This is a genomic window from Flavobacterium sp. ST-158 (assembly GCF_058309975.1).
Genome location: NZ_JBZEEN010000006.1, coordinates 173,015 through 230,685 on the forward strand (window position 1 = coordinate 173,015; position 57,671 = coordinate 230,685).

The window sequence follows — 57,671 nt, forward strand, 5'->3', positions numbered from 1 at the left end:
GTAAACAACAATGAAATTACTGCAATTGCCAATACTATTGGTAACAAATCATTTTTTGTCAAACTGAAACAAAAAGAAATGATTTGGTGGCAAGCCATTGATATCAATATCAAATCTAATCTTGAAATTGTTTCAAATACCGTGAAAGGAGAAAATGCTGTAGTAGCTATCAAAAACAATACTAAAAAAGCGGTAAACGGTTTCTTTATTCCGAATCAAAAAGGAAGTAAAACGAAATTTAGTTTACAAGCCAATTCAGAAAACAGCATTGCAATTCCTACAGACCAATTGGTTTCGGGAACCAATCAAGTGGAAATGAATTTTGAAGATGGAACTAAAACCAATTTGAGTTTTACCAATTGGGACATTGCCAGTAATCCAAAAACAAAATGGGAAACGGTATCTTTAGGCAGCGTATTTAACGACAAAATTACCAACATTTTTGAGAATAAATACCTAAGTCCAAGAGCGCAATCGCCTAGTTTACAAATCCCAACTCAAGGTATTGGAAACTGGTGTTACCCTTTTATAAAACCAATCATTGACGACTCTGGCTTAAGAGCTAAAGCAGGTACAAACAACCAGATTATCAGTCCGCAAGGAATTCCTTTTGCAACGCCTTCTGCTGATAAAAACATTGCTTTTGTATCGCAATGGGATAATTTTCCTAATGCGCTTTCTATTCCCCTTTCGGGAAAAGCATCTCAGGCGTATTTAATGATGGCAGGAAGTACCAACCACATGCAAAGCCGTTTTACTAATGGAGAAATTGTGGTAACTTACTCGGATGGAAGTACTGAAAAACTAGAACTGAAAAACCCTGAAAATTGGTGGCCTATTGAGCAGGATTATTATACAGATGGTTATGCTTTTACCACCAATGCGCAAAAACCACCCCGAGTATATTTAAAATCAGGAAAGATTACACGCGATTTTACAGATTTCAAATCGATAAAAGGATTCAGTGATTTTGGCGTTGAAGGCGGAGCTGGAACAATTATTGACATACCGCTGAACAAAAATAAAACGCTGAAAAATATAGAAATTAAAGCCATTGCCAATGAAGTCATTATTGGAATTATGAGTTTAACGTTAAACAGAGACTAAGTATGAATAGAAAAGAATTTTTAGGCACCACATTCTTGGCTTCATTAGCAGCCTTTCTACCTGTGCATGCTCATGATTTTTTAACTATGGAGAAAGAACCCAAACTTTCTGATTTTGCCAAAAGCTTAACTCCTGTGGGGCGTGCCTTAGAATTTGAAGATTACTATGTGTGGTGCAACAGCCCGATAGAAGGTCCTGACGGAAAAATTCATGTGTTTTTTTCCCGTTGGCCTAAAGCCAAAGGTATGGGAGGCTGGATCAGCAGTTCTGAAATAGCCCATGCTGTTGCTGATAAACCCGAAGGTCCTTATGAATATGTAAGTACAGTGCTTTCGCCAAGAGGAACTGGCTATTGGGATGCAACCACTTGCCACAATCCGAGTATTCACTTTGTAGATGGAAAATATGCTTTATTCTTTTTAGGGAATTCTAATGGAAAAATGAATACCAAACGCATTGGTCTGGCCACCGCAGATTCTTTGTACGGACCATGGACAAGACCGGATGAACCTTTACTATTACCGGGAAAAGAAGAAGAATGGGACGATTTATTAACTACTAATCCTTCCTTCATAAAACATAATGGAGAATACTGGCTATATTACAAATCACTAGATACCGAAGGTTATGTACATCCCAAATTTGAAATCAAAGGAAACCGAAAATATGGTTTGGCTACAGCCAAATCACTACAGGGACCTTATACAAAATATACAGGAAATCCCGTGGTTGATTTTCACAATATGGGCAATAATCAGCAATGCGAAGATGCCTATGTATGGTATGAAAACGGCAAATTCAAAATGATTGCCCGCGACATGGGCGTTTTTGGAATGGACAAAGGTTTGTATATGGAATCCAAAGATGGGAAACACTGGTCAGAACCTTTAATAGGCTATCAGGAGCTCAGTAAATATATCAACCAACCTCCAGCTCCAAAACATTTAAACCGATACGGCAGAATCGAAAGACCACAACTCTTATTTCAAAACGGAAAACCTACTTATCTGTTTACCGCTTCGCAAGGCGGAAAATATGAAACCGCTTCCGCATTTATCTTTAAAATCAATCAAAAATTATAATATATGAAAAAAGTATTCATCGCAGTTTCCCTGTGTTTGTTACTAACCACAGCAAAAGCACAGGATAAAATTGACCGAAAAGCAGTTGTAACCAGACATAATGTTAACATCACTAAAATTGATACATTGAATTCGTTATCAGTCGGAAACGGAACTTTTGCCTTTACCGTTGATGCTACCGGATTACAGACATTCCCGGATTATTATCAGGCAGGTCTTCCGTTAGGAACGCAATCAGAATGGGGATGGGATGCTTTACCCAATACGGAAAATTACAAGTTTGAAGAAACATTAAGAGATTACGACCAAAACGGCAGACAAATCCCTTATTCGGTACAAATAAAAACACCTGATCATGCTGTAAAAGCCGTGGAATATTTCCGTGCCAATGCCCACCGATTGCAACTGGGAAATTTAGGTTTTGAATTTTACAAAAAAGACGGAACTTTAGCGCAACCATCGGATATAAAAAACATCAAACAAACACTAAATGTTTGGACGGGAGAAATAGAAAGTAGTTTTACATTGGAAGGTACTCCCGTAAAAGTATGGACGGCTTCACACCAAGAAAAAAATGTTATTGGGGTGAAAGTTGCCTCTGATTTAATAAAAAAAGGACAATTAAAAATTCGTATGCGTATTCCTTTCCCAACCATGAAATGGGGTGATAATGGGAATTTATGGAAAGCTGATTTTGCCTATACCAGCACACTTTCAAACAACGGAAAAAACGAAGCCATCATTACCCATAAAATGGACTCGATTACCTATAATGTGGGATTAAAATGGAAAGGAACAGCCGCAGTCGCTCAAAAAGAAGCGCATTATTACCTGCTGACTCCTTCTAAAAACAGTGAATTTGAATTCAGTTGCGAATTTGCTCCGGCTCACAAAGGAAAAATGGCAATTCCGGATGTTGCAGCTGTTCAATCCAGCAGTATTTCGGGATGGGAAAAGTTCTGGAAAAGCGGAGGTGCAGTTGATTTTTCACAATGTACTGATGAACGCGCATTTGAATTAGAACGTCGTGTCGTTTTATCACAATATTTAACTAAACTACAATGTACAGGAAATGAACCACCACAGGAAACTGGTTTAACTTACAACAGCTGGTACGGAAAACCGCACTTAGAAATGCACTGGTGGCATGGCGTACATTTCCCATTATGGGGAAGAGCTGGTTTGTTGGAAAAAAGCCTGCCTTGGTACAACAAAGTATATGATAATGCTAAAAAAATTGCCGAGAGACAAGGTTTTGATGGGGTAAGATGGCAAAAAATGACCGATCCAGATGGCAACGAAGCGCCATCGTCTATTGGTGCTTTATTAATTTGGCAACAGCCCCATTTTATCACCTATGCCGAGTTAATGTATCGTGATCACAAGGATAAAGCAACTTTAGATTTATACAAAAAACGCGTGTTTGCAACTGCTGATTTTATGGCCTCTTTTGCTTACTATGACCAAGCCAAAAAGCGATACATATTGGGACCTGGTGTTATTCCTGCGCAAGAGCGTTTTAAAGCAACCGAAACCTTTAATCCAACTTACGAATTAGCCTATTGGAATTGGGCTTTAAATACGGCTTTAGAATGGAAAAAACGTTTAGGCGAACCGGAAGTAGCCAAATGGAAACAAGTTATTGCCCAATTATCGCCATTGCCTGTACAGGAAAATGTGTATTTAGCCACTGAAAGTGCCACTGATTCCTATACGAATCCGGAATACAAAACCGATCACCCTTCTGTTTTTGGTACTTATGGAATGTTACCTGAAACAACTCTATTAGATAAAAAAATCATGAAAAATACTTTTGATTTGATTTGGAAAACATGGTCATGGAACGAAACCTGGGGTTGGGATTTCCCTATGACAGCTATGACTGCCGCTCGTTTAGGAATACCTAACAAAGCTGTCGATGCGCTATTTATGGATGTTCAAAAAAACACTTATTTAGCTAACGGACACAATTATCAGGAAGACCGCTTACCTCTTTACTTGCCTGGAAACGGTGGATTGCTTACCGCTGTTGCTATGATGTGTGCGGGTTGGGATGGAACAACCGAAAAAAATCCTGGTTTCCCCAAAGATGGAAAATGGAATGTACGATGGGAAGGTCTTGAAAAAATGTTTTAATAAGCTAAATCCTGAGAGTTTTTAATTCTCAGGATTTTTTTTAAATTTCTTTTTTGCTTGATCAAAAAAGAAACAAAAAAATATTCATGCATTAAAATTGTTTTTCGGTATTCATGAATCTTCGATTTCAAGTCTTACACTTCCTCGTCGGTCAAATTAGTTTTCGAATACTGAAAGAAAAGAACTCGCTTCGCTCAAACAGCTTTTCTTTCTACGTATTCTTCAAACATTTGACACTCGACTGCGAAAGTTAAGGACATTGGAATCTGAAAAAACATTTTTTACAAAAAAGACTTCAACTCTTTAAACTTTTTTGCTTATTCACAGTCTAATCCTCTTTAACCAATTAACCAAACCCTAAACCATAATGAAAAAATTCCTCTTAGCAATACTCGTTTTCCATTTATCTCTTGCTGCATTTAGTCAAAGACAAATGGAATCCTTAGACCGAGGGCTCATTGCTGTAAAAGAAAACGACCATTTTTATGTAAGCTGGCGCGTTCTGGGTACCGATGCCGATAATTTAGCTTTCAATTTGTATCGAAAAAGTGGTACAAAAGCAGCCATTCGAGTAAACGACAAACCCATTAGCGGAGCAACTAATCTTATTGATGATAAAGCCAATCCTACCGAGGACAATAGTTGGTTTGTAAAAACCGTTTTAAACGGAGTTGAACAAGAAGCAAAAGGCAGTTTTAGCATAGCCGCCAATAGTCCTGATAAAAATTATTTGTCTATTCCTCTTAAAGCAAAAGAAGGTTATATTCCAAACGATTGCTCTGTTGGCGATTTGGATGGCGATGGCCGTTATGATTTGGTGGTCCACATGACTGGAAAGGGAGCTGATAACTCTTTTAAAGGATTAACAGACCCTCCCGTTTTTCAAGCCTATACTTTAGACGGAAAATTTCTATGGGAAATCAATTTGGGTAAAAACATTCGCGAAGGCGCTCACTATACCCAATTTATGGTCTATGATTTAGACGGTGATGGCATAGCCGAACTGGTTTGCAAAACCGCCGATGGAACTACTGACAGCACTAATAATGTGGTAGGAGATACTTCAAAAGACTGGAGAGATTTGAATCCAAAATCGGCTACTTTTGGAAAAATATTGCAAGGTCCGGAATACCTGACTGTTTTTGACGGAAAGACGGGAAAAATTGTCAATACAGTTCCATACATTCCTGAAAGAGGCGACATTGGAAAATGGGGCGGAAAAGGCGGCAACGGAAAAAACGACAACACCGGAAACAGGGTCGATCGTTTTACGGCCTGCGTGGCGTACCTGGATGGAATTCACCCCAGCGTAGTGATGTGTCGTGGGTATTACGGCCGTATTGTGATAGCTGCTTTTGATTTTAAAGATAAAAAACTGACCTCCAGATGGGTTTTCGATACTAAAGACGGAAACAATCCTTTTTCGGGAATGGGAAATCACGGACTCTCTATTGCCGACGTGGATAATGATGGCAAAGACGAAATCATTTTTGGTTCTATGGTGGTTGATGACAATGGCAAAGGTTTATACACTACAGGATTTAGACATGGCGATGCCCTACACGTGAGCGATTTAGATCCTGAAATTCCGGGTCAGGAAGTTTTTGGCGTTCACGAAATAGAAGAAGGCACTAAAGGTCCGGGTGTGGCTTTGTTTTCGGCTGCCAATGGCAAAGTTTTATTTACCGCCATGGATGATGAAGATGTGGGAAGAGGCGTTGCCGATAATATCGATGCGACAAGAGTGGGTGCCCAAATGTGGTGGTCCGGTTCTCGTGGCTTATATGATATCAAAGGAAATAAAATTGGTGAATCTCCAAGCTCTACCAATTTCTTAATTTATTGGGATGGCGATACTTCGAGAGAAATTTTAAATGGAAACTATATTGACAAATATGGCAAAGGACGCCTATTCACGGCCGAAGGTGCCCGTTCTAATAATGGCTCAAAATCCACACCTGCTCTTTCTGCCGATATTCTAGGCGACTGGAGAGAAGAATTGATTTTGCGAAGCAATGACAACAGCGAATTGCGTATCTATTCTACAACAATTCCAACAGACATCCGGCAATACACCCTGATGCACGATTCACAATACCGACTTGCCATTGCCTGGCAAAACGTAGGTTACAACCAGCCACCACATACCAGTTTTTATATGGGAACCGGCATGAAACCCGCTCCAAAACCCAATATTAAATTGGTTCCTTAAAACGGTTATCTTAAATATATTTCCAAAAAGCACGGTGTAAGCCGTGCTTTTTTTGTAAGAAATTATTTTTTTATTTATCTTAGCAAATAAACCATAGAATAGCGCCAATCTACCTTAATTTGGGTGTGTTAGCGCTACTTTATAGCGGTTATACGCAATTTGGCGGTAATTGTAACCGAAAATGGAGAAATAAGAATATTTATGAAAAAATACATTTTAATCTTATTGTCATTTTTGAGTTTTGTAAATGCAAATGGACAGAAAAATGAGCCGATTTTACAGAAAACAAATTTGATTAAAATTAATAACGATAGTTTAAATATATTCGTCGTAAACCTCAAAAGTGAAATACTAAATGACACCTTAAAATTTGATGAAAAAGATTTAATTGCTTTAAATGGTCAAACAGAAAACACTAAAAAATATTCTAAAATTTATTTAGTCGATATGAAATATATTTACCGACTTGACATTATTGATAATGAAAAAGTAAAAAATTTTGCAAATGAAATTTTAGATATTAAAAAAATAGAAACGATAAGTATTTCAGAAAATAATTCTTGTTGTTCTCTATTTGGAAAAAACGGAATAAATGGATGCGTGTTTATTACAACAAAAAAGAAATCTAAAGTAAACTATCAAATTGCAGGATTAAAATATTACAAAAAAAGTAAAATGGGAACAAATTTGGACCAAAATGAAAAGGACGGAATAATGATACGAAACTAAACTAAACTAACCCATCTGGTGCTCGTTTGCAACGAGTACCTACTTACTTTTAAGAACTAAGCAAAGCGTTTATAACGCGGTCTTTCAAAAAAACATCCACCGTTGTAGCCTCAGAACATTAAGGCTAATGAAAAACTCGAAAAAACCTATTGCAAAATGAACATAACCAAAAAAACATATAATTACCGCCCAACGATTGGTAATATTTCTTCAGTCGCCATTTTATGTTTCTCCGTTTATTTTATGATAAATTCTGGTCCCGAAGGTTGGGGATTATTTGCTGGAATCGGCTTAATTTTATTATGCGGAATTTTAATATTGATAGATTTTTTATTTCAAAAATTTATAAACAATTACTGGGTAATAACACTAATAGAATTGATTATATTGACTGGTATTTATGTTTTTTTTTAATAGAAATTTCATCTGGTGCTCGTTCACAAAGAGTACCTACTTACTTTTAAGAACTAACCAAAGAGTTTGCAACGCGGTTCTTTTTAAATTTTTCCAGTTCAAATATTCAATTTTCACGCAGATTTTGCAGATTTCCGCAGATTACTGAATAATTATCTGCTGAAATCTGCAAAATCTGCGTGCTTTTTTTATATCTGTCAAAGACAGATTAACGCTTCCTCAAAGTCACAGACTTTGCGGAGCTAAATTTCTATTTCCCACCAACAGTTTTCCAAAAATCATCCTTAGGAAATATATTTTGTAAAGTATATTTAGCTGCTTCTTGTTTAGTTAATTGGTGTGACCAAGCCACTCTTTTATTCGTTTTGGCTCCTTTTCCTTTGTTGTTGTATTCCGCATAAAAAGCGGTTTTGTCCTTGTCTGGATAACGTTCGTCTTTCCAAGGATTCCAACCTTCCGGCAAAATGTGTTTTCCTAAATCACAATTCATAAAAACCGTTTGCGCAAAAGGGCGCCACGGACGACCTAAGAAAACTTTCGTCACCCCAGCATCTGCAATCAATTTGCAATTCCTAAAAACATAACCAAACGCCTGATTTTCGGGTGTGGAGGCTGCAGTGATATAAGAATTCATCTTGCTTTTGATGACACAGTTTTCAAAAACGGCCACTGCCGAACCAAAAATAAAATCGGTCGTTCCCTCGATATAGCAATTTTCATAATACTGATAATAGCCATCTCCATCGGTAAGCAAAGTGTCCTGACAACCTAAAATTCTCGAATTTTTAATGATAAAACGTTCTCCTTTTGCACACAAGGAAACCGCCTGTCCTTTTTCGCACCAACTATTTTCAATGGTTAGATTTTCTATTCGAACATCATCGGCACGAACCAAAAGGGTATAAGAATCGGAAGTTCCAAAGTTTCGTCTCGAATTGGGATTCGGTTTTCCGGAATAATCATCATTAGTAATAATGGTTTTCTCTTTATCCTCCCCTACTAAAGTCAATCGCGGTTTAGACGAAGGAATCACCAATTTCTCCTTATAAATTCCATTTTTGATGAAAATCAAAACTGCCTGAGTATCTGTATTTGCGGCTTCAATGGCTTCTCCCACGGTTTTATAATCACCGCTTCCATCCGGAGCCACCGTAATTTTGGTTGGGTTCTGGGCAAACATCGAATTCACAAAAACAGCAAACAATAACACTAAAAATTTCCTCATCATGACTAATAAAAAATTGTACTTTAAAAACTTATAAACTTCAAAAATACAGAAAAAAAGCCGATTTATAGTAATCGATTGCATTTTACAAAAAACAGAAAATCACTTCTTATTTTGAACATATTATAGTATTTTAGACAGCTATTAAAACCAGTCTAAATGTCCAGCAAAATTCAATACTCTTTAATACTGATCGTTCTTTTTTCAACGCAACTTTTTTATAGTCAGCAAAAACAAAATTCGTTCCTAATTGCCGATAAAAACAAAGTAGTCTCGATTTATATCGATACCAAAGCCGATGAACTCGTTCTATGGGCCGTAAACGAATTGGCTACCGATATTGAGGAAATTACAGGGCAGAAACCACAAATTATTTCGACCCAAAAAGCAACTGCTGGAAACGGAATTTACATTGGTCAAATCAAAGATAAGCTGTTTAAAAATGATACGAAGTCAAAAAACGACATAGTAGGTGCTTGGGAAAAATTTACTATTCGTAACAAAAAAAACAACTTATATATTGTAGGTAGCGATGTCCGAGGAACCGTTTACGGAATCTTTGAAGTCGCCGAAAGACTGGGAGTTTCGCCATGGAAATGGTGGGCTGATGTCAACAATATTAAAAAAGAAAAACTAGCATTAGAACTTCCAAAAGAAGGTATTACTGAAAGTCCTTCGGTACAATTTCGCGGTATCTTTTTGAACGATGAAGACTGGGGATTACAACCTTGGGCGGCAAAAACTTTTGAAAAAGAAACTGGAGATATTGGTCCAAAAACCTATGAGAAAATATTTCAATTGCTGTTGCGTCTGAAAGCCAACACGATTTGGCCAGCTATGCATCCTTCAACTAAAGCCTTTTTTAAAATAGAAGGCAATAAAGAAATGGCACAAAAATACCATATCCTTTTAGGAACTTCCCATGCCGAACCCATGATGCGCAACAATGTGGATGAGTGGAAAAAGGAAACCATGGGCGATTTTAATTATTTCACTAATGCTGCGACTATCAATCAATACTGGCAGGACAGGCTGGATGAAATCAAAGACAGCAAAGCCGAAACCATCATGACTCTGGGCATGCGTGGTGCTCACGACAGCCAGATGGAAGGGGCTAAAAATGCCGAAGACGCCAAAAATATGGTTGAAAAAATCATCGCTACGCAACGCGAAATGCTGACTTCGACTTTCAAAAAACCCATTACATCCATTCCGCAGGTAATGATTCCGTACAAAGAAGTTTTGGAACAATACAACAAAGGCATGAAAATTCCCGAAGACGTGACCCTGATGTGGACCGACGATAATTACGGTTACATCAGACGTTTCAGCGATGAAAAAGAACAAAAAAGAGCAGCCGGCGGCGGGGTGTATTACCATATAAGTTACTGGGGAAGACCTCATGATTACCTTTGGTTATGTACTACCCAACCCGGATTAATTTGGGAAGAAATGTCACGAGCTTATGCTAATGGCGATCAAAAAATGTGGATTGTAAATGTGGGCGACATCAAACCAGCCGAGTATGATTTGGAGTTTTTCATGGATCTTGCCTGGGATATTAATTCGATTCCATCAGATGGAATAAACCAACATTTAAAAAACTGGGCAGCCAGAGAATTTAACGATAAAGTTGCCAATGAAGTAAGTTCAGTAATGAGCGAATATTACCGATTAGCGATGTTACGCAAACCGGAATTCATGGGATGGAGTCAAACAGAACCCACAACCCAGATTAAACCTTCTGATTTTACAACAGACGAGGCCTTAAGGAGAATAACGCTTTATGACACTTTAATGCAGAAAGTAGATCTGCTATCGGCTTCCATTCCGGAAGAACGAAAAGACGCCTGGTTTCAATTGGTAGCATATCCTGTAAAAAGTGCTGCCTATATGAATCGTAAATTCTTGTACTGGAATTTGGCTTTAGCAACAACCGATCAGCTTACCAAAGAAAAATACCTGAATTTATCTAAAGATGCCTATAGCCAAATCGAAACTTTGACCCATTTTTACAATACGAAATTAAGTAATGGCAAATGGAATCACTTCATGAATATGGCTCCCCGAAACTTACCGGTTTATCAGCCTATCTATTATGCCAACTTACCAAAAGTGGACGAAAATAAAGGTCTAAATCCAAAAAATGAAGCTATTGCTATTCAAGCAAATGAATTTACCTCTAAAAAAGGAGCAAAAAACTACAACTGGAAAGCGATTGACGGTTTAGGATATAGCAACGCTGCCCTAACCTTATTCCCTTTAAAATCGGCTTATTTTGAAGCCGAAAAACCTTCGGTAACTTATACTTTTGAAACTGATCAAACCGGAGATTATGAAGTGGAAGTCCGTTTTATTCCGACACACTCTAACGATTCCAACCATCAAGCAACCATTTCATTTGATTCAAATACCAATAAAACTTTCAAGTTAAACAGTTATGACAGGGATGCCAACTGGAAAGCCAATGTGTTGCGAAATGCAGCTATTTTTACTTTACCTATCAAAATAGAAAAAGCTGGAAAACATAGCGTCACCATTGAAGTAAATCAAACTGGAATTATCATTGATCAATTGGCAATTTACCCTAAAGGGCAAAAAAAATATGAGATACCATTTGAATAACGGTATCTCATATTTTTATTATTGTCACCTTGAGCCTGTCGAAATGTACTAAGGTCTTCGACAAGCTCAGACTGACATAGAATACTTTATTTATTTAACCAACTGCACAGGAGGCAAATTTTCAATTTCTTTTTTACTTAAAACTAAATCTCTAATCTTACTTCCTTTTAAATTTCTTAGTTCTTCAGCAGCGGTTTCTGCAACAGTATTTGCTCCTGCTCTACCTGTATGCGTATGATCTTTTGGGAAAAATGCTTTTACAGCTTCCTGTCCTAAAGCTTGGTATTTTTGAGCTACTTTATCACTCAAATCAATATAATCTGCTTTTTCCTCTGTTGCTACTTCCTGAGCCCATTTTACATAAGTAGTACTTCTTTGCTCAACTTTTCCATTTGGCCATTCGTTTCTTGGCGTTAAGCTCATCACAATTGGAGTCGCGCCTTTTTCTTTAGTTTCGCGAATAAACTTCTTTAAATACCAACCATAAGTATGCACGGTTTCTGTTAAAGTGTCACCACGATTTACTTGTTGTGTTTCATCACCAATTCCGTTAATAGAACCTCTAAATTTTTCGCTGTCAATTTTACCGGCGTCGTTATGACCAAATTGAATAATAACAAAATCACCTGGTAAAAACTCTTTTTTAGCTTTATCCCAAAGCCCTTCAAAATCAAAAGTACGTGAACTCCTTCCTCCTCTTGCTTTATTAACAATATTTACACGAGTAGTATCAAAATAACGAGAAACCATCACGCCCCAACCTACTGCATTTTCATTGTTATTTTCAGCCATAGTAGAATCACCTATAAGGAATACATTAATCTTTCTAGGCAATTTAATTACTGGATTTTCTAAGATATAATTCTTCAAAGAATTGGTCGAAACTTTCAATCCTTCAATAATGGAAGTCGCTGCCAGCACTGCCCCTTTAGCAGATGGATGTGTATGATCTTTTTGATAAAAATACGTTCCAGTTACATTAGCTTCTCCAAATTTCTCCAATTTAGAAGCCATTCTATCATTCAAATCAATGAAAGTCACTTTTTCTTGGTCAGCAATTTGTTTCGCCCACAATCCATAAGAAGTGTTATTTCTTGGTAATTTTCCATCTTTCCAAGTATTTCTAGGAATTGGCGACATGACTACCGGAATAGCTCCTTTTTCTTTCGCTTCTTTTACTACTTTGCGAATATACCAACCATAAGAATGAACCACTTCTGGCTTTTTGGTAATCATATTCACAATTTTTTCAGACTTATCAGAGATTCCTTTTATAGTTCCTCTTGCTCTTATAGTATCATTAAGCGGACCATCATCATTGTGTCCCCACTGAATCAGGACATAATCGCCTTTTTTTAATTTTTTGTATACGGCATCCCACAAACCTAAATTTTGATAGGTTCTGCTACTTGTTCCTCCTAAGGCATGGTTTTCTACTTTTACTTTAGTACTATCTAAAAACTGTCCGATGTAATCGCCCCAGCCCCAAAGACCTCCTGTCCCATCACCACGACCATTTTTAACCGTAGAATCACCAACGGTATATACTGTAATTTTTTGTTGTGCTTCTGCTTGAAATTGCACTAAAAAAAGTGCAAAAAAAGCAAATAGCATTAATTTATTAATTTTCATTTTTTAGTTATTTTTTATTGTTTTTTCTCATTTTTTTTCCACGAATGCACTAATTTTTCCTTATCAATCTTGGTGCATTTTAGTTTCACAAATACAATTCGACTTTGTCAATAGTAATAAGTAAAATCCAGTAATACTATTTAAAAAACTCATTCGAGCATTCGTAGCAGAATAAATTATTATTTTTTTTACCTGAAATCAAACCATAAATTCATTTGAATTCCTTCGTCCCCACTTTTAATTCGGATGCTTGCTGGTTGACTGTGTGGCCCGTGATGCTCTAACGGCTTGAACGAACGCATAGCTGCAATTTCATACATAAAAGAAATATTTCCTTCTGGAAAAGCTGGTTGAGGATGAGTCCCTTCAAAAGCATTTTTAGGTAAATCCGGTGTAAATAATCGTAAAAACACTTTATCCGAAGCAGAAAACATTTTAAAACTATTATTTCCTTTTGCTTTTAAAGATGCTGCAAATAAATCAGCATGATAACCTTTAAACTCAGGCAAAACCATATCTTCAAAACTTTCTCCAGGAATAGTTTGATTGTAGTCTTTCTCCCAAATTCCAAAAGTAGTCCCTTTAATTCTGTTTTTCCAAACGTGATAAGGTCCTTTTCCAAACCATTTCATGCTTTCCACTCCTTCTTCAGGGAAATCAAAAGTGATACCAAAAGTATCTACCTTATCTTGAACAAAAGCTCCATCAAAACCACTGCTTGCTCCTGCGTCTTTAAGCGCTAACATTTCCATTTTTAAACGACCATCAGCAGTCATCGTCCATTTGATCGTTTTTATCCCACCTACATAATTTACTGTACAAATAGCTTCATTATGTTCGATAGAAGTTGTAAGGCTTTTTGCCTCAGCAATCATCCCAATTGGTGTTGGTCCATTAGTTAAAGGCACAATTCCGTTTTTGTTTTTAACTGAGATAATTTTTCCTGTTTTTTTATCAAAAGTAACCTGAACATCTTTGCTAATTAAAGCCACTGATACTGCTTCATCCTTAATACTAACTTTAGCTTTTGTTTCTTTTTTCAACAAAAATTTATCAGCAAAATAATTGGCTTTATGAATGGCCCAAGTCCAAGTATAAATTTCTCTTCCATGTTGATCATGAGCCGTAATTTCAACCCAATCCCCTTCAAAAAAGTTAGCAGCAACAGGGATTTTTATTTTCGAAGTTTCGCCTGGTTCAATACTTGGGATTTCGATTTTTCCTTTATCTAAAATGCTTGAAGAATTCTTTGTATAAAAAGCCTCTTTATCCCCTTTAACCACTTTGTATTCCATGGTACAAGAATTCAAATTGCTATAGATATAATCGTTGCTAATAAAAAATGCACCATCAAATTTAGAAGTAATACTTAAAGGCGCAAATTGAATAGGAGCCCAAATTTCTTTAATAGCATAAAAACTTCCTTCTTTTTCTCGATGTGGCCCTAGAACTCCATCAGCTGCCAAAGAACCTTTAGAATCAAATTGTTCTTTTCCTTTCCAATCAACTCTTTTTACAGCTTCGTCACAAAAAACCCAAATAAATCCACCCGCAAACAATGGACTTTCTTTAAAGTGATTCCAAAAATCTTCTAATCCTGCTCCTCCTCCATTATCGTAAGTGGCGTGCATAAACTCTGTTGGAAAGAAAACATTTTCACCATTTACAAAACGATGAACTCCAGTTTGATAGGCTGGATAATGATGTGCATCCCAACCGTTAAAGTCAGACCAAGGATGAATTACAATACGTTTTTGTGGATCTAAATCTCTAAAAATACTATCTACTTTATAATTCCATCCGCCTTCGTTTCCATTGTCCCAAATAATAACAGATGCGTGATTCACATCACGAGTGACCATTTCTTTTACTAATTTACTTCCTGTTTCAGTATCATAAGAATTTTGCCAACCTGCTAATTCATCTAACACAAAAATCCCTAAGGAATCACAAACCTGTAAAAAATGACTATCGGCTGGATAATGTCCACGAACGGCATTCATGTTCATATCTTTCAACAAATTCACATCCATGATGCTTATACGCTTGCTGGTACTTCTACCCGATTCTGGCCAAATCTCATGACGGTTAATCCCTTTCATGATAATCTTTTTGCCATTCACATAAATACCATCTTTTTTGATAAACTCCAGCGTTCTAAAACCAATTCGTTCTGTAATCTCATGAATCGATTTTCCGTTTTGTTTCAACTCTAATTTTAGATAATACAAATTAGGCGTTTCTGGACTCCAAGCTTTGATATTCGAAAACTTCATGCTAATGGCTTTTTTAATCTCTTTAGCATTTACATCAAAAGAAAAACTACCTAAAACCTTATCACTTCCATCCGCTGTAACGGAAGCTATAACAGTACTTTTTTGAGCAATATTCTGCAAATCCAATTCCGCATTTAAAGTTCCGTCCATTTTAGCATCTACTGCTACATGGGCAATATTTTGGTTAGGTTTTATTTCTAACCAAACAGGACGATAAATCCCACCAAAAAGCCACCAATCCGCCTTTCTCTCTGCTGCATTTACCGAATTATTAGCTGAATGTTTGGAAACATGTGCTTCTAGAACATTTGTTCCTCCGTAATTGATTAATGCTGAAATATCGTATTTGAATTCATAAAAACCTCCCTGATGAATTGGTCCTGCAGATTTACCATTGATCTTAACTTCCGTATCCGTCATGGCTGCGCCAAAAACGATATAAATAGTTTTGCCTTTATCAGCAGCAGCTATTTTAAATTCGTGTTTATAAAAACCTTCTTCTTTACTTGGTTCTTTTTGATTCAATTCTTTATACCAACGACCATATGTGTATTCTCCAAAACCTTGCAACTCCCAGTTGGAAGGCACATTTATTTTGGACCATTGTTTACTATTTGCTCCGTCAGTACACATAAAATCCCACTTTACGGGATGTTCAAAGTCAGTTCCAGAAAGAAAGACCTTAGTAGTTTCTTGTGCATTTACATGTATAGCTCCTAAAAAAGGAAGACATAATGCAACTGCCGCTTGTAATGATTTTTTAAAAAACATAATTTTAAATATAAGAATTAGTTACCATCTGGTTTTACAGTTTCAAAACGAAGGCTCATAGGCAATGTCCATTTTGCAAAAGCATTTGGTTGATTAGGATTGTATGAAGGCAAATCTTTTATAAAATAATTAGCCAAAGGGCTGTTCAAATCGCGGAGTCCTTTTATCACACACAACGCAATCTCATTGGCTCCAAAAGAGTTAAAATGCGTATTGTCTTCTAACTTTTTATTTTGCCCTGGAAAAGTATTGGCTGGATATTGCACAAAAGCTTTTCGGGATGGTTCATCGCCCCAGCTTTCGTATAAGGTGGTTGTTAATTTAGTAAGATCAACTAAAGGAACATTCATTTCCTGAGCTACTTTGCGCATCGCATCTGGATAATCTCCATGAGTAAGTTTTAAAGTCCCGTCGGTATTAAAAGCACGACGTTGCACCGGAGTAATCAAGATAGGATTTGCACCTTTATCTCTGGCTGCCTGCACAAATTCACGCAAAGAAGCTGAATACGATTCCCAAGGCCCTATCCCTTCTCCTTTTTCTTTCTCGTCATTATGCGCATATTCAACGATTAAATAATCTCCGGGTTTAATCACTGACAAGACTTTTTTCAATCGTAAAGCAGCTTTAAAAGAACGCAACGTACCTCCTGAAACAGCATAATTCGCCACGACTACATTCTCATCAAAATAATTGGTAATAAACTGTCCCCAGGAAGCCCAAGGCTCTAAATCCTGATCGGTTACAGTAGAATCTCCAGCTAAATAAACTGTTTTCACATCCGTTATTGGAGTAATAGTTATACTTTTGATTTCAACATCACCCAGAAACTCTAGAGTTAATTTATCATCCCAGTTGAGTTGTCCTAAATCACGATCTTTCAAACTGATTTTTGAGTGATTGTCAATTTTAGGCGTTCTTACATTTACATTGAATTTTTTGATTGCAGATTCTCCCTTTTTAAGAACTTGCTGATCGAGCATTAATCTTCTTGATTCTGCTTTAATTGTAGTATTAGTGCTTCTAGTTTCGCTCCCAAAAACTACTGAAACCTGATAATTTCCTTCAGGAAGTTTTACCGAAAAATAAGTAGGTACCTTTGATGCAAAGGAATTTGCATTCATTGAAACATTAGCCTCGGAATTAAAATCAAAACCATAACCAACTGCTGCATCATAACTTAACGATTGATTGACAACTATGGTTCCTTCTGATTTTTTTGCTTTTTTACCAAAGTAAAAAACTTTTTTCTCATCTAATTTCAATGTTTGCTCTGCTTTCTCTTTAGATGTTAACCTTGCTGATGCCGAAGCCGAACAAGAAATATTAAAAACACCTGCCACAAAAAACAAAAGAAACAACTTTTTTATTTGAATCATAATAATCACTATACATTTTTAAAATAATTGACTAAAGTAGTTTTTTCAAAATAATTCAGTATCCTGCACTGTTATGCAATACCTAAATTAAGCCCTTATTTCTCCTTCCTAATAACTACTCTGAATAGATTAATAACTACCAATTTCTTTCAACAAAAACTTCTCCAGAAAAGCAATTTAAAAACAAAAGAGCTATTCCTTTTACAAAATAGCTCTCTTAAAATCACTGTGAATTTATTTTTTAAATCGAATTTCTATCAATAAAGTTGAATGGGTTTTTAATTTTTCCCGTTTCCTTATTCAAAATCATACTCGCAGCAGTAGCTCCCATCATTTTAAAATCAGTTGAGATTACTGTGATTCCAAGTAATTCTTTCAAAGGGGTATCATTATAGGATATCACCCCTATCTCTCTACCTAGCTCAAAATCTTTGTCTCGAATTTGTTTTACCAAACTCACTAAATCTGACTCTTCAATTGTAATAAACAAATCCCCTTTTTTCAAAACGGTATCATCATAAACCTCTCTTAAAACTTCATATTCAAGTCCAGAATCCACACAAAAACGTTTAAAACCATTTAAAATTCGTTTTGGATAAGGATAAACGGAACTTTCTGGATAGATTAAGATTAGTTTGTTATATCTAGAAATCTTCTCTAAGCCTTGCTTTAATGCACCATAGATATCATTCTCATAATCTTGACAAACCTCAATAACAGAATCTTCAATCCCTTTATTATTATCTAAAATAACTAATTTATCTTTTGGAATCTTGTTAATTGCTTGTAAAACACTTTCACCGGAACTAAAATGTGTTAGATTATCGGTTTTAAAATGCGGCATAATTACATAATAATCATAAGCACCCAAATATTTATCTATTAAGTTAAGAAAGAGAGTTTGGTCGCAATGATAAATGTGTAAATCTGTTTGAGAATTCCCTCCAATGTTATTAATAAAGGAATTATAAATTCTCATTTTATACGAACTCAACTTATTAATCAAAAAAAGAACATTGACTTTAGCAATAAGTTTAGTACGCGTTACATAATAGCCTTTTCCTCTAATTGGAGTTATTATTTTTCTTTTCTTTAAAATATTATAGGCTTTTTCTACTGTATCCCTAGAAAGATAAAACTCTTCACTAAGCATATTGATGGAAGGCAGCTTTTGATCCATTTGCAATTTACCGGTAGCAATACTATCAATTATAGAATCAACTATTTGCTTGTATTTTGGGATTCTTGAGTTTTCACTTAAACTCATTGAAAATGAAACTCCTTCATCTATCATCTCTTTTGTCAAAAACTTTTCCATCTTCCTAGTAAATTAAATTTCACTCATCAACATCAGTTAAATCTTTATTTTATTTAAAAATAAACAATATTTCTATACAAAAATCATGTAATCGATTACCAAATATAAAAATAATTTTACCATTATAAATAAAAAAACCAGAAATAAAACAAAATGCATTATAATTTAGCATAAAATATATCATATATATAAAAACCTGATTAATTAAATACAAATTAAATAATCAGGCTTTATAAGCAATGCATTATTTAAAATTATTTACTGCGGGTTTAATTTTTAACAAAATTCCACACCTGCCCTTTTGCAACTCCCCCCTTATTATCTTTCACATCCACTCGCCAGTAATAAGTAGCGGTCTCATTCAAACCTTGCGTATAGGTTTTTAAACTTTGAGCCGAGGCAACTTTTAAAGTAGGTGGATTTGTTGTACCAAAATACACATCATAAGAAAGAATATCATTCGCATCCACATCAGATGCATTCCACTCTAAAACTACCGAACTTTCATTAGCAACTGAAGACAAACCTGGCTTGACCAATGATGGAGCAAAAGGTAAGTGGTTCGTTAATCCAACACCTTCAGTATAAAACTGAAACACTGATGAATACTCACTAGATAAATTTTTAGAATCTATAGCTTTTACTCTCCAATAATAACGTACTCCTTTTTCTAGAGAAATTGCTTTATTTGGAATTTGGCTTGAATTCGTGTAAGCTATCTGACTAAATTGATTATCCTTTGAAATCTGGATTTGATAACTTACCGCATCCGAATCAGGATCAGAGGATGCATTCCATTGAAATGACAATGCATTATCAATACACAATAAATTATTTGCTGGCGCAACTAGAACTGGCACAGAAGGAGCATTGTTTTCATCCACAACCTCATCCGCTCCGTCATCACTTCCACCTCCACAAGAGCATAATAACAAACCTATTAATGCTGTTAGTAAATACTTTTTCATTTTACTATTGTTTTATAATTTTTACAATCGTTAACTCCTCCAGATATACTTTTACGTAATACACTCCAACGGTTTTATTTTCAATATTCATTTGAATTTTACCATTATTTACTTTGTATGTACCAGACGAAATCAACTGTCCGTTAGCATCTAACATATCTACTTTTACATTATTTTCAGTAATTGGCACTGCTATATTAAAAATTCCATCTGTTGGATTTGGAAAAGCAAGTATTTGATTGGTATCAATTTTAGCATTAAGAATCCCTTCACAAGCTACATCTGTTTGCACCTGAACTAAATCACCAGGATTAATGGCCACAGAAAATGAAGCTGCACTAGTTTCTAATACCGTTTTACCATTCACTAAAACAGTATAAGGAGCCGTGCCTTGATCGATATCAACCGAAAACTTATCTGAAACAACTGTAGTTTTTCCTGATACACTTATTCCGCTTTCTACTTTAGCAGTATAACATTGAGTAAACAACTCATCTACAACTGAAATACAAAAATCATAGGTACCAGGTTCTAAATTTGATATTGTTTTAGTGGTTGTAAAAGTATGAGTCAATCCATTAATTACCGTACTATAATCCATTGCTTTTTTAGCCGTAATAATTATGGTTCCGTTCTTTTTCCCTACACAGCTTTCACCCACAACCTCAATACTAAAATTATCTGATGACAAAGTAAAACAGCCATTAGCATCTACTATTGATCCTGTTTTAGTATTAGTACACAAATCTTTATCATTCATCACCCCGTCATTATCATCGTCTAATTGACTAGCTGAACAACCCGAAGCGTTCACCCCTTCTCCTGACGGAGTATTCGAACAACTATCTGCATTATTTTTAACACCATCATTATCATCATCTAATTGACTAGCAGAACAACCAGAATCATTAACTATTTCTCCAGTTGGAGTTGCTGAACACAAATCCAAAGTATCTATTACTCCATCACCATCCGTGTCAATTTCATTAAAAGTAGAAGTTAAATCTCCTTCTAAACTTATATAATCATACATAACATGATTGGATCCTGCCGACGTAGATGGCATTTGTAATTTAAGCGTATTCAAACCAACTTTTAATTTACTATAAGGAATCTCAAAAGTGGCTAAGCCATATTTCGCATGATTAGATTGTCTTAAAAAAGCATTACCACCACCATTAGGAGGGTAATAGCCTGAAGAAGGAGTAATACGGCTACCATTTACAAAAATCCAGTTTTGTGCGTGGTCTGAACTAGCATAAGCTATTGTTAACTTTGCATTACCTGTTGTTGGAATTGTACCCGTTAAAGTAAAATTAATATTCCAATCCCAAAGAGATCTATTCCCATCCGCATCAAAATAAGAGGAATGCACATACGGTAATGCCGTTTTCCAATTTCTACTATCGACATTATACTCGATAGGATTGGTAAAAGTTGTTGGAAATTTTTTTTCAACAAACCCTTCACAATAATCAAAATCTCCAAACTTATATTCTTCAGCCGTTCTATTAGGAACACCTACTTCAAAAACTATATTTCCATTTACACGAGGAATTGCCCAATTGACATTTCCAATGTTAGTAGTTCCTGCAGCTGTAACCACAACCGTTTCTTGTCTATATTCTCCTGTAGTTCCGTCTTTAAAAGCAAACAAAGTATAAGTCCCTGGACGGACATTCTTAATATCAAAATTTCCTGAAGCATCTGTTTTTACCCAATATTGATAATTTTTTTCCTCAAATTGCCAATTACCCCCTGAATCAGAACTCAATTGGGTAACGCCAATCCAAGCATCACCACCATTAACTTCAGACTTAGATGGGTCAACAATTGAAAATTTACCCGTTATATTACCACGCCCACTAGCTAAAGGATATTCTGGCGTATTGGTTAACCAAGAAAAAGGCCATTCGTTTGCGTCTTGGGCCGCTCTAGCTTTAGCTTCGTCCCAATTAGCATTTGCAGTAGATTTTTGATTGGCGTACATTAAATAAGGGCCATAAATTTTTGACCATTCTTCACCTTGAGGCACTACAAAACCTGCATCATTATAATGTACTCCGTTCATACAAACATGAATAATTCCTGAAGCAGCATTCAAATCATGATGTGTTGGTCCTCCGTTAAAATATTCATGATTACCCATAACCGCCCAAATTCCTATATTATTTTTATCACTGGAATGGCCATAAGCTTTCAAACCAATTAAGTTTTCGCTAAACTCGTATTTACCATCGTATTTACCTGCACGAACTCCCGATGTAATTTTAATAATCTCCGCGATAGAAGTTGGCTCCCAGCTATCACCAGGTTGGGGCATTTCCCAGGTTTTTAAATCATTTACACAAATTTTATCAGTAACTGTATTATTAATCCACATTACCTGTCTCCAAGAACCTAAATCAAAACTTGGATAGGCCGCTTTATGGCGCAAAATAGAGTAGGTATACAAGCCAAAATCGTCTTTTTTAAGTACATAATGAATCTCGACATCAACTGGAGTAGCATTAACACCAGAAATATAGGGACGACTAAAGTTGACATCAATATAATTAGCTGTTTCTTCTTTTATAGAAAAAGTAGCTCCTCCAACGGTTTCAAAGCCTGCAGAAGTAGTTAAATCATAATAAGTACCAACTCTAGTTGGATTTGCTGCATTATTTTGAAGTAGAGTCTCAACCCCGTTAATTTTCAACGACTGAACATTACTCGTTCTTTTTTCGATTTTAGCTTCAATTTTCCCGTTTTTAAGAATAATATAATCTGTAAATTCCTGAATCATTCGGTTAAGATCCTGCGAAATGGACACAGAGGTTTTAGTCCCATTATAGACCACTGCTAATGATTGACCACTAGGACAAGTAATTTTTCCATTAAGAATATAGTCCTCTAAAACCGTTTTTTTATCTCCCGTTACAAGCAATTGCCCAATACCACTTATAAATATTTGTCCATTAGTTCCAATATTTACAGTACTTGCCACATCAACAGTTCCTCCGGTAATATTCAAATTTCCAATTGGATTTCCTGTACCTGTTCCTATTTCTAAATTAAACCCGGTAGAACCCGCATACAATGTCCCCCCATTTACATTAACTGTACCGTTACCCCCTGCATCCTTACCTACAAAAAAAGTATATTTACTTGAAACCTTACCTGAATTAAGATTTACTACTCCTGTTGCTGTCCTTCCAATATAAACATAATTTCGATTATTAAAATCAGCTGATCCATTTACAGTCACAATTCCATTCATTGTAGAAACATTGTTAGGATAAAAAGTACCTGTCACAATAACATTAGCACCAACATTGGTTGTAAATGTGGAAGGCCTCTTTGCTGACACATCGTTTCCCGAATGCCCAATATTTGTTGGGTTATTAGGATTTCCTGCGACAATAACAATATTTGCAGAATTCAAACTAGCAAAATTAATTGTGTTGTTATCCCAGTTATTCACATTATAAAAATCAGAATCTACACCTCCTACCCAGGTATAGGTCTGAGCATTCGAAAAATGGCTAAATAAAAAAAATAAAATTGCAAAAAATGCGAATCTCATTTTGATAAAAGTAAAATTGGTTTTCATTGGCTATGATTTTTTGGTTAGTCATTTAGGCCTTTATATATTATTCATAGCATTAAAAAATTCCTTTTTTATTGATGTAACTTTAAAAACTCCCATTTTTTAAACATCGAATAATTTTAATGTATAAATAACACTTAAAAAGCCTTTGCAAATAATAACAATATTTTAACAGCACCGTCCTGCCGTAACCTGTAAAATATATAGAAATAACAAAAGCCTCAGTAAAATCCTTGATTTCACTGAGGCTTAGTAAGATAACAACTATATCAATTTAGCAAAAAAGTCTCTCTAACTATTCTTTCATCAATTGCAAAAGGGTTGATTTTGGTACTTCAAAAACACTTCCATGACGAATTCCGGAAGGAAAAATCATCTTCGCTGAAATATTTTCCCATCCATTTTCTGTTTGTTGGATAGCTCCGTATTTATGGTCACGGTATTTATCAAAATACACTGTCCATTTTCCATTTATTTTAACAGCAGTTGGACCTTCTGCCCAATAATTCCCTGTAATAGGTTTTGATGCTTTAGAATAAGGACCTGTTAATTTATCACTATAAGCTACTTTAAGATTTTTTTGTACCGGTGCTTTCGTTTCGTCTTTTAAAAACATTACATAGCCTTTGTCATCTTTCAAAATTGTAGCATCAATTACATTAAAACCTGGTTCATAAAGTAATTTGGTTGGAGCATAATTTTTAAAATCTTTAGTAGTTGTATAATAAATCCTGTGATTGTACCCACTATCTTCAGTAGTTTGCGTTTCTTTAAATTTACCTACTATGGTACTCGCCCAATAAATCATGTATTCCTTATTTACTTCGTCATAAGTAATTTCAGGAGCCCAAGTATTACGAGTTTCTTTTTCGTATTCCATTACAGGTATAAACTCTTGTTTAGACCAATGGATTAAATCTTTAGATGAAGCATACCCAATTCCTTTATCGGTCCAACTTACCGTCCAAACCATGTGATATAACCCATCTCCTCCTTTTATAACACAAGGATCACGCATTAGCTTGTCTTTTCCAACCTCGGGAGTTAAAAAAGAAGTATCATTTTTTAAAGTCTCCCATTTATAACCATCCTCACTATAAGCTAAATGCAAACCATCTTCTCCATTTCCTTTAAAATACGAGAAGAGATAAACTGATTTTTCAGGAATAATATTATTTGCTTGTAACCAATGTTCGCAGGCATCTGGCCAATATGTATTGGTTCCTTTATTTCCTAAACCAAAACCATGACCTCCACTTTGATACAAATGCATCTCGGCTGGAACTTTATTTTCTTTTAAAGCTAAGTAGTAATTGATACTATTTTCTACAGGAACCGCATGATCATCAGTAGCATGAGCCAAAAAAGTAGGCGGCGTATTAGCATTCACTAATTTCTCATTCGAATATTTGGCAATCAATTCATCAGAAGCCGTTTTTCCTAAGAGACTTTCTTTAGAACCATTATGTGTAATTCCTTTTTCCATTGAAATTACTGGATAGATTAACATCGAAAAATCAGGACGTGCGCTAATCCCTCCTTTGTCATCATACACTTTATCCATATAATGTGTAGATGCTGTTGAAGCCAAATGCCCTCCAGCGGAGAATCCCATAATTCCAATTTTATTGGCATCCAAATTCCATTTCACTGCATTTCTACGCAATGTTCTTATTGCTTCCTGCGCATCCTGCAATGGCCCTATCGTTTTATCTTCCATAATTAAATCAGAAGGCAGACGGTATTTCAACACAAAAGCCGAAATACCGATGGAATTAAACCACTTTGCTACCTTGATCCCTTCTTTATCTATAGACAGATGTGAATATCCTCCTCCTGGACAAACAATTACAGCGGCATTCTTCTTATTATCATTATTTGGAGCTAAAAAAACTGTCAATGTTGGAACCGTTACTTTATCAACTCCTGTAACTTTTCCTGAAGCATCTAATCTGTATTTTTCCACTACTTGATTATTATTAATGGCTCCTGGTATTTTTTCCCATAATGCCATAACTGCATTTTCTTGAGAAAAACCATTGGTAATCATTCCTAAAAAAAAGAATAATCCTAAAATTTTCGTTTTATAACTGTTAATCATCATTTTCTTTTTAACCTATTTTAAAATTGTAATTTACTAATATATAAATTGAATTCAATAACACCAGATTGCTAACAAACATTATTCTTTCTCAAAACATCCCAAATCAGGTGCTTTACCTTTATAAGGAAATCCTAAATCTGTTCCTGCATCAATTAACTTACTGCCTGATTTTAACTTTAAAAATCTAGTATCCGGTAAACTTCCATCAACCTGTCTTGGAGCCATCAACAATTCTTCGTCAAGACTTTCAAAATCAACAGTACTTACTTTAAAATTCAAATCAAAATAATTGTTTTTTAATACACAACGTGATTTATCAATATTTGTTAATTCATCAGAAAGTGCTCCTAAACCTAAATTATTTATTAATTCATGATTCCAACCCGGACCATCCGTACCAAAATCCGTTGGGTTCAAAGCCAGACAATTTACCATATTATAATTGCGTCGGTTTTTATATGCTGTATTATTATACCAATAATTTCCTTCCAAATGATGATTAGCATAAAAACCACTTTGCTTATTCTTAACTGCCAGACAAAAACGAATGGTATTTCGCGGAATGGGAGCATCGTTTTCTAAAATATCCTGATACGGACGATTTCCTTTACCATAACCACCAGCTTTAAAACCATTTCCATCGGCACGACTGATAAATCCCTGGGAATAACCATTATAAAATGCCCAACAATTTTCAATCAAAACCGGCTCGGCATTGTTGATCAAATCGAATCCATCGTCACTATTAAACCAGGCTCGACAACCTCTAAACACATTATTTACACTACCTTTTTGCAAATGACATCCAAAACCATCCGTATTTCCACCTTTTCCGCCTTCTGAAACCGAATCCCAACTATTGTATGCATCGCAATTTAAAATCAAATTGTTTGAACCGCTAATCATATACACTCCAATAGCCATATTATCGTGCATATTTAGTTGTTCCAAGGTGTTATTACTTCCACGAACTTCAAAACATTCAGATTGAGTATGTGTTTTTATAGTAACCTGAACACCTATAATTTCCAATCCTTTAATATGAATATTATCTCCACTTACTAAAAATGCAACCACACGCTGATTAGCTGGTTTTACCTCTTTGTAATCAAAAACTGGCTTTTCATTTTTATAAGCCAAATAGGAAATTCCGTTTTTATCTAATGTGGTTACATAAGCCCAAATTTTTCTTGATTGCGCAATTTGATCTTCTCGCATGGTATACAAACCACCTCTAATAAAAACAGTGTCACCAGAATTAGCTAATTCCTGTGCCTTTTGTATGGATTCAACAGGAGCTGTTATTGTTCCTTTATTGGCATCACTACCGGTAGGAGCAACATAAATTTCTTTTGCAAAAGAAAAAAAGCTGTTTAAAAAAATTACAGCTATCACCATTTTGTGTTTCATGAAAAATATAATTCGTTTGGATTATTCTCGAGTATTGCAACAATTGACATTTAAAAAAGGGAAGCTTTCCAACTCCCCTTTTGATATTTTCTATTTTTATTTACTTCAAAAAAGAGAATCAAAATAGCCATTTATTTATTTCATCTTGTAGATTTCAGATCCTGCTAACAAGAAACACCCCAATCCATAATCCTCAAAATCAGGAATTTTATCATAGTTCAATGGCTGTCCATCTTTTGGTTCTTTTCCAGTAGATTGTAGAAACCCTAAAAAGCCATCTTTGTGTAAACTTTCAGAAACTAATGCTTTCCATGCTTTTTCTACAACTGGTAAATAGGTTTTTTTATCTAAAATACCACTATTGATTCCGTAAGTTATTCCATAAACAAACAAAGCAGTTCCTGAAGCTTCTTTTCCACCATAATTTGTTGGATCGTGTAAACTTGCATTCCAGAAACCATCTGCTCTTTGAATAGGCACTAAAGCTTTAGCCATTGCTTTTAAATCGCTTACATATTGTCCTCTATGTGGTGCATCTTCTGGAATAATAGTCAAGACTTTAGCCAACGCTGCAATTACCCATCCATTTCCACGACTCCAGTAACAATCTTCTCCATTAGGCTCTTTGTAGGGCGGATCAAAATCGGCATCACGCCACCACAAACCATCTTTTGGATTATACAATCCGTGGTCACCATGATTGTTTCTTGAATACATATACATCTCGTACATTTTTTCAAAATAACGATTGTCTTTATCTAAAACCCCCATTTTGGCAAATACTGGCATTCCCATTTGAATAGCATCAATCCAAGACCAATCATCAAGTTGAGGCGTATTCAACAACATATTGATACATTGCCTTGTGTTTTTAAGTTTTTTAGCATCTGGCTCAATGTTGTACAAATCAATATATGTCTGTGCCGCACAATAATCATCGGCATTACGATTAGCATTTCCGTTTCTAAATCCCCAATTATGGAATTCGGACCAAGAATACGCATAATCATAATAGGCTTGCTTAGGATAAATTTCGTGTAAAGCCATTAATCCTTCATAATAAACCCCACGAGTCCAAATATTACTTGGACGCTCTTTATTAGTTACAATTGTTTTACCAGTATCTGGCCATTTGTCCATAAAATACTTATTAGCCAATTCCATCTGAGATAGAACCGCTTTTTTATCAAAAGCTTGCTGGGCAAAAGTGATTGTGCTTAAAACCAAACTTAAGCCTAAAAACAAAATACTCTTATTCATTATCAAGGTTTTTACTATTATTTATTTTCTTTTAAAGGAGTTATAGATACAGGACCTAACAATCCTGAAGGCATTGGTGCCCATCTTGTAGCATCAAATTTTTCATAATCAATATCAACCATGTTGATTTCATAGAAAATTTTCCACTCTTTGCCTTTCATTTCCATATCACGAACTCTATTAGCAGATAGATTCGTTACTTGGATTTTCAATTCGTTTTTACCTTTTTTAAGTTGGCCTAAATTGATTTCAAAAGGAACTGACCAAGCTTCTCCAATATATTGATTATTCAACCAAACTTTAGCACTTTCTCTCACATCGCCTAAATTTAATTGCCAATTATCAGCAGCCACTTTTGGCGCATCAAATTGCAAAGTATACACAGCTGATCCTGAAAAGGCTTCCGCTTCAGGACTTATTTTAGTCCAAGAACCTAAAGTGGTCACTTTTGCTGGAGTAGGTAAACTTGGCCCACCTTTCTCAAAAGTCAATTGCCATTCTCCTTTTAATACAATTGGCTCAGCCGAAGCATCATAGTATTTCCATGGTTTTTCAGAAGCTTTATTTTCAGTTTTTAACAATAATGACTTTCCAGATTCGATGCGAAGTTTTACCGAGGTATTTTCACCATTTTTTTGAACTATTGCATTCCCAACATTTCTTGTCAACGGATCTAAAATCAACACTTCTTTATTGGCAACAGCCAAAGGAATAAATCCTTCAATTGTCTTAGCAGTATGATTGACTAAATAATAGATTTTCTCTCCATTAAAATCCCTTCTAATGAATTTCAAACCTGTTCCTACTAAGGTTTCTGGTTTTTCATTGGCATCCGCCAAAGCAGCAAACAAATTAGTAACCGGAGTCACATTGGCTTTATTTTCAGAAAGAATTGCTGCTAATTTTTTATTCTGAGCTTCATAATCATTAAGTCCTGGAACCGATTTTGGCAAGCCTTCAAAAATAATATGCGCTCCCTCTTTCTTTAACGCAATTAATTTTTCTAAAGTCCCTAAAGGCATTTTATCGCAATTAGGAACCACTAAAGACTTGTATGTATTTCCAGGCAAAACCAACAAACCATCTTTTACTGTAGCCTGAGCAATAAAACGATCTGAAACGAAATCTACACCATACCCATTTTCCATTAACTTTTTAGTAGTTTCATAAAAAGGAGTTCCATGCAACCACTCTTTTAAAGAGTGAATCTTAAATTGAAAAAATAAATTTCCTTCTAAGTTTTTACCCCAAGTATCATAAATTGGATAATATAAAAGAGTTTCATTATCCGGTTTTCCTGCTTGCAACAACGATTGACAATTAGCTATATAAGAGAACAAACCTGAAGCATCTTCCCAAATGGAATTGTTAGCATTAAAATTTACAGAAGCATAAAACTTCCATCCTGGCCATTCGGCTCTTTTAGGAGAATAAGTCGACCCATGAAGGAAAACATGATTAATTCCGTTTAGCATTAAATCTTCTACTTCTGGTTTACATTGTGACAAAGCGGTTTTAAAATGGTCTCTCAACCATGTAAAGGTTTCTGAAGAAGTTAATGGTTTTCCAGAAATATGCGCCGCCGAAGACGAAAATTTCAGCATTACGGGATCGGCATCTCCATCACGAATATCATCTTGTTCTCTTCTGAATCCTGGAATATCGTAAGGCATAGACCCAAAAGTTTCACATTCAGGAATATCAGCCGAAGCGTACAAATCAATTAAATTCCCTGGTGAACCATGCGCTTGTAACTTAGTTTTAAACTGTTTTGAGTTAGCCCATTTTGTCCAAGGCAAATCGAATCTATTCAACAACAAATCCGAAATGGTTTCGCGGTAATCACTTTTTACTCGATTCCCAATTTCAGATTCTTCTTTATCCAACAACTGAGGAAGGTATTTTTTTAAATCATATCCTCGGCGTTTTTCAAATTCTTCTAAAAAATGAGGTGTAAAATCCGTTCCATACACTTCGTAACTATCATTAAAAATAGCACGCAATTTACCTTCAAATCCTACTAATGCTTTATCAAAAGGAACTACATAAGCATTAAGAGCTTCTTCAGAATAATGGTCTAATGTATAGCCTTTTCCACCTGGCGCAGCACGTTTTACCTGTTGCCCTGTTTTTCCAGCAAAAATAGCATAAAGCGTATAAGCTGTTTTTTTAGCCTTCCATTTCAGTACATTTCCATTTAATTGATTGGTTAAATCTAAATAAGAACCATCAGCTCCATAGGCAGCAACAGCTAATAGTTTTCCTGGGATTTTTTCTTTGGCTGGATCTACTTTAATTTCTTTATCAAAAACTTCCTTTTTTTGAACTTCGTATTTCTCAACTACTAATTTAGTTGCAGCATAAGGCAAAGTAACCTGAGGCCCTCCGTAAGGCCAACCCGTACCTAAAACCATATCCACTTGCAGTCCTAAACTATCGGCAATTTTAACCGTATAGCCCAACATTTCCATGTATTTAGGCGATAAATAATCAATAAAATTATTTTCTTCTCCTTTTACCCCATAGATAGGTGTAATTTCTACCCCACCTATCCCAACTTTTTGAAAATCAATTAAAATGGATTTCAAATTAGGTTTATCTACTGCATTACCCATCCACCACCAACGTGCCCAAGGTTTGTTTACGTTTTTAGTTTGTGGCCAAGCCAAATCCGATTTATTTGACTGGCCTAGAGCATGTAAAGAAAATAGAATCCCGATAAAAAACGGAAGAGAATTAAATTTAATTTTCATTGATTTTTTTTTAAAAATGATATAAATATTACTTTATTTTAAAGTAAATACAGCTATTAGTTATACAATTAATTTAGCTCCTAAAATTATTAAACCTAAGCTTAGTAACTATCCTGCCCAGTCCTGCTAATAATTTTCATTACTCATAAACCAACATTTAATAGATAGCATTTTTTTTATTTCGTACTGCTTTTTTTTAAAAACAATACCACAAAAACCTCATTATGGTACTCTCTTCTTGATTTCAACTGCATAAATCTGAGTACTACCTTCAAAATTAGCTCTGAAAATGATATATTTTCCATCAGGGGAAAAATGGACATTAGGTTCTAAATGGTAATTGTGATTTTTCATATTCACTAATTTCTCCGAAACTAAGCTATCGCCTTTAGGCACAAAATGATACAACCACATACCATCCTTAGCATGAGCTACCTGACCTTCATCTCCCCCATCGCCTGCAAATGATTTCATATCTGGAGCTATGTTATAATGAATAGACCATTCGTCTCTCTTTAATCCATAACGAGTTTCTCGAGCTGTTTCCAAATTTTTTCCTGCTAAATAAAAAGTTTCACTTCTAGGGACTTGCAAATCAAACCAGATTGTTTTTCCATCAGGACTAAAAAATTCATGACCTGCAATTTCCCTTTCTACAGTACGTTTATGAATTAAAGTTGTCTTTTGAGTTTGAATATCAATATTCCAAATACGATCTACTTTATGCCAGGGTCCTTCGTGACAATACATAAACAAATTAGGATCAGTAGGCGAAAATTGCTCATGATTCAACCAGGCGTTTTCAGAATACAACTGTGTCAACTTTCCCGTTTCAACAGTAACAGTTATTAAAGTACGTTTGAGTTTAGCCTCATAAATTTTATTAAAATAATCTCCTTTTTGTGGATTATTCTTAAAAATATCCTGCTCTTCCTTAGAAGACAAAACACCTCCCAACAAAGTCTCATCGGCATTCAAAGTAGCCAATGAACCAATCATACCTTCGGGAAATTTATAGACAAACTCCGTTTTATGCGTATCGATATGAGTAGCAAAAATACTGTCTTTGACTCTAAAATAAACTTTTCGTGTTCTCTTCCCTACGATCTCTCCTGCTTTATTTCCTGGCATATCCGTTATTTGCTCAATGGCTTTAGTAGCTAAATCAACAGAAAATATTTGATTCCCACTTAACGTACTTCCATAGAAAATCATCAACCAACTTTTCCCGTCTTTGGACATAACAAAAGGATTATTATGAAAATAAAAACTGGAATTCATTCCAGATCTCTGAACTAATTTTTCCACTTTATGCCCTGTAACATCATCAATCCAAAGTCCTAAAAGAGAGCTTTCTTTGCTGGTTTGCATGACAGGAATTGTATTTTCTTTCACATTAGCAGTTAAATTTTGCTTCGTTTTACAAGAAAACAAAACCACCAAAAGCCCCACAAACAAGTACTTTATTTTATTCATAATATTTTTATTCATTTTTTTTATTAAATGCAAAAATATTGATTTTTTTTTATCAATAACAACAAAAAAAGGCTTTAAAATAAGATTATATAAACAATCTACTGGTTTATATTAGAATTTTTCAAACCAAACCCAAATCTCAAAGAAAACATAACTAACTAAAAAACAATAACTTAACATATATGCAAAACAAACTACAGCACAGTAAAGGACAGTTCCTGACACACATTTGTTAAATTAGAGTTAATTTTTAACCTTAATCACAACAAATTATGAAACAAAAGACCAACCAATTGTTGTGCTTAATTTTGACCATTTTCCTATGCGTCACTACTTATGCACAAGAAAAACTAATCAAAGGAAAAGTTAGTGACGAATCGGGACTGCCAATCCCGGGAGCATCTTTACTCATTAAAGGAACCACAAAAGGAAGCACTACTGACATGGAAGGTAATTATACTATTTCCGCCAAGATTGGTGACATTATTATTTTTTCCTATTTAGGTTATACTTCCATAGAACAAAAAATAGGTTCTTCAAGTAACTACAATATCTCTTTACAACCTAGCAATTCTGAACTTGAAGAAGTTGTTGTAATTGGATACGGAACACAAAAGAAAAAAATGACTTCAGGATCACTATCATCTATCAAAACCGAAAATTTCACTGAAAGACCTATTTCAAGAGTTGACCAAGGACTTATTGGACAAATTGCCGGTGTCAGAGTTAAACAAACTACCGGAATCCCTGGACAACCATTCAGTATCAATATTCGCGGTACAGGTTCTATTTCAGCCGGCAATGAACCTCTATATGTAATTGACGGCTTCCCTCTTGTGACCGAAGGAGTAAACAGTAACGGGAGTTTCTCAAACGGAAGCCCCTTGGACAATATGAACCCTAACGACATTGCATCGATAGAAGTATTAAAAGATGCGGCTGCAGCTGCTATTTATGGCTCCAGAGCCTCCAATGGAGTTGTTATAATCACCACTAAAAAAGGAAAAGCAGGTAAACCCAAATTTACCTTTAACACTTATTCAGGAATTTCAAAAGAGGTAAAAAGAGTAGACATGCTTAATGCAGAACAATGGATAGACAGAGCCAAGATAATGATAGATTACCAATGGGTTAACTCAGGAATTGCAGGTGCAACTGCTGATCAAACGGTGGACGAAAGAAGAACAACCTATAATGCCGGTAATGCTGCCAGTGCTGCTGACCTTGGTCCAACAGAATTCAACACGAGCTATATGTATGATCCAAGATGGGACATACCTGGACACCCAGGACTAGACTATATCAATTGGCAGGATATTATCTTCCGAACTGGACTGTTCAACAATTACCAGATTTCTGCTTCCGGATCTACCGATAAAGTAAATTATTACGTTTCCGGAAATTACCAAAAAAACAAAGGATATATTATTGGAACTGACTACACCCTATATTCTGCTAAGGCAAATATAGATATCAATTTATCAGAAAACTTAAAAATCGGTGTCAATCTTACACCTACCTACTCCATCAAAAATGATCCTGGTGTAGAAGGTAAAGACAATATTTTACACAAAGCACTTGGAGCCACACCTGTTTTTGAAAGCGCACCGAATGCCAATGGAGAAAAATACACTACTCGTTATGCATGGGGTAGCAGTACTACAAATATGCTTCCCCTTTTAAGCAGAAAAGGAAAAAACACTATGTTTAGAAACTTATTGTCTGGCTATGTTAGCTATCAAATCATTCCAGGTTTAACAGCAAAAAGTTCTATAAATTTTGATAATTCAGACAATGTAACTGAAACATATTATCCAAATGATGTTTTAGCAAGTATTAGAGGGACATACAATACTTACAGAAGACAAAATATAGTAAACGAAAATACTTTAACTTACGCTAAGACCATAAAAGACAACCACAATTTCACTTTACTTGCCGGTCATGCTTATAATTCTTACCAAATTACCAGAGCCAATCTTTCTTCCGGAGGACTTTATCAGGATTACTCAATCGAAACCCTGCCTTCTGGATCAACAGGAAGTACTAATTCAGAGAAAAACGTTTTAATTTCTTACTTTGGAAGACTTTTATATGATTATAAAGAGAAATATATACTTAGTGCGAGTTTAAGACGTGATGGTTCTTCAAGATTTGGTGCAGATAACAAATGGGGAACTTTTAAATCTATTTCACTTGGATGGAGAATCAGCGATGAAAACTTCATGAAAAATATTAGCTGGATTAATGATTTAAAATTAAGATATAGCACAGGTATCAATGGAAACAACAATATTGGAAACTACCCTCAGGCTGTACTATCTACTTATAATTATGCTTTAGGAGGGGGAACTGGTTTTGGAATGGGTGTCTCAGGAATTTCAAACCCGCTTTTACACTGGGAAGAATCAAAATCTAACAATTTTGGTTTAGATTATGGCTTTCTAAAAGGCAGGATTTATGGATCCTTTGATTATTACAGAAAAACGAACAGCGAATTGTTATTGGAAGTTCCGGCTTTATTAGTAGTAGGTCAACCTAGTTACTTAGCCAATATTGGTAGTGTACGTAATCAGGGATGGGAAATCGAATTGAACACCCTCAATGTTAAAACCAATGACTTCCAATGGAAAACCACGGCAAACATTAGCCACAACACTAACAAAGTATTAGCTCTGGGGCCTGATCAAAACAAAATTGAAATCAATTCGAGCTGGGGAGGAAACATACCTTTCTATAAATTGGAAGTAGGAAAACCAATGTATACCATCTTTGCTATTAAACAAGATGGAGTTATCACTCAGGCTGATATTGACAATGGAGGAACAACTTGGGGAGGAAAACCTTTAGTATTAGGAGACCCTAGATATGTAGATCAAAATGGCGACAAAAAAATAACCGCAGAAGACCGTGTGAATGTAGGAAACCCTACACCAAAATACAACTGGGGAATCACCAATACCTTCAAATACAAAAATTTTGATCTTAACATTTTAGTTGAAGGACAAAACGGCGGTTATATATACAGTTTGCTAAGTAGAGCTATCAACCGTACTGGTCAGGGAGCAGTAGAAAACACCCTTGATGTCAATCCAGCAGTAAGAGGGAATTGGAAAACTAACTTTGGTTTTGTACCAAACACTGACTGGTTATACAAATCAGACTATATCAGTGTTAGAAATATCACTTTGGGTTATGATTTATCTAAAACTTTACAATCTTTAAACCGAGTAGATAACGCTAGAATTTATTTAAGCCTTGAAAACTGGTTTTACAAAGATAAATATAAAGGGGGATTCAATCCGGAAGCAACTAACACAGCCGGAAGTAATGACAGTAGATTCCCAGTCCCTGGCGACTATGGAGGAGCACCGCTTTCCCGCTCAATAGTTTTAGGACTTAATGTTAATTTTAATTAAAAAAAAATGAAAAAGTACATATATAAAATTGCTGCAATAATAGGAATCCTAGCATTAAATTCCTGCGAAAGCGACTTGAACCAAATTCCATTGTCGCAACCCACCGCAGAAACTCTCTACACAACACCTAATGGCTTTATTCAAGCTCGAAACGCCACCTACTCAGTAGCTTTTCATGGAGCAGGAACCTACGGCTATGCCAATCGTTTATTAAACTTAAGCGAAACACGATCTGATAATTTTTACGCTACAACACAAGCAGCCAGAGACTGGGAAGGGATAAACAATTTCTTCACCTCTTTAAGCTCAAATACCTTGATTTCTGAAGCCTATGCTTCTAATTACAACGCTATCTACAAAGCAAACGAATTATTAGAAAATCTATCCAGTAAAGGCCCTGACATCATCCCATTGGAATCAGACAGAACAAAAATGGAGGCAGAAGCACGTTTTTTAAGAGCTTTTTGTTATTTTGATTTAATCAGATGGTTTGGACCGGTTCCACTGGTTGATAAAACAATATCTCCACAGGAAGCTACAAAAATTCCTAGAACAGCTGTAACCGATATTTATGATTTAATTATTTCTGATTTGGAGTTTGCGATCGCAAACCTTGACCCTTCCTACGACAATGCAAACTTTGGAAGAGTTACAAAATATGGAGCCAAAGGAATATTGGCGCAGGTGTACATGACACGTTCATCACCAACCTACGACATTAATGGCGCAATGCTAGGTTTAAATGAATGGGACAAAGCTTACCAACAATTAAATGATATTAAAACCAGTGGGCTTTTTGTATTCTCTCCAACCTATTCTACAATTTTCAGAACTGAAGGAAATGCTAACAAAGAAAATGTTTTGGTAATTCCTTACACGCAAAGCACCGGAAATGGTGTAGGTGGTAACTTTATGGTTGAATTAGGTTTTGAACCTTACTTCGCCTCATTAAATTTATCACAACAAGGCTCTCTAGAATACAGACCATTTTCTCAAGGATTCAACAACTTGCTATCAACTACAGATGCCCGAAGAGTATTTGGTATTGCCGATACATACACCGTTAGTTCGGGAACTTACATTGGCACTTACACTGACCGTCCTGTTATAAAAAAATACATTGATGCTTCCAGATATGGAACAGCAGGCCGACAAGATTGGGGTGTTGATTTTATCGTAATAAGATATACTGATGTACTGATGTTAATGGCAGAATGCACACTTCATGGTGGCGGAGGAATACAGGCTGATGTTGACAAAATTGTTAACGATGTCAGAGGAAGAGCCGGATTATCTCAAGATGCTGCTAATGTTACTCTTGATCGTTTATTTGACGAAAGAAGAATGGAATTTTTTGGAGAAGGAACCAGATGGTTTGATCTAATTAGATCTGGAAATGCAGTAACTATAATGAATAGTTGGAAAACTACTGAAGATCCAAATGGAACCAATATTGGAACTATTAACAATAACTCCTTATTGTATCCATTACCACTCTCAGAATTTTTAACAGCTCCAGGGTTATACACACAAAATCCGGGATACGACAACTAAATAAATCATATTTTTCACTAAATCAAAAAGCGTTATGATTAAAACCATAACGCTTTTTTTAAAATAAAAAAAGCTATCTTACTAACAAAGAACAATATAAAACAAAAAAAGCTTCTCAATTGAGAAGCTTTTTTAAAAGTGCGGATAATAGGACTCGAACCTACACGCCTTGCGGCACCAGATCCTAAGTCTGGCACGTCTACCAATTTCGCCATATCCGCGATTGTGGGTGCAAATATAAGGATAAGTTCCAATATTCAAAGTAAAAAATTAAAAAAATTTTCACTCTGTTTTTTGTATTTTTGAAAGTATCAAAAACAACCCATAATAAATGGAAAACATTAAAACCTATATTCAAGAAAACAAGAATCGATTTATAAACGAATTAATTGAATTATTAAAAATACCCTCGGTAAGTGCTGACTCTGCTTATTCGCAAGATGTTATAGATACTTCTGAAGCTGTCAAGTCAAGTTTAGCACAAGCGGGTTGTGATAAAGTTGAAATATGCGAAACAGATGGTTACCCTATTGTTTATGGCGAAAAAATCATTGATCCTAATTTACCAACCGTCTTAGTGTACGGACATTACGATGTACAACCGCCAGATCCTATGGAACTTTGGACTTCACCACCATTTGAACCCATAATCAAAACAACCGACATTCATCCCGAAGGTGCTATTTTTGCCCGTGGTGCCTGTGATGATAAAGGCCAAATGTACATGCATGTCAAAGCTGTGGAATACATGATTGCTAATAATTGTCTGCCTTGTAATGTAAAATTCATGATTGAAGGTGAAGAAGAAGTGGGCAGTGTCAATCTGAAAGCATTCGTAGAAAACAACGCAGCAAAACTTAAAAACGACGTCATCCTGATTTCTGACACCGGAATGATTTCTAATCAACAACCTTCTATTACCACAGGATTACGTGGTTTAAGTTATGTTGAAGTAGAAGTGACCGGTCCTAATCGCGATTTACATTCTGGATTATATGGTGGTGCGGTAGCTAATCCTATTAATATTTTAAGCAAAATGATTGCTTCTTTACACGATGAAAACAATCGTATTACCATTCCAGGATTCTATGACAAAATAGAAGAATTATCCCTCGAAGAAAGAGCCGAAATGGCCAAAGCACCATTTGATATCGAAGACTACAAAAAAGCATTAGACTTAAATGATGTATATGGCGAAGAAGGTTACGTGACCAATGAAAGAAACTCCATACGCCCGACCTTAGACGTCAACGGAATTTGGGGTGGTTACACCGGCGAAGGAGCCAAAACCGTAATCCCGTCTAAAGCTTATGCTAAAATCTCCATGCGATTAGTACCTAATCAGGACTGGGAGGAAATAACTGAATTATTTACCAAACACTTTCTGGCAATTACTCCTAAAGGCGTAAAAGTAAAAGTCACTCCTCACCACGGCGGACAAGGATATGTAACCCCTATTGACAGCATTGGTTACAAAGCCGCCAACATGGCCTATACCGAAACTTTTGGTATTCCTGCCATTCCGGTGCGTTCCGGAGGAAGCATTCCTATTGTAGCGCTGTTTGAAAAAGAACTCAAAAGTAAAACCATCCTAATGGGATTTGGCCTCGACAGCGATGCGATTCATTCCCCTAACGAACATTTTGGTGTATTCAATTACCTAAAAGGAATTGAAACCATTCCGTTGTTTTATAAGTATTTTGTAGAGTTATCGAAATAGAAGTTTGCCAAATCAAGCGCAGTCGAGATTCATCTTAAATTCAAAATCCGTTTATTCTTTTTTAAGAGTAAACGGATTTTTTATTTCTTTGAAAAACATTTTGTATTGATTTATTTGTTAAAATTGCAATTCTTAAATCAATTAAAACTTCAACTATGAGAGCAGGCAAACATCTCTTAAAAATCTTTTTTGTACTCACAATCTTGCTAAGTTCTAAGAACACAATTGCACAATCTGACGATGTAGTATACAATACTGCCGGAATAGAAATAAAACCAAGCTTTCCAGGTGGAATAAACGAATTCTACCAATTCATTGGTAAAAATTTCCAAATACCTAAAGTTGAAGGACTACAAGGAAAAGTATATGTAACTTTTATTATCGAAAAAGATGGTTCTTTATCAGATGTAAAAATATTAAGAGACATCGGATACGGCACCGGTGAAGAAACTGTTCGCGTACTTAAAGAATGTCCAAAATGGAATCCTGGAATTCAAAACGGAAAACCCGTTAGAGTTTTGTATTCATTACCGATATCAATCAATACCCAAAAAAGACAAAACGGTGACGAACAAATTTACGGTATGGCCGGTATCGATACAAAACCTAATTTCGTCGGAGGGGAGAACAAACTAAATGAATACATTCAACGAAATTACAAAATACCATCAGGCTGTCCAAAAGGTAAAGTATTTATCACTTTTGTAGTTGAAAAAGACGGTTCTTTATCAGACATAAAAACTTTAATGGATCTAGGATATGGTACAGGCGAAGAAGCCATTCGAATACTTAAAAACTGCCCTAAATGGAATCCCGGATTACAAAACCAAAAACCAGTCAGAGTATTAAATCCTTTAGCGATAACTATAAATGGAACTAAAACCACAATCTTTTAAAAAAATACAAAATTTAAAAATCCGTTTATTCTTTAAGAGTAAACAGATTTTTTCAGAAATATTTTCAACTATACTTATACCCCAAATATGGCATAGGCTTTTCTTTGAAGTGAATACCGTATTGTTCTAATTCCTTCAATACGGGTACATAGACTTCTTTGCGAATGGGGATTTGCACTCCATGTGTTTTAATTTTTCCGTTCAGGATTAACAAAGTAGCCATTGCAACTGGCAAGCCAACCGTTTTGGCCATGGCAGTATAGGTTTGATCCTGACCGATGCACACCATTTGGGAATCCATTTGGACTTTTTTGCCGTCCAACTCATAACCAAATTTATGATACATCACAATCATGTCTTTGTCATCAGGTTGTAGCGTCCAACTGTCACTAAGAATTTTTTCCAAAATATGCGCCGGAGTGGCATTTTTTAATCCTACGATTTTGTTATCATTGAACAAATCCAATTCCAATAACTTATCCCACATAATATCATCCTGATCGATTTTGAGAAGTAAACGGGTTTTTATTTCCACTGAATCCGTGGGATGATACGGCAAAAAGGAATTCATAAACTGGCGGTAACTCATGTTTTCGGAATGTTCTATTACATAAGAATCATCCGTCATACCCAGTTGGACAAACATATTCCAGGCTTTTGAAAAACCCACTCTCCGAATCGTTCCGCGGTATAACGTAAGAATATTTTCTAAACCATAAATACTTCTGTATTTTAAGGAATCTCTATTCGAATAAGCTTCAAATTTACCATAATCGTCTACTTCCAGAAATTCGGTGCGACGAAACAAACTGGTATACGGAATGTATTTATAAGTTCCTTCCTGAATAAATTTGGCCACGCCACCCTGACCCGCCAAAACCACATTGCGAGGTGCCCAAGTGAATTTATAATTCCAGAGATTCGTATCCGATTCGGGAGCTACTAATCCACCACAAAAAGATTCGAACAACAACATCTTCCCTCCTTTTTCACGGATAGCATCAATGACTTTCATGGCGCTCATGTGATCGATTCCGGGGTCTAAGCCCATTTCGTTCATAAAAATGAGTCCGTTCTCTTTCACTTCTTTACCCAAAGCTAGCATTGCATCACTAACATAGGAAGCAGTAACCAAATTTTTTCTGAAAAGCACACAGTCTTTGGCAATCTCTATATGCAAATGCGCCGGTAGCATCGAAATGACAATAGTCGCTTTTTCAATAGCCGATCTTCGTTGACTTTCGTCAAAAACATCTAAGGCTATAGGAGTTGCATTAGGGTGATTATTGGTTTTCTTTTGAGCTAATTCTAAGGACAAATCGGCAATTACAAGATGCAATTGTTCCTCTTCAGATTGATCCAAAAGATACTGTATCAATGAAGAAGCGGAACGACCTGCTCCAATAATTAAAATGTGTCTCATAGCGGGGAAAATATAAATCAAAATTAGGCAAATGTTTGTGCTAACACAAATACTAGCCATTAAATAAAAAAGTTAATATAACCGCAAATTCGCAATTTTTTACCAACTAACTTAATTTGCAAATTTGCGGTAAATAATTAAACATCTAAGTATACTTAAAAACTACTTTTCCGAATAAAATTCACAAAACTTTAGCACAATAAGCCGCAAACTAACTTCTAAAAAACTTTTGGATTCCTTGAATTTCAAATACTTTTGTATGAAACTCTAATAGAACAAAAATGGATAAAAAGACAATTACTACAGCTGCTGTTTTCGGAATGATTGCTATCATTTTAGGAGCTTTTGGTGCTCATGCGCTAAAAAAAGTACTCAGCATTGAACAACTGGCCACATTTGAAACAGGAGTTCGTTATCAGATGTATCATGCGTTGTTTTTATTATTTATTGGGTTGATTCCAAATCTAACCACAAAAGCTAAAAAAATAATATACAACTTAGTACTTACAGGAATACTACTCTTCTCTGGTTCTATTTATTTATTAGCAACAAACAATCTTACTCCTTTTGACTTTAAAGTAATTGGTTTTCTAACCCCAATAGGTGGATTATTACTTATTAGTGCTTGGGCAGTATTATTTTTAAATATAACAAAAAAGTCAGATATTAATTAGGGATTCAAAAGGGGAACTAAAATATATGTTTTATCTTTATATAGAAACCTAAGAACTACAAAAAAGCTTTCTTATGAGCCCAAATACTTTACTTTTACTCGAAAATATCGGAATAAAAAACGCTAACATACATTATCAGTTAAGCCCTGGACAACTGCACGATTTGACACTGCAACGTCGCGAAGGAACAGAAACTTCCACCGGAGCTTTAGCTATCAATACTGGGAAATTTTCTGGTCGTTCACCTCAGGATCGTTTTATTGTAAAGGACAGTATTACTGAAAATGAAGTGTGGTGGGGTGATGTCAATATTCCTTTTGAAGCTGCAAAATTTGATGCATTATTCAACAAACTAACCAAATACTTATCCAATAAGGAACTCTTTGTCAGAGATGCCTACGTTTGCGCCGACCCTAATTATAGATTAAATGTTCGCGTGATTACTGAAACACCTTGGGAAAACTTATTTGCCTACAACATGTTTCTGAGACCCGAAGAAAAAGAATTAGCTAATTTCATTGCCGACTGGACCTTGATTTGCGCACCTAGTTTCCAAGCCGATCCTAAAACTGATGGAACGCGTCAAGGGAATTTTGCCATCTTAAATTTCACTCGAAAAACCATCATCATTGGCGGAACAGCTTATACGGGCGAAATGAAAAAAGGAGTTTTTTCAGCCTTGAATTTTATACTGCCTGTTTTTAAAAATGCCCTTTCGATGCATTGCAGCGCCAATGTGGGTGAAAATGGTGAAACCGCCATTTTCTTTGGACTTTCCGGAACCGGAAAAACCACACTTTCTGCCGACCCAAGTCGTAAATTAATTGGCGATGACGAACATGGTTGGACGAGCGAAAACACCGTTTTTAATTTTGAAGGAGGTTGTTATGCCAAGGTTGTTAACTTGAGCGAAGAGAACGAGCCTGATATTTTTAATGCCATAAAAAGAGGCGCACTCTTAGAAAATATTGTTTTCAAAAAAGGAACTAATGAAGTCGATTATACCGATATTTCCGTTACTCCAAACACCAGAGTGAGTTATCCTATTGACCATATTCACAACATTCAACCGGGTTCGATTGGCAGCAATCCTAAAAATATCTTTTTCCTAACCGCAGATTCTTTCGGAATCCTACCTCCTATTGCCCGATTGACACCCGGTCAGGCGGCTTACCACTTCATTTCAGGATATACGGCAAAGATTGCCGGAACCGAAGCTGGAGTAACCGAACCTCAACCGAATTTCTCGGCTTGTTTTGGAGCGCCATTTATGCCTTTGCATCCCACAAAATATGCCGAAATGCTAAGTCAAAAAATGAAAGATGCAGATGTAAAAGTTTGGTTAATAAATACAGGATGGACAGGCGGCCCTTATGGCACAGGAAGCCGAATGAAACTAAAATACACCCGAGCCATGATTATGGCAGCTTTAAACGGCGAGTTGGATCATGTAAACTATCACAATCATGACATTTTTAAAATGGCTATTCCAGACTCTTGTCCTGAAGTGCCAACAGAAATTTTAAATCCAAGAAACACCTGGGAAGACCAAAGTTTATATGATACTAAAGCAGTGGAATTAGCTCAAAAATTCAAAGCAAATTTTGCGCAGTTTGAAATTTATGCGAATGCAGAAATTTTAGCTGGTGCACCTTTAGTCTAACTTTAAACTATTAATTCAAAAATAAAAAAAGCTGTTCCTTCCGAACAGCTTTTTTTATTCAAAAATCACTCTAAAACAATACCTATCAATTATTTACACCAAAATTCATTTTTTGGCGTTAAATTTGTAAGCAAAGCAGAAGCTTAAAATGTGCTCGTAAATCAATCAAAAAAAGTAATCATGTTAAAATCATTTTTCATCCTCTGTTCTGGAGCTGACAAAGACCTGCTAGAAGGTTGCTCTGAAGGGGAACAAACCAAATATGTAGGTATTGGCGCCACGGTTTTCTTTACTGCGGTCATGGCTTTTATAGCGAGTGCTTATGCGCTTTTTACCGTATTTGATAATATCTATCCAGCTATTGCATTCGGAATAGTGTGGAGTTTATTAATTTTCAATCTCGACCGATTTATTGTTTCGACTATTCGAAAAAGGGATCGTTTTGGAAGTGAATTTCTACAGGCAACACCCCGAATTATCTTAGCCATTATCATCGCTATTGTTATTTCGAAACCTTTGGAGATTAAAATATTCGAAAAAGAAATCAATACTGTTTTATTGAAAGAGAAAAATGCCATGGCTTTGAATAACAAAAAAGAAGTGGCTAATTATTTCAAATCAGATTTGGATAAAAACAAGGCAGAGATTGCTTCTTTAAAAGCTGAAATCACTCAAAAAGAGCAAGAAGTCAACAACTTATATGAAACCTATATTGCCGAAGCTGAAGGAACAAAAGGCACAATGAAACTTGGCAAAGGACCTGTTTTTAAGGAAAAAATTGCCAAACATAATTTGGCTTCCGCCGAACTCGACACCATCAGAAAAAACAATCTGGCAAAAATTGCCGAAAAAGAAAAACTAAACAAAACGCTTCAGGCAGATTTAGACAAAAAAGTAACCGAAACCCAACCCATCATTGATGGTTTTGATGGTTTGATGGCAAGAATTAACGCTTTGGACAAATTGCCTTGGTTGCCGTCCTTTTTTATCATGCTACTATTTCTAGCCATCGAAACTTCGCCTATTATTGCGAAGCTTTTATCTCCAAAAGGCGAATACGACTTTAAACTGGAAGATTTAGAAACCGCCTTAAAAACCACTTTAGAACAGGATAAATACCAACGCGAATTATTAGTAAAAACCAGTGCTGCCATGCACGATAAAGTATATGCTGACATTGCTAACGACAAGCAATTGTATGAATTACAACGAAAAAACGCAAGCAACTTACTGGAATTACAATCCAATAATTTCTTAGAAAAACAAAAGAAAACTTTATAAAACACAGAACTAACTTTTCATTAAGCCAATCGTCGAAATCCGTTGTAGCTGTTAACTACTCATTTATTCGACTTAAATTTATTTCCTAAAAAATTAAATTTAATTGTTTTATATTTAACTTCGGTAATTTCATATTTAAATCTTAAAGGGACAGCCACAGATGGGATTTGATCTTCATCAATATCAATCCAATAATCAAGAAACAAAGTGTCTTTAGAAATTCTTGCCTTTCCATAATAAGGAATTCCAGTTACTATTTTATCAACACTTATCTCTATTCCCTTTTCTGTATTTTTTGTTCTAATAAATTCCACTTCATTATCACGTATATTTTTGAATGAGTTATTAGCACCCTCTTCGCTGTACGTGAATTTTATGTTTATTTCTTCTGACTGCTTATTGTTACAGCTAATCAAAATTGTAAATATTATTAATGATAAAATATATTTTCCCATAGTGCTAGGATATCTCAGCTAACTTTTTTTAATTACAAAGGTTTGAAATTAAGCAACACATAATTAAGCAACACATTTTATTTAGAAGGATTAATAATTAAGTAAATTAAAATTATCCCTGGAACAATCATAGATATTAGATAAATAACCTTAGTTTTGAAAAAGTACTTTATTTGGACTCTCCACCAAAAATGCCACTTTAAATATTTGTAATAAGTCATATTATCAGCCATAAACTTTTCTTTATCGATAGGAGAATGATTTTGATATTTTCTTAAAACCGTTTGATAACGTTTTTGAAGATCATCACAAAACTTAAATTTCTCTTCATCTGAACTATTCGTTTTGTAAGTTTTAAAATTTTGTAACTCATTATACAAATCTGAAAGATCCAGTGCACAATCATGAAAGTCGCGAGCTGATAAAGAATAGTTTTGTGAACTTTCAAAGAATGAAAATAAAAGCTGGAATATTGAGACCGCAGTAAGAGTAAAAGCAAAAAGATTTTCAAACTTTTCTTCAGGATTGTAAACTTTGTATACTGTCAATAATCCAAAAATAATTAGATATACAGAAAGTACACCGTTGCAAATATTTGACATTTTAGAAAGTGATTTCAATCGACTATCAGCAGCAAATCTAGTTCCCTTCGTTGACCAAATTTTATGCTTAAGCTCTTTTAAAAAATCTTCATCAAGATGTTCTTTTCCTTCTGGTTTTTTGAAACTTACCATGTTGTAATTTTAAAATGTATCTTAACTAGTATGCAAGTTTGATGGCAATCAAACTTTATTTTCTCAAATATATAAATAAATCTTACAAAAACTCAAGTTTTTTTTCAATTGCGTCTGGCTTTAGCCAGATGATTAGATTATGCAAAACAAAAAAGGCTTTAGCCCAATCTTTATTTAGATTTTGGCTAAAGCCTTTTGAAAACTTTAATTTTAAAATGGCTTAAAAGCCATTTCTATTGATTTTTATAGAAGCGGATATTCTCTTTTATTTACTTTATACTAGCAATCTATTCTATTTTCCTAAAAAACTAGTGCTAAACACTAATACTATTGGTTCGAAGTACCAATACTATTGGTGTTAAGTAACTCTATTATTAGTACGAAGTAGGTAGTCTATTGGTTCGACCTACCAATACTATTGATGTTAACTACCTCTATTATTAGTACGAAGTAGGTGTTCTATTGGTTCGAAGTACATATACTATTGGTTCAAACTAGATGGTCTATTGGTTCGACCTACCAATACTATTAGTACTTCGTACCAATAAAGCAGGTGTTAAACAGTAATACTGGCAGGGATAACAAAAAAAATCGCCTTTTTATTGCTAAAAGAGGCGATTTAAAGATTTCCAGAACCCTATCGGGGTTTTAAACCCTGATAGGGTTGATTAAACATATTATTTTTTAGCTGCATCAATCAATTGCTGAATACTGTCCCAGTTGTAATAATGAAAAGTTCTGCCGTTGCTCATGGCTACAAAAAGTCCGTTTTTATAAGCACCGCCTAAATTAACATTCGTTACATCGGCACCATCACATTCTATCGTTGATGTTGGGATTTCGGCTAATAACGGATAGCTATTTGGATTCCCATTCACTCCTTCTCTTGGATACACCATAAAAGTATTGGCTTGCTGATTGGACACCAAAATATAACCTTCGGTAGCCGACTTTTTATAAATAGCAATCCCTTCATTATCTGATTTAAAATCGCCTTGACCAAAAAGAGCTAGTTCAGCATTATCATTGTCTGCTGGATTGGCTTTGTACTTTCTAATTCCGAATTGCTCGTCGCAATAAATAATAGTTCCTAATTCGTTATCCACCGCAATAGCTTCAATTTCTTTTTTCCCGCTGTAAGCGCCAAATTTACGTACTACGGTTCCACCAACAGTGCCATTGCCTGCATCGGTCAATTCGTATTGCCATAAATAACTACCCGAAGGCCCATTTTTTCTACCTACTACGGCAAAAATTTTATGGTCGCTTGGGCGAGTGTATAACGCAATTCCCATTGGTCCACGCATTTCTTCGCCTTCAAAAACAGCAATTCCGCCATTGTCAATAGGCTCTAAATCAGGCAAACTAAAAATACGAATACTGTTAGTTTCTCTTTCAGTAGTAACGGCTACGTCAATTTTTTTGCCATTAACCATCAATCCATACGCAATATCCACATTGTTGGGTCTTTGCAAAGGAATGGATTTCTTGATAATTTTTCCTTGCAAATCAAAGGCATACAATCCACCATCGGTATCTTTATCGGTACCAATGATGATGCTTTTGCTAGCATCCGTTGGATGGATCCAAATAGCAGGATCATCGGTATCATGAGCTGTTTTCTGGGTAATACTTACAGGTTTTACAGCATCTTTACGTACTGGAGCAAGTTTACTGCCGCAAGAAGCTAGGGTAAGACCAATTAAGGTGATAAGTATATATTTGTTTTTCATATTGTTATTTTTTTTCAATTGTGGTGCTAAAAATTATTTTGCCATTGGCATCAACTACCTGAGCCAATAAACTAGTGTTATTTAAAGAAAAGGTCATAAATCCTGCCTTTTCTGCCGCAAACAAGGTACCTTCTCTTTTACCTGTTGGTCGCACTTCACAGGCTGCTCCCGATAAGAATTGTGTGGTATAGCGTCCTTTTGGTTTTATAATTTGCAAATCGTGTTCATGTCCGCAGAAATAAGCATCTACTTTATATTTGTCAAATAAATTAGCAAACTTGTTTTCGAAATTTTTGGTATCAGCACTGTTTTTTCGTTTCCCACCACTGTACAAAGGATGATGCCCTACTACAATTTTCCATTTAATGGAAGTATCAGTTGTAGCCAATTCTTTTTCAATCCATTTGCGCTGCGCAAGCGTATCTTGAGCAATGATATTCTCATACATATCCGATCCTTTTTCATGATAACTATCAATAAATGGCGAAGTATCCATAACCACCATCAATACTTTATTCCCATTTTTTAATTCGAAAGTTTTAGAAAAATAAGGCGAAGGCATGTGCCAACGACGACTGATTTTAGAATAATCTATCTCCGCTTGAATATTGCCACGGTAATCGTGATTGCCTAAAGCTACATACCAAGGATTTTGCAAATTATAATCGGTGTACACATTCTCAAAAGAAGCAATCCAAGAATAATCCTGAGTACTTTGCACGCCATTAGGATAAAAATTATCCCCTACCGCAACCACAAAATCCGATTCGATGGTGGCTGCTGCTTTTCCCATTTGTAGCGCTACATCTTTCTGGAAGAACTGCCCGTAACGACCAAAATCTCCCATTAATAGAAAATTCAAACTCTTGCTTAAGGTTTGTAATTCCGGAATGTATCCGCCTTGATAACCTGATAATTCGGCTTCCTCTTTTTGCTGGGCAATTCCAATAACAGTAAGGAATAAAAAGAATAAACTATAAATTGTATTTCTCATATTTTGTAAACGAAAAAGTGACAGGGTAAAATTACCCTGCCAACTTTATCTAAAATTATAATGTATTATTAAAAGTCAAATTTCAATCCGAAATTGTAACGTGGTTGGTAATATTCTACTTGTTGCGTGTGTGCTTCTTCACCTTGGTAATAACGCAACGGTTGATTAGTTATGTTATTTGCCTCAGCAAAAAGACGCAAGTTTCTGGTAATCTTGAATGCTGCATTAGCATCTACAAAAAATTGTTTGTCATAATAACTGTCTTCTGATGCATCAGCACCTAAAACATCAACATAATCAGCTGCAAAATTAGTAGAAACCCTAGCTGAGAAACGTTTGTTTTCCCATGACAAAGAACCATTAAACATGTGTGGCGCCGTTCCTGGAAGACTTACATTTTTTCTTTCGTTTCCATCTTCATCAGCAATTCCTTTTGCTTTTGATTTGGTATACGTATAGTTCAAATACACCCCAAAACCTTTTAAGAATTTCCCTGGTAAGAAATCCAATTGACGTTGTAAGGCTACTTCAAAACCGTACACATCTACTTTCTTTCCATTTTTAGATTGTACAAATTTCCATTCTTCTCCCACTGGAATTGGGTTGATTTGGTTTGGAAAATTAGAGGCAAAATCAGCATTCGAAAATTGATTTGTACTGTATTTGTAAACAAAATCATTTAAGTTTTTATAGAAAGCTCCTCCTGAAATCAATCCTACCGATTTGAAATAATTCTCCACCATCAAATCATAGTTATAAGAATAAGTCGCTTTCAAGTCAGGATTACCCGCAGAAATTTCTCTATCAGAAGCAATATTGTTTACATAAGGCGCTAAGTCATAATAATTAGGACGTGCCAATGCTGTAGTTGCTGCTGCTCTAAAAATTAAATTGTCAGTTGCATTGTACTTAAAGGAAATCCCTGGCATTACATTAGTATAAGAGTTGTCAGTAGTAATTTTAGTTTCTAATTCTGATTCGTCTAACACACGATTTCCGGTGTAATCAATACGCGTATTCTCGACACGGAAACCAAAAATCATCGATAACTTATCGTTAAAATCCTGATCCCATCTTAGGTAAGTAGCAAAAATATTTTCCTTAGCATTATAATTTACTGATAAATATTCTGAAGGTTCTGTTTGTCCATCAAACAAAGCCGTATTATGTAAATCTAAACTTCCTAAGAATGCTGCCGAAGCAAAAGTTCCCGCTACATATTTGCTTCCTGGATTAAAACCATTTCCATCAAAAGATTTGGTTGGCACATCAGCTAAAGTAGCCATATCATCATTAATAGGCTCATAAGAATAAAAGATATTATCTCTTGATTTTTCTTTTAATCTCATACGAAGACCTGTTCTAATACGTCCTTTTTGGGAAGGAATAATAGAAAATGGAAAACGAATATTCACTTTTGCTCCTAATTCACTTTCGTCAGTATCATTGGTGTTTTCAGTAACCGAATCAAATTTGAATTTATCCAAAGCCTCTCCAGTTGTCGTTAGCAATGGGAATCTTTCGTCAGACAAATCTTGAGCTGCTGCTACTCCTTTTTGACGGTATTCTACATAACGCTCACCTGGACGGTATTCTCTTGCTGTAGAATAATTAACAGACCAATCTAAATCCAATTTTGAATTAATCAAATGCTCACCACGTAATGCATAATTTTGCACACGTTGGTCTTCTAACCTTCTGTTTTTATTGCGATCGTTATCTAAACCACCTTTTGTTTGGCGTTTTACTCTAGCCGTATAACCCGTAATACTTTCGCCAGCATAAATAGGCTCAATATTATCATAAGTTACTCTGTAACGATTCTCTCTATCGTCTCTCCAGTTGTACATGGCATTGGCAAAAATGGTGTTGTTATCATTAAATTTATAATCTAATGCTACCGAAGCACTTCTACGGATACGTTGTACATCGTATTGTCTGATTTCTGCTTTACTCAAATAATTGTTTCCAAATTCGTCTTTAGACCAAACGTTTTCAATATTATCGGAACCATAATCGTTGTTGTTGTAAGAACCGCTTACTACCATTCCTAATTTGCTATCTAGAAAACGATTTCCGTAAACTAAACCTGCTGTATAAGACGCTTTCTCACGAATAGGCAAATAACCTCCTGCTACCGTAGCCGAAATTCTTTCTCTATTAGGAGTGGCTCTTGTTACTAAGTTTACTGAACCACCAATAGCATCGGCATCCATATCAGGCGTTAAAGTTTTATTTACCTCGATTGTAGAAATCATATCCGATGGAATTAAGTCCATTTGTACGTTTCTATTGTCTCCTTCAGCCGATGGAATTCGGTCACCATTTAAAGTAACAGAGTTCAACGAAGGCGCTAAACCTCTAATGATAATATTTCTAGCTTCACCTTGGTCATTTTGCATCGTAATCCCTGGAACTCTTTTTAAAGCATCTCCAATATTAGCATCTGGAAAACGTCCAACTTGATCCGCAGAAATAATATTACCTATGTTTCTATTGGTTTTTTGTTGATTCAATGCTTTGGCTTGCCCTTTTAAAACATCTCCAACAACCACTTCGTTTAATTCTGTTCCTGAAGTTTTAAGATTAAAGTTTACTACTGCATTTTTTCCTCCCACAATAGTAACTTTATCAACAGCTGGAGTATATCCAATATATCTAATTTCAATTTGGTAAGCACCGGGCGTAACATTCAAAAATTCATATCTACCATTACTATCCGAAATAGTATATTTATTTTGCCCCGTAATTTGAATCAATGCTCCTGGTAAAGGAAATTTATCTGCTGCGTCCAAAATTTTTCCTGAAACGATTCCTTTTTGTGCATATCCCATCAGGGTTACTAAGAAAAGAAATACTACTAAATAATTTTTTTTCATCGTTGTTTTAATTTTTATGATGCAAAACTACCCTCATAGTATTAAACTAACTTCTTATAAAAATTAAGATACCGTTACCATTAGCCACAATAAATCTTACTTATTTTACAAAAAGTTAACACTACAAAAACTAAAAAACGGAATTAAAACAACAAAGCCTTAAGAAAGGACTTCTTAAGGCTTTGTACTATTATTTTAATAAAAAACGATTTACATCAAACTCAAAATTTCTTTTTTAAGCGCATCGTATTCTCCTTGAAGAATCAATCCGTTATCTAATAATTTTTTATAATTCTGTAGTTTGGCAAAAAGCTCATCTTGCGTCAACTCGCTTGTTGGTTTTTCTGCAGTATGATTGTTTTTTTCTTGAGTAGGTTCTGCATAAGTAGGAACTGCTGGCATAATCTCAGCATAATTTGTTACTTCTTCGGTTTCTATTTCTTCAATCTCCTCTTCAACTGTAACTATTTCTTCTGGAGCTACAGCCGTATTTTGAGCGGCTCCACTTTTTAAGATATCCAATTGCTCTTTAGCAAAAGTATAAATCTTTCTGGCTTGAATTTTTGGAATATAATCAATAGAAACTGTCATATCTGCTTTGGTAGAAAAAGAAAACTCCGAACCTAAGATATTTTCTTTCACAAAAGTCCCTTCAATTTGATCCCAAGTATAATCAATAAAATCCATCGAAAGTCCTAAGTTTTTAGGTTGACAGATGATAATTCTTTTATTGGTTAAAACTATACTATCTGGAAAAACCGTAATCGCTGGTTTTTTTTGTACCCCTATATATCCTATTTCTTCATTTTTCATCAATAAATCATTCAGCTTTGAAGTGATTTTTTCAATGGCTTTAGGATCTTGCTCCTCGTTTAAAAACTTCTTGATTTGTTCTTTCATTGTAGACTCCGTTTATTTTTGCTTTGGTTGAATTGAGATTTAAATTCCATACAAAAGTAATACCTAATTTCATAAATATGAGTTAATTATTCAGGCTTTACTTTGTGATTTTTTTGAGATAAAAATAAACAAAAAAGTCTTAGTTGTTTTCGGTAAACGAACTAAGACTTTTTTTATTTTTTTAGAAATGAAATTAGATCAATCCCTTTCTTTTTTTCTCTAAATATCCGTAATAAGTTAAATTAGTTGGCACAGCTTCCTTTGGAAAGAAATAACTAGCAATCCAGCCTACAAAAAACAATACAAAATGGCTATAAACTCCTAACATATATTTGTGTTGTGTAAAATTGTAAGCCCCCATATCTAAAAGCAGCTTCTTATTCTCACCTGAACCTGTTGAAGTAGATGTCAATAAAGCAAAACCTGTAAATAGGATGCAGGCCACAATTCCAACATTCAAACCTTGTCTATTGGCTCTATTTACAAAAAGTCCCAGTAGCAACATCCCTGCAATTCCACCTGAAAAAATAGCATACAACATAAAAACTGTAGATAGGATCCCTTCATTTTCTCCAGAATATACGTAAACTGTTGCCACTAAAATAGAAGCTAATCCTGCTGCAACTACTAAAATTTTACCCATTCGAAGTTGTTGCATTCCTGAACTATTAGGCTTGATTCTTTTATAATAATCATCTACTCCTACTGCCGCTAAACAGTTCAAATCGGCATCTAAACTAGAGATGGCCGCTGCAATCAACGCTGACAGAATTAAGCCAACCAAACCTGGAGGCAATTGCGTAGTTATAAAATAAGGAAAAACAGCATCAGGTTTAATTCCTTCAGGCAAAGCTAAACTTGGATGTAAAGCATAAAAAGAAAACAAAGCCGTACCTATAAACATAAAAACGGTCCAAACAGGAACTGTTATTACAATTCCCATTATAGATGCTCTGATGGCATCTTTATCTGATTTAGCAGTTAGATAACGCTGAACAATAGTTTGGTCAGCACCGTATTTTTGAATGGCATAAAAAATACCATTGATTACCATAACCCAAAAAGTAAGGTTTACAAAATCAAAATCATAAGGACCAAAACCTATTTTGTTGTGATCTACAGCATAATTTACTATTTCTCCCAGACCTCCATCGGTTTTAAAAAGAATTACTCCAATAGCTAAAATCCCTCCTAAAATCAATAAAAACCCTTGAATTACATCTAGCCAAATTACTGCTTCCATTCCCCCAAAAAGTGTAATAAAGATAATAGCAATCCCTATGACCCAAATTATGGCTAAGGCATCAACACCTGTCATAGAAGACAAGGCTAAAGCCAAAAGAAACAAAACTGAACCCATTTTAGAGAAATGAGCAAAAATAAAACCTAAAGAACCGTAAACCCGAGCCAGATAACCAAATCTCTTTTCGAAATATTCATAAGCACTCAGGCCAATAACATTACGATATAAAGGCACAATAAACCGAATGGAAAAGATAAGCACAATAGGGACCATAAATCCCTGTACTAAAAGAATCCAATTGGATTTATATCCTTCACCTGGATAAGCTAAGAATGTAACGCTACTGATTAATGTTGCAAAAATTGACATTCCAATTGCCCAAGCAGGAACATCGCCTCCTGCGGCAAAATATTGTTGTGTATTGGTATTTTTTTTTGAAAATCGAACACCTACCCAAAAAGTAAGCACCAACGACAATACAATAATGAGATAATCAATAAAATGTAACGAAGCTTCATTCATAATTTATAAAAATTAAAATTTCCAGACAGACTCAGTCCATTGATAACTTCCTGGTTTTAGGGTTAAATGCATTTCCTTTTCTTGCTCTATTTTCATTCTTATTACTCCTTGGGCTAATTCTTGCTCAGGAAAAAACTTTTTGTATTCTAAATGTTCAATTATAGCATAAGCTGTTGCTCCTCCTTCTATCAATAATTCTTCCACTTTTACTTTTGAAACCACTTTTTTTACTACTGTAGCAAATACAGCTTTGATTCTAGACGGAAGATTATCTACTTCATTACAATCTAAGCTATCAATGGCAATAATAACCTTATCTGCTTTTTCTATTTCTACGATAATCTGACTAGCCCAATCCTGAATAATGTCATTATAATTTTCTTTACAAAAAATGGACTTTGGCATATACAACACACTTCCACCAGCATTTTTTACTTTTCTAACCACCTCCCTACTTGGTAAATGATTACTTCCGCATACATACATTGCTTTCTTACCAAAATTTAAAGCAACTGGATTTTGTTGTTTTTCTTTTTGAATTTTCTTTAGAATAGCATTAAAAAAACTTGCACCTCCAGCAGGCAACATGCTATCATCTATAATATTTGCCCATCCCATCAAATCTTCATTTGTAGGTGTATTGCCTATTATAAAACCATGCTGAGGAATTTTTTGTCCCAAAGAAATGGAAAAAGATTGGTCTCTGTACTCATTCCCAATCATATCAAGCACATTAGAAGTAGTTCCTTTATCGAAATCCTCTCCGAAAAATTTAGATTCCATCAATGGAATTTTATTGATATAATATACACCATCAACAATGGTTCTATTCATGGCTGGATTAGCAGGAACTAAGAGTACTTTTTTCTTTCCTGAAACTGACAATTGAACGTCCAACTCATCTCCAATCTTTCCTCTTAATAAAGAATCTGTTTTTTTATATATAAAATCGGGATGTAATTTAAGTAATTCTTCTGTAACTTCTTTGATTTGTTTTTGAGCATCTGTTTTACACAAAGACCTCGTATTTGTTGCGATAACTAAAACATCACAGCTGTAATTTACGTTTACACTTGTATCTATCGTAACGCTAAAACCGTTACGAAGAGCAATTCCACCTATTTCGGCAGCACCTGTAAAATCATCTGATATAACCGCTATCATCTTCCTATCGATTATCTTGTTTATTTTTATGTAATCGTGCAGCATATTCTATCGCTAGAACCATTGCATCAGGACTAGCTATTCCTCTTCCTGCAATTTCCATTGCAGTACCATGATCTACAGAAGTTCTAATAATTGGCAATCCCAATGTAATATTCACTCCTCTTACACTTTTCATTTGTCCTTTAGACTGATCCCAGTTGAAACCAACCGTTTTAAATGGAATATGTCCTTGATCGTGGTACATAGCCACACAACCATCATAAACACCGCCAATAGCCTTTGGAAACAAGGTATCGGCTGGAATTGGACCTTCTACATTAAAACCTCTTTTTAACGCCTCTTGAACTGCTGGCAGAATTTCCTGTTCTTCTTCCCAACCAAAAAGTCCTCCGTCACTGGCATGCGGATTTAATCCTGCAACTCCAATTTTAGGATTCTTAACTCCTAGCTTTTTACAAGCATCATCAATAAGAGCAATAGTATCAAGGATTCTGTCTTTTTTAACCAAATCGCAAGCTTGTCTTAACGAAACGTGTGTAGAAACGTGAATCACTCTTAAGTTTTCTTCTACCAATAACATTCCGTATTTTTTGGTATCTGTATAATGCGCATAAATTTCAGTATGCCCTGCAAATACATGCCCTGCTTTTTGAATCGACTCTTTATTGATTGGTCCTGTAACGGTTCCATCAATTTCTCCAGCTAAAGCCAATTCAATATTTTTAACCACTGTTCTAAAAGCAACATCACCCGCTTCAGCAGTGATTTCGCCCATTTTTAAATCGGCGATATTCATATAATTCAAATCAAAAACATCAGCTGTACCTTTTTCGAATTTGGCATCGGCAATTTTTGAAATTCTATTCACTTTTAAATCCAAACCACAAAAAGCAATAGCTTGCTCAAACACATCAGCTTCACCAACTAAAACGGGTTGGCTTACTTCATAAACTTTTGGATCTAACAAAGCTTTTACAGCTACTTCAGGTCCTATACTAGCGGGATCTCCCATGGTAATCCCTAATATTGGCTTTCTACTCTCCATTATGCAATACTGTTTATACTTTTTAAATCCGTTCCGTAATTATCTATTTTTTCAAATGCAATTCTTTCATTCTCTTCGCTTACAGCAATCATTGGCAGCAATACCTCTTTTGTACAAAGACTATATTTAGCTAACAAACATTTTAGAATTGGAATGGCATTACACAAAATTTGATTTTCTTGGTAAATTTTTGAAATCACATCACTTTTCTCCTGCGCTTTTTGTGCTGATTCATTATCACCAGCCAAAACACTCTTGTAAATAGTACTGTACAACTGTGGTGTTAAGTTTCCGGTACTTGGCACTAATCCATCTGCACCAAGCAACAATCCTTCATAAGATTTGGCTGCCCAACCTAATAAATAAGCGAAATCTTCACGGTCTTTCCAAAGTCCAATAGCTTTAGCCATACGTTCTTCGCCTCTTTCTGATTCTTTGTAACCCACAATATTTGGGTGCTTACTTAATTCATCTGCAGTTTCAAGGTCAATAGACATATTTGTTGTCATCGGCATATTATAAACAATCAAGGGCAATGCAACTGCCGAAGCTAATTGCTGATAATAATTTAAAATATGATTTTGATTTAGCGGATAATAGTAAGGTACGTGCGCTACTAAAACATCAACTCCCAAAGCTGTATATTGAGCTGCCTGATCTAAAGATTCTTGGAATGAATTTCCTGAAATTCCAGCATAAACCATTGCTTTTCCTTTAGCAACTTCAACTGTTTTTTTTACTAAGGCTACTTTACTTTCAAAAGTAATTGAACTCGATTCACCTGTAGTTCCTAAAACAAAAGGATGACAATCCCCTTCAATTAAATGATTTACTAAGACACTTACAGCTTCTAAATCAATACTTTTGTCAGTACGCAATGGAGTTACCATTGGTACCACTACT

Annotated in this window: 36 protein-coding genes and 1 tRNA gene (2 of these 37 running past the window's edge); 13 read left to right on the plus strand and 24 right to left on the minus strand. The window is 35.3% G+C overall.

Going from position 1 to position 57,671, the window contains the following annotated elements:
- The 5 genes from AC4FRF_RS10830 to AC4FRF_RS10850 form a co-directional block, all read left to right on the plus strand.
- On the plus strand, positions 1–1,107 hold the end of the coding sequence (locus AC4FRF_RS10830) for a DUF4450 domain-containing protein (RefSeq protein WP_491159531.1). Its footprint begins 2,517 nt before the window's first position; the window shows 1,107 of its 3,624 coding nt (coding positions 2,518–3,624); its start codon lies off the left edge, out of view; the stop codon is at positions 1,105–1,107.
- A gap of 2 nt (positions 1,108–1,109) precedes the next feature.
- Positions 1,110–2,189 carry a glycoside hydrolase family protein gene (locus tag AC4FRF_RS10835; RefSeq protein ID WP_491159532.1) on the plus strand — a complete coding sequence of 360 codons (1,080 nt, stop codon included), beginning with the start codon at positions 1,110–1,112 and terminating at the stop codon, positions 2,187–2,189.
- A gap of 3 nt (positions 2,190–2,192) precedes the next feature.
- Complete coding sequence (locus AC4FRF_RS10840; RefSeq protein WP_491159533.1) at positions 2,193–4,325, plus strand: hypothetical protein; 2,133 nt, start codon at positions 2,193–2,195, stop codon at positions 4,323–4,325.
- A gap of 367 nt (positions 4,326–4,692) precedes the next feature.
- Complete coding sequence (locus AC4FRF_RS10845) at positions 4,693–6,537, plus strand: rhamnogalacturonan lyase (RefSeq protein WP_491159534.1); 1,845 nt, start codon at positions 4,693–4,695, stop codon at positions 6,535–6,537.
- 201 nt (positions 6,538–6,738) lie between these two features.
- Positions 6,739–7,266, plus strand: a complete 528-nt coding sequence (locus tag AC4FRF_RS10850) for a hypothetical protein (RefSeq protein ID WP_491159535.1) — start codon at positions 6,739–6,741, stop codon at positions 7,264–7,266.
- A gap of 664 nt (positions 7,267–7,930) precedes the next feature.
- Here the strand turns inward: AC4FRF_RS10850 and AC4FRF_RS10855 are convergent.
- Entirely contained in the window at positions 7,931–8,908 is a 978-nt protein-coding gene (locus AC4FRF_RS10855; RefSeq protein WP_491159536.1) for a pectinesterase family protein, read from the minus strand.
- Between the two features lie 156 nt (positions 8,909–9,064).
- Between AC4FRF_RS10855 and AC4FRF_RS10860 the strand changes: the two genes are divergently transcribed.
- Positions 9,065–11,530, plus strand: coding sequence for a glycosyl hydrolase 115 family protein (locus tag AC4FRF_RS10860; RefSeq protein ID WP_491159538.1), 2,466 nt, complete (start codon positions 9,065–9,067; stop codon positions 11,528–11,530).
- Positions 11,531–11,620: 90 nt separating this feature from the next.
- Here AC4FRF_RS10860 and AC4FRF_RS10865 read toward each other — a convergent pair whose 3' ends face one another.
- The 11 genes from AC4FRF_RS10865 to AC4FRF_RS10915 all read right to left on the minus strand — a co-directional run bounded on the left by AC4FRF_RS10865 (position 11,621) and on the right by AC4FRF_RS10915 (position 32,481).
- On the minus strand, positions 11,621–13,162 hold the full coding sequence (locus AC4FRF_RS10865) for a rhamnogalacturonan acetylesterase (RefSeq protein ID WP_491159540.1): 1,542 nt from the start codon (positions 13,160–13,162) through the stop codon (positions 11,621–11,623).
- 188 nt (positions 13,163–13,350) lie between these two features.
- On the minus strand, positions 13,351–16,209 hold the full coding sequence (locus tag AC4FRF_RS10870; RefSeq protein WP_491159542.1) for a glycoside hydrolase family 2 TIM barrel-domain containing protein: 2,859 nt from the start codon (positions 16,207–16,209) through the stop codon (positions 13,351–13,353).
- Positions 16,210–16,226: 17 nt separating this feature from the next.
- Positions 16,227–17,588, minus strand: coding sequence for a rhamnogalacturonan acetylesterase (locus AC4FRF_RS10875; RefSeq protein ID WP_491159543.1), 1,362 nt, complete (start codon positions 17,586–17,588; stop codon positions 16,227–16,229).
- Between the two features lie 241 nt (positions 17,589–17,829).
- Positions 17,830–18,882, minus strand: a complete 1,053-nt coding sequence (locus AC4FRF_RS10880; protein WP_491159664.1) for a GntR family transcriptional regulator — start codon at positions 18,880–18,882, stop codon at positions 17,830–17,832.
- A 293-nt stretch (positions 18,883–19,175) separates the two neighbouring features.
- Positions 19,176–19,874: a glycoside hydrolase family 78 protein gene (locus AC4FRF_RS10885; protein WP_491159544.1), complete on the minus strand. Its 699-nt coding sequence runs from the start codon at positions 19,872–19,874 to the stop codon at positions 19,176–19,178.
- Between the two features lie 4 nt (positions 19,875–19,878).
- Positions 19,879–23,466 (minus strand): polysaccharide lyase family protein, encoded by a 3,588-nt coding sequence (locus AC4FRF_RS10890; RefSeq protein ID WP_491159545.1) that lies wholly within the window; start codon positions 23,464–23,466, stop codon positions 19,879–19,881.
- Between the two features lie 292 nt (positions 23,467–23,758).
- Entirely contained in the window at positions 23,759–25,567 is a 1,809-nt protein-coding gene (locus AC4FRF_RS10895; protein ID WP_491159547.1) for a prolyl oligopeptidase family serine peptidase, read from the minus strand.
- A gap of 78 nt (positions 25,568–25,645) precedes the next feature.
- Positions 25,646–26,977, minus strand: coding sequence for a right-handed parallel beta-helix repeat-containing protein (locus AC4FRF_RS10900; RefSeq protein ID WP_491159548.1), 1,332 nt, complete (start codon positions 26,975–26,977; stop codon positions 25,646–25,648).
- A gap of 135 nt (positions 26,978–27,112) precedes the next feature.
- Entirely contained in the window at positions 27,113–28,237 is a 1,125-nt protein-coding gene (locus AC4FRF_RS10905) for a glycoside hydrolase family 88/105 protein (protein ID WP_491159550.1), read from the minus strand.
- A 17-nt stretch (positions 28,238–28,254) separates the two neighbouring features.
- A complete protein-coding gene (locus tag AC4FRF_RS10910) occupies positions 28,255–30,990 on the minus strand; it encodes a glycosyl hydrolase (RefSeq protein WP_491159551.1) in 2,736 nt (911 codons plus the stop codon).
- A gap of 222 nt (positions 30,991–31,212) precedes the next feature.
- A complete protein-coding gene (locus AC4FRF_RS10915) occupies positions 31,213–32,481 on the minus strand; it encodes an oligogalacturonate lyase family protein (RefSeq protein WP_491159552.1) in 1,269 nt (422 codons plus the stop codon).
- A 257-nt stretch (positions 32,482–32,738) separates the two neighbouring features.
- On the opposite strand from AC4FRF_RS10915, the gene AC4FRF_RS10920 reads away from it, so the two are divergent.
- Positions 32,739–35,885, plus strand: coding sequence for a SusC/RagA family TonB-linked outer membrane protein (locus tag AC4FRF_RS10920; RefSeq protein ID WP_491159553.1), 3,147 nt, complete (start codon positions 32,739–32,741; stop codon positions 35,883–35,885).
- 6 nt (positions 35,886–35,891) lie between these two features.
- On the plus strand, positions 35,892–37,439 hold the full coding sequence (locus AC4FRF_RS10925; RefSeq protein WP_491159554.1) for a RagB/SusD family nutrient uptake outer membrane protein: 1,548 nt from the start codon (positions 35,892–35,894) through the stop codon (positions 37,437–37,439).
- A gap of 139 nt (positions 37,440–37,578) precedes the next feature.
- On the opposite strand, the gene AC4FRF_RS10930 is transcribed toward AC4FRF_RS10925, so the two are convergent.
- Positions 37,579–37,660: transfer RNA gene (locus AC4FRF_RS10930), tRNA-Leu, on the minus strand.
- 110 nt (positions 37,661–37,770) lie between these two features.
- Between AC4FRF_RS10930 and AC4FRF_RS10935 the strand changes: the two genes are divergently transcribed.
- Positions 37,771–39,159 carry a dipeptidase gene (locus tag AC4FRF_RS10935; protein ID WP_491159556.1) on the plus strand — a complete coding sequence of 463 codons (1,389 nt, stop codon included), beginning with the start codon at positions 37,771–37,773 and terminating at the stop codon, positions 39,157–39,159.
- 155 nt (positions 39,160–39,314) lie between these two features.
- A complete protein-coding gene (locus tag AC4FRF_RS10940; protein ID WP_491159558.1) occupies positions 39,315–40,055 on the plus strand; it encodes an energy transducer TonB in 741 nt (246 codons plus the stop codon).
- A gap of 64 nt (positions 40,056–40,119) precedes the next feature.
- Here the strand turns inward: AC4FRF_RS10940 and AC4FRF_RS10945 are convergent, their stop codons facing one another.
- Positions 40,120–41,478, minus strand: a complete 1,359-nt coding sequence (locus tag AC4FRF_RS10945) for a saccharopine dehydrogenase family protein (protein ID WP_491159559.1) — start codon at positions 41,476–41,478, stop codon at positions 40,120–40,122.
- Positions 41,479–41,759: 281 nt separating this feature from the next.
- Between AC4FRF_RS10945 and AC4FRF_RS10950 the strand changes: the two genes are divergently transcribed.
- The 3 genes from AC4FRF_RS10950 to AC4FRF_RS10960 all read left to right on the plus strand — a co-directional run bounded on the left by AC4FRF_RS10950 (position 41,760) and on the right by AC4FRF_RS10960 (position 45,096).
- Positions 41,760–42,152, plus strand: a complete 393-nt coding sequence (locus AC4FRF_RS10950) for a DUF423 domain-containing protein (protein WP_491159561.1) — start codon at positions 41,760–41,762, stop codon at positions 42,150–42,152.
- A 73-nt stretch (positions 42,153–42,225) separates the two neighbouring features.
- Positions 42,226–43,815, plus strand: coding sequence for a phosphoenolpyruvate carboxykinase (ATP) (gene pckA, locus AC4FRF_RS10955; protein WP_491159563.1), 1,590 nt, complete (start codon positions 42,226–42,228; stop codon positions 43,813–43,815).
- Positions 43,816–43,995: 180 nt separating this feature from the next.
- A complete protein-coding gene (locus AC4FRF_RS10960; protein WP_491159565.1) occupies positions 43,996–45,096 on the plus strand; it encodes a DUF4407 domain-containing protein in 1,101 nt (366 codons plus the stop codon).
- A gap of 59 nt (positions 45,097–45,155) precedes the next feature.
- Here the strand turns inward: AC4FRF_RS10960 and AC4FRF_RS10965 are convergent, their stop codons facing one another.
- From AC4FRF_RS10965 to AC4FRF_RS11010, 10 genes are all read right to left on the minus strand, one after another.
- The gene (locus AC4FRF_RS10965; protein WP_491159566.1) at positions 45,156–45,551 is read right to left on the minus strand and encodes a hypothetical protein; all 396 of its coding nucleotides are present in this window, start codon (positions 45,549–45,551) and stop codon (positions 45,156–45,158) included.
- Between the two features lie 77 nt (positions 45,552–45,628).
- Entirely contained in the window at positions 45,629–46,285 is a 657-nt protein-coding gene (locus tag AC4FRF_RS10970) for an SLATT domain-containing protein (protein WP_491159568.1), read from the minus strand.
- A gap of 677 nt (positions 46,286–46,962) precedes the next feature.
- Entirely contained in the window at positions 46,963–48,018 is a 1,056-nt protein-coding gene (locus AC4FRF_RS10975; protein ID WP_491159570.1) for a phytase, read from the minus strand.
- A gap of 4 nt (positions 48,019–48,022) precedes the next feature.
- The gene (locus AC4FRF_RS10980) at positions 48,023–49,012 is read right to left on the minus strand and encodes a metallophosphoesterase (RefSeq protein ID WP_491159572.1); all 990 of its coding nucleotides are present in this window, start codon (positions 49,010–49,012) and stop codon (positions 48,023–48,025) included.
- A gap of 68 nt (positions 49,013–49,080) precedes the next feature.
- Complete coding sequence (locus tag AC4FRF_RS10985; RefSeq protein ID WP_491159574.1) at positions 49,081–51,891, minus strand: TonB-dependent receptor; 2,811 nt, start codon at positions 51,889–51,891, stop codon at positions 49,081–49,083.
- A 210-nt stretch (positions 51,892–52,101) separates the two neighbouring features.
- Entirely contained in the window at positions 52,102–52,791 is a 690-nt protein-coding gene (locus AC4FRF_RS10990; protein ID WP_491159576.1) for a PH domain-containing protein, read from the minus strand.
- Between the two features lie 193 nt (positions 52,792–52,984).
- The gene (locus AC4FRF_RS10995; RefSeq protein WP_491159578.1) at positions 52,985–54,556 is read right to left on the minus strand and encodes a sodium:solute symporter family protein; all 1,572 of its coding nucleotides are present in this window, start codon (positions 54,554–54,556) and stop codon (positions 52,985–52,987) included.
- A 12-nt stretch (positions 54,557–54,568) separates the two neighbouring features.
- Positions 54,569–55,720: a four-carbon acid sugar kinase family protein gene (locus AC4FRF_RS11000; RefSeq protein ID WP_491159580.1), complete on the minus strand. Its 1,152-nt coding sequence runs from the start codon at positions 55,718–55,720 to the stop codon at positions 54,569–54,571.
- A gap of 4 nt (positions 55,721–55,724) precedes the next feature.
- Positions 55,725–56,768 carry a 4-hydroxythreonine-4-phosphate dehydrogenase PdxA gene (gene pdxA, locus AC4FRF_RS11005; protein WP_491159582.1) on the minus strand — a complete coding sequence of 348 codons (1,044 nt, stop codon included), beginning with the start codon at positions 56,766–56,768 and terminating at the stop codon, positions 55,725–55,727.
- Positions 56,768–57,671, minus strand: partial view of a dihydrodipicolinate synthase family protein gene (locus tag AC4FRF_RS11010; RefSeq protein WP_491159584.1) — the 3' portion only. 26 nt of this gene lie beyond the right edge of the window; only the last 904 of its 930 coding nucleotides appear in the window; its start codon lies beyond the right edge, outside the window; it ends in the stop codon at positions 56,768–56,770. The genes pdxA and AC4FRF_RS11010 overlap by 1 nt, the downstream gene beginning before the upstream one ends.

What these genes read in the sequence shown, in the direction of transcription:
- AC4FRF_RS10945 (WP_491159559.1), bottom strand. Translation starts at nt 41,478, where the DNA reads ATGAGACACATTTTAATTATTGGAGCAGGTCGTTCCGCTTCTTCATTG.
- AC4FRF_RS10940 (WP_491159558.1), top strand. Translation starts at nt 39,315, where the DNA reads ATGAGAGCAGGCAAACATCTCTTAAAAATCTTTTTTGTACTCACAATC.
- AC4FRF_RS10995 (WP_491159578.1), bottom strand. Translation starts at nt 54,556, where the DNA reads ATGAATGAAGCTTCGTTACATTTTATTGATTATCTCATTATTGTATTG.
- AC4FRF_RS10860 (WP_491159538.1), top strand. Translation starts at nt 9,065, where the DNA reads ATGTCCAGCAAAATTCAATACTCTTTAATACTGATCGTTCTTTTTTCA.
- pdxA (WP_491159582.1), bottom strand. Translation starts at nt 56,768, where the DNA reads ATGGAGAGTAGAAAGCCAATATTAGGGATTACCATGGGAGATCCCGCT.
- AC4FRF_RS10855 (WP_491159536.1), bottom strand. Translation starts at nt 8,908, where the DNA reads ATGATGAGGAAATTTTTAGTGTTATTGTTTGCTGTTTTTGTGAATTCG.
- AC4FRF_RS10835 (WP_491159532.1), top strand. Translation starts at nt 1,110, where the DNA reads ATGAATAGAAAAGAATTTTTAGGCACCACATTCTTGGCTTCATTAGCA.
- AC4FRF_RS10980 (WP_491159572.1), bottom strand. Translation starts at nt 49,012, where the DNA reads ATGAGAAATACAATTTATAGTTTATTCTTTTTATTCCTTACTGTTATT.
- AC4FRF_RS10905 (WP_491159550.1), bottom strand. Translation starts at nt 28,237, where the DNA reads ATGAATAAGAGTATTTTGTTTTTAGGCTTAAGTTTGGTTTTAAGCACA.
- AC4FRF_RS10900 (WP_491159548.1), bottom strand. Translation starts at nt 26,977, where the DNA reads ATGAAACACAAAATGGTGATAGCTGTAATTTTTTTAAACAGCTTTTTT.
- AC4FRF_RS10850 (WP_491159535.1), top strand. Translation starts at nt 6,739, where the DNA reads ATGAAAAAATACATTTTAATCTTATTGTCATTTTTGAGTTTTGTAAAT.
- AC4FRF_RS10910 (WP_491159551.1), bottom strand. Translation starts at nt 30,990, where the DNA reads ATGAAAATTAAATTTAATTCTCTTCCGTTTTTTATCGGGATTCTATTT.
- AC4FRF_RS10975 (WP_491159570.1), bottom strand. Translation starts at nt 48,018, where the DNA reads ATGAAAAACAAATATATACTTATCACCTTAATTGGTCTTACCCTAGCT.
- AC4FRF_RS10865 (WP_491159540.1), bottom strand. Translation starts at nt 13,162, where the DNA reads ATGAAAATTAATAAATTAATGCTATTTGCTTTTTTTGCACTTTTTTTA.
- AC4FRF_RS10880 (WP_491159664.1), bottom strand. Translation starts at nt 18,882, where the DNA reads ATGATAGATGAAGGAGTTTCATTTTCAATGAGTTTAAGTGAAAACTCA.
- AC4FRF_RS10875 (WP_491159543.1), bottom strand. Translation starts at nt 17,588, where the DNA reads ATGATTCAAATAAAAAAGTTGTTTCTTTTGTTTTTTGTGGCAGGTGTT.
- AC4FRF_RS11000 (WP_491159580.1), bottom strand. Translation starts at nt 55,720, where the DNA reads ATGATAGCGGTTATATCAGATGATTTTACAGGTGCTGCCGAAATAGGT.
- AC4FRF_RS10990 (WP_491159576.1), bottom strand. Translation starts at nt 52,791, where the DNA reads ATGAAAGAACAAATCAAGAAGTTTTTAAACGAGGAGCAAGATCCTAAA.
- AC4FRF_RS10925 (WP_491159554.1), top strand. Translation starts at nt 35,892, where the DNA reads ATGAAAAAGTACATATATAAAATTGCTGCAATAATAGGAATCCTAGCA.
- AC4FRF_RS10840 (WP_491159533.1), top strand. Translation starts at nt 2,193, where the DNA reads ATGAAAAAAGTATTCATCGCAGTTTCCCTGTGTTTGTTACTAACCACA.
- AC4FRF_RS10960 (WP_491159565.1), top strand. Translation starts at nt 43,996, where the DNA reads ATGTTAAAATCATTTTTCATCCTCTGTTCTGGAGCTGACAAAGACCTG.
- AC4FRF_RS10920 (WP_491159553.1), top strand. Translation starts at nt 32,739, where the DNA reads ATGAAACAAAAGACCAACCAATTGTTGTGCTTAATTTTGACCATTTTC.
- AC4FRF_RS10950 (WP_491159561.1), top strand. Translation starts at nt 41,760, where the DNA reads ATGGATAAAAAGACAATTACTACAGCTGCTGTTTTCGGAATGATTGCT.
- pckA (WP_491159563.1), top strand. Translation starts at nt 42,226, where the DNA reads ATGAGCCCAAATACTTTACTTTTACTCGAAAATATCGGAATAAAAAAC.
- AC4FRF_RS10890 (WP_491159545.1), bottom strand. Translation starts at nt 23,466, where the DNA reads ATGAAAACCAATTTTACTTTTATCAAAATGAGATTCGCATTTTTTGCA.
- AC4FRF_RS10870 (WP_491159542.1), bottom strand. Translation starts at nt 16,209, where the DNA reads ATGTTTTTTAAAAAATCATTACAAGCGGCAGTTGCATTATGTCTTCCT.
- AC4FRF_RS10845 (WP_491159534.1), top strand. Translation starts at nt 4,693, where the DNA reads ATGAAAAAATTCCTCTTAGCAATACTCGTTTTCCATTTATCTCTTGCT.
- AC4FRF_RS10885 (WP_491159544.1), bottom strand. Translation starts at nt 19,874, where the DNA reads ATGAAAAAGTATTTACTAACAGCATTAATAGGTTTGTTATTATGCTCT.
- AC4FRF_RS10895 (WP_491159547.1), bottom strand. Translation starts at nt 25,567, where the DNA reads ATGATGATTAACAGTTATAAAACGAAAATTTTAGGATTATTCTTTTTT.
- AC4FRF_RS10915 (WP_491159552.1), bottom strand. Translation starts at nt 32,481, where the DNA reads ATGAATAAAAATATTATGAATAAAATAAAGTACTTGTTTGTGGGGCTT.
- AC4FRF_RS10970 (WP_491159568.1), bottom strand. Translation starts at nt 46,285, where the DNA reads ATGGTAAGTTTCAAAAAACCAGAAGGAAAAGAACATCTTGATGAAGAT.
- AC4FRF_RS10935 (WP_491159556.1), top strand. Translation starts at nt 37,771, where the DNA reads ATGGAAAACATTAAAACCTATATTCAAGAAAACAAGAATCGATTTATA.
- AC4FRF_RS10965 (WP_491159566.1), bottom strand. Translation starts at nt 45,551, where the DNA reads ATGGGAAAATATATTTTATCATTAATAATATTTACAATTTTGATTAGC.
- AC4FRF_RS10985 (WP_491159574.1), bottom strand. Translation starts at nt 51,891, where the DNA reads ATGAAAAAAAATTATTTAGTAGTATTTCTTTTCTTAGTAACCCTGATG.